This window comes from Streptomyces sp. NPDC102490, assembly GCF_044765285.1.
Classification (GTDB): domain Bacteria; phylum Actinomycetota; class Actinomycetes; order Streptomycetales; family Streptomycetaceae; genus Streptomyces.
On the sequence record NZ_JBIWJU010000004.1, the window covers coordinates 1 to 57,671 of the forward strand.

Consider the following 57,671-nt stretch of genomic DNA (forward strand, 5'->3'; position numbering starts at 1 on the left):
CCCGCGGAGCGGGTCCCATCGCGCTGCGCGCGATGCAAGCGAACCCCATTGCTGCGCAATGGGGTTGCGGACCCGCTCCGCGTGTCCGAACTCCAGCGCTGCGCGCTGGAGTTGAAACCTGATCAACGCTCACGCTCCGCGTGAGCGGATGCGGCTCGCTCCGCTCACCGCCAGGCGGCACGCGCTGCGCGCGCCCCGCCAAGGGAAGGGCCCCCGGCCCGCGTTGCGGGCCGGGGGCGGCCTTCGGCCGGCCCGGTGGCCTCCGCTGCGCTCCAGCCACCCACCACCCCACCGCCTGACCCCACGTCACCCGCCATACGGCAGGGCGCGCCACGCTCCGCGCGGCCCACCCACGGGCCTACGGCCCGAGCAGCAGCAAGAAGAGGGAGGGATGACGGGCCGTCGGGAGAGTGACAGGCCGAACCAGGGCGGCCATGGGCGGGGTGACCCAGCGTCAAGCCGCTTTCGGGAGTGCCCATAAGGCAACAGTGACAGAATTCGGCCACGTTCGAGGCATTTTCAGAGGTGTAGGTGCTTCAATTTGAAGTACGGGATAGACTCTGGACTCAGATAGCAGCACCTCTGAGGGAGCAGGGCCGGTTTTCGATCACGCTCCCCCACTACTGGTCTGAGGCTGTGACCGGGTTCCGGTGAGGTTCACCGTAGCCGATCGCACGCCCTCTACGCGCAGGTTTCCCGTTTCCTGCCGCGTGAAGCCACAGACGCGGCACGCAGGATAAGGCAGATCGGAATGGCAGTGAAGGAACTCCGCCCCCATCAGCGAGAAGCCGTGGACGCGGTGCTGCGTGCCCTCGAATTGCCTGCAAGATCCACTGTGCCCCCGAGGGGGCTCCGGACTCAGGTGATCATGGCGACCGGGTCGGGCAAGAGCCTCGTGGCCACCCGGAGTGCTGAGGAGCTCCGTGCGGGCCGTGTGCTGGTGCTCGTCCCCTCGTTGGACCTGCTCGCGCAGACCGAGGCCGCGTGGCGCGAGGGAGACCGTACGGGTCCGATGATCGGGGTGTCGTCCCTGCGGGGCGAGGAGGTGTCCTTCCCCAACACCACGGACGTGGAGGAGCTGGTCAACTGGGTGCGGCCCTTCGACAAGGTCACGGTGTTCGCCACGTACGCCTCACTCGGGCTGGGCACGCTGGAGCGCGCGCACACCGCCGGCCTTCCGGGCTGGGACCTGATCGTGGTCGACGAGGCGCACCGGACGTCGGGTCGGCTGGGCAAGCCGTGGGCGGTCGTTCATGACAACACCCGCATCCCCGCCCTGCGCCGCCTTTACATGACCGCGACGCCCCGCCTGTGGCAGCTGGACGAGGATGCCGAGGGTGCGCCGGGCGAGTTGGTGGCGAGCATGGAAGACGACCCGGACGGTCCCTTCGGTAGCAGGGCGTACACGCTGACGCTCTCGGAGGCGATCGACCGGGGGATCTGTGCCCCCTATCAGGTGGTGTGCGTGGACATCACCGACACGCAGCTCCAGGCCGCGCAGCTTCTGGGCGCTGAGGGCCGTTCGGACGAGGTCCGCGGGGCCCGGCTGGCCGCGCTCCAGACGGCGCTGCTCAAGGCGTCGTCGGAGGAGAACTTCCGGCGCACGCTCGTCTTCCACCACCAGGTCCGCGAGACCGAGGCGTTCGCGGCTGGCCTCCCGCACGTCGCCGCGCGGCTGCACGCATCCGGCCCCGAGCTGTATCCAATGACGATCTGGGCGGACTGGCTGTGCGGCGACCACAAGCCGGGCCACCGGCGGCGGGTCCTCGGGGAGTTCGCGGCCGGGATCGCCACGGACGGCACGGTCGTGGCGAAGGGCTTCCTGGGCTCGGTGAAGGTCCTCGGGGAGGGCGTCGACACCAAGAACTGCGACTCCGTCTACTGGGCCGACGTGCGCGGCTCCATGCCCGACCTCGTCCAGGCCGTCGGCCGCGCGCTGCGGATGCAGCCCGGCGAGGGAAAAATGGCCTCCCTCGTGGTCCCGGTCCTGCTCGGGCCCGGTGAGACGGCGGACAACATGCTCACGAGCCGGGCGTTCGGCGGGCTGGCCAAGCTCCTGGAGGCGCTCAGGGCGCACGACGCGCGGGTGGTGGAGCAGCTCGCCGAGCAGCAGGCGCAGAGCCGTGTCAGGGGCGTTCAGAGCCGCAGTGGGGGCCAGGAGAGCCGGGGCGAGGGGAACGGGTCCGGCGGCCCGTCGGCGCCCGCCCGGCAGCTGCTGAAGTTCTCCACGCCGCGCGATCCGGCGCAGCTGGCGGCGTTCATCAACCTGAGGGTCATCAACCCGGAGCACGAACACTGGCGGCGCGGCATCGAGGCGGCCGTCATCTACACCCGCGAGCACGGCGACCTGAAGGTGCCGTTCACGTTCCGGGTGCCCGGCCGCGACAACCAGGAGGCCGAAGCCGAGAGATGGCCGGCCGCGCTCGCCGATTTCCCGCTGGGGCAGTGGATTGCCGACGCCAGGCGCTTCTACGCCCGCGGCGACATGGACGGGGACCGCGTCGAGCAACTGGAGAAGCTCGGCATGATCTGGAGCCACTTCGACGTCGCCTGGGAGGAAGGTCTCGCAGCGGCGCGCGGGTGGGCGGCCGAGGCGGGCCACCTCCTGGCCCCGCTGGACGCCACCTACCAGGGCTACCGGGTGGGCATCTGGCTGAAGAACGCGCGGGCCGCCGCCCGCAAGGCGCAGGAGATCGAGCAGCGGCGTGCCGAGGGCCTGCCGGTCGAGTCGGCGGCCGGAGCGCTGTCGGACGAGCGGCGCGAACACCTGGAGGACATCGACCCGTCGTGGTGCCCGAGCTGGCCGGTGGAGTGGCAGCGGGCATTCCACCTCACCCGCATGCACCTGGAGGCCGGCGGCGAACTGCCGACCGAGCCCGGCACCGTCGTGCACCAGGGCGAAGACCTTGCACGGTGGGTGCGCTCGGTCCGGCTGGGCTGGGACAACCTCACAGGCGTGCAGCAGTGGATGTGTGAGCAGGTCCTTGGGATCGAGCCCGCGGGCGAGGACGAGAAACCCAAACCCCGCACCAGCCAGGCACAGAAATGGGCGATACACCTCGCCGCCGCCCGACAATTCTACGAACGCGAAGGACACCTCCGCGTGCCGCGCAAACACATCGAACGGATCGTCGTCGGCGAGGACCAGGAAGAGCGGGAGCTCCGACTCGGGGCGTGGGTCGGGAACCAGCGCAGCCGAGCCGCGACGCTGACACCGGAGCGGGTGGAACAGCTGTCCAAGATCGGCATGCGATGGGCGTAGCCGCAGCGGTCCTGGTCATATGGGTGTCGGGCAGACCGGGGCGTCCGTGCTCAGAAGGGAGGTTCGTCGCTGTACGCCTGCTGACTGCTGATCTTCTTCTGTGGCGCTCCGGTGGCCCAAGGATCATCCTGCGGCGGTTGCTGCTGGGATGCGCCCCACCCCCCTGAGGGCGCGTTGCTTCCCCAGCCACCCGCCGGGGTGCGCGGCGGTGAGGCCTCCGGAACCGGCGCTAGCTGAGGGGGACCGTCATCCGCCTCAATGCCGTCAACAGCGTCGTTCCACAGATCGCGGATGTACTCGCGAAGGGTGCGGGTGTCGTTCTCCTCGTCGTAGTCAGAGGAGTCAGGGAATCTCCTCCACGTCGGGTCGTGGTCTGCCATCTGGCAGAGAACCTCATGCACCACTTTCACCTTGGGCCATGTGCTGGTGGTCTCGCCTTTGAGGAGCCTGCGGACCGTTTCACGGCTCACAGTTACGCGGGCGGGTTGAGGCACACGAGAGGCGGCTGCCGCGATGCTGGCCGGTGAGGGGCGCCCTGCTGCGCGGAAGTAGGTGAACAGCTCGCTCACAAAGATCCTCTTAGGCCCGCGCGGGAGCTCGTCCTCGCTCGGCATTCGCAGAATCTGAGGCATGCCTAACTCCCGCTCGCTACAGCCCACTTGGACCTACACAGCCTAGCTTGGACCAGGCATGACGCCCATCAAAAGCAAGAACGGACCACCATCGACCAGTAGGACCCCGTCAAAGCCTCAGGAAGACACACTTCTGCGTGGTTTGCCTTGTGAAAGCACAAAGGAACTTCTTTGAGCAAAGCACTGTTTTCGCTGGTCAGAGCGCTATTCGGGGTGCTTTCGTTGGTGTCATCCGCCCCACGGGACGCAGTGATGTCTCAACAGGCGGACAACGGCAGTGCCGTCACCGGAAACGGCGACGGCCCCCTGGTGGGCAGGGAGCCGTCTGCAGAAGACCGAGCATCCCCGATGAAGGAGAAGCACAAGTCCATGACCGAGACTACGGGTCCGACCTCAGCACCGAAACCCCCCAGTACGTCCCGATGGGTGGCACGCGCACGAAGGATTCGCGACGAGGCCGGCCTCTATCTGCTCCGCGGCGCAGCGACTGCCGCCGGAGGCGCCCTCGTGGCGTACGGAGGCGTCTGGCTCCACTCACGCTGACGCCAATCCAGACCAACACCGGTCTGGGAATGATTGCGACCTCGTTCGGCGGGCCTTGCATCCGCTCCATCTGGAGCAGCAGGGCCGGACAGGACGATCTCGCTCGCCCTGGGGCTCGGTACCAGAAGGACAGCGAAGGACAGCGCTGGGATGCCGGTGGCGTCTGTCGTGACCCGCTCCTTCGGCTTATCGCTGATGCTCACCCGGGGGCTCGTAGCCTGCGTCAGCCAGCGCTGTCTGGAGTTTGCAGAAACTGGCCGGCAGGGGCAGACGACGTGGGAGAACTGACGCGAGGGACTGCAGGTGTCGGCCCTGCCGGCTGGCCGCTTCGAGAGGCGGGCATGGGACAGATAGAGCAGGGTTTGGAGCGCGCGTTGCGCACCCGGCCCGTTCCATCAAGCACCGGGGCCCGCCTGCGTTTTCTGCTGGCAGCGCATCGGGGTTCCACCCGGCAGGTGGCCGCCGTGCTGGGGGTCTCGCAGCGCACCGTGCAGCGGTGGGTGACGGAGAAGCCAGGAGCTCGTCGTCCTCCGGGGCCGACGCAGGTTCGGGCGATCGAGGAAGCGGTCCTGGCTCGGTGGCAGCCCCGGGTACGGGCCCGTCGGCGTGCGCGGGCTGAGACGGAGGGGTTCGTCTTCCATACCAGGGCGCGGTTCGGGTTTGCTGCTGCGGCAGGTTCCTCGGACGATCCGCGGGTGTGGTGGATCACCCAGGATCTGCCGGGAGAGGTGGCTCGGGAGTTGTTCGCCGCTCGGGATGCCGGCGCGGGCGAGCAGCAGCAGACGGTGATCCTCGCCCGCGCGCTCGGGCACGCCTACTTCCGTGACGGGGGCCGCCGGGCCCACGGTCTGCACATCGCTTTCAGCGACGTCGAGTTCGCCGACTTCTCGATCGGCTGAGCCTGGCCCGTCGCGTCACCAGGTCAGGGTGTTCAGCGTCGTGAGGGCCTGACGCGACTGGTCGGCACCGCTTCGTACTGCTCGGCTTCCTGCCGCTCGCGCCAGTCCCACTCCACACGGCCAACCGGGCCTTTGCGGCGGGCCGCGGGCGGCTGGGGCGGGCGCAGCTTGGCCGTCTCCGCCGCGCGCAGCAGGGGCGTACGGTCGCCTGGTGCTGCGAGCAGTTCCTGGTCCTCGCCGGAGACGAGCCGGGTGAAGCAGACGGCGGCCCGCAGGAAGACGCTGGCCCAGGGTGGTACGGGGTGGGTGGCGCAGCCGTCGGTGTAGCGGGCGCGGTCGTGGAGGGCGAGCGTGGCCGCGGCGGTGTCGTAGTCGCGGGGGCGTGCGGTGGCGAGTTGCTGGAGGGAGGCGCCGGTGAAGAGCGCGGCGGCGATGGCCGCGGCCAGGCGCGGATGTGCGGTCGCCGCGTGGAGGCGGTGGGCGATTCGCTGGGCGGTGGGCGCGGTGAGAGGTACGGGCGGTGGGCGGTGCCGCCAGGCGATCGGCGGTGGCGTGCATGGGTCGGTGCAGGGGCGGGGGCTGTCGTAGGAGATGAGGCGTTCCAGTGCGGGCAGGGTGAGCCACGAACCGGTCGGCCTGGCGGGCTCGTCTGCGAGTGGGTGTTCGGTGACTGGTGTGCCGTAGTAGTGGCGGCGGGCTGCGTCGAGGTCGGTGGTGAGGGAGTAGTCGGCCGTCTGCAGGGCCTGGTGCAGGGCGGCGGGAAGGTGGGGGCGGTGGCAGACCAGGGTCAGGTGGATCCCGGTGAGGGCACGCAGCTCCAGGAGGCGCATTGTGCGGCGGGTGGTGAGGCGGTGGGCGCGCAGGACGGTCAGCCGGGTGATGGGCAGGGCGGTCATCCAGGCTGTGGCGGCTTCCCAGGCGGGCTGACGCCCGGCGGGGAAGCGCCCGGTGAGCAGGGGCGGTTTGCCCAGGGCGGCGAGAAGGTCGTGGGCGAGGCCGGTCTCGCTGGTGGTGCCCGGGCCGGGGTGCAGAGTGATCCGGCCGGACGGCAGGTGGTGGGCGGCCAGGGCGGTGTGGGTGTGGATGACGTCGTCATGGCGGTCGATGACCACGGCGACGGACGGCGGCCGCGCGGCGGGAGGCGTGGCGGTGTGGTGGTCAGCCAAGGCGGCTGAAGGCCCAGCGCAGCAGTTCCTGGTCCACGCGGGGACGGCCGGTGCGTGCCAGGGCGGTGCGGGTGTGCGCGGTCAGCTGGGCCCAGGCGCGGAAGTTGCCGTGTGCGGCGTGGCTGTCGGCGAAAGTGATGTCCTCGGGGTCGGCGTCGGCCCAGAGCGGGTGGAACAGCGGGATGACGTCGAGGACCTCGCTGGGGGTGAGGCGGGTGAAGTGCTGCCAGATGAAGATCCGGGAGGACAGCATCGGTTCGCGGCGCAGCACGGTGTGACAGCCCTCACCGCCGACGAAGATGACCGCGAGCTGGGTGGAAGGCTCGTCCCACAGGTAGCGGAAGTACTCGAACGCTTCCCCGTTGAGCCACTGGGCCTCGTCCACCAGGAAGGTGCGAGGGCGTTCAGCCAGAGCGGTCTTCAGCAGACGGTCGAACTCGCTGGGGTGGCGCGGCGGCTCGCCGGCCAGGTCGAGCGCGGTGAACAGCTCGTAGCGCACCGCTCGGGCGGTGGGCCGGGCCCGGAAGGTGACCTTGCGGACGTCCTCGCCGGGTTCGAGTTCACGCAAGCAGGTGTTGACGGCCAGCGTCTTGCCGAAGCCGGCGCCGCCGTGGATACACATCATCGCGCGGGCAGCGACCGTATCGCCGATGTTCTCCCGCGCGGTGAGCAGGGCGCGGGTGGTGACCACGGAGGCGTCGGGCAGGTCGACGTACTGGTAGGTGGCCGCGGTCACGAGGCGTCTCCGTCTTCAGTGGTCTGAGCGGTCGATCCGGGTACAGGCCCGGGGGCAGGTTCGGATGGGACGGGAGCAGGCCGGCCGGGCGCGGTCCGGGTGACGAGGGATGGCGGGGTGCGCCAGTCGGCTGGGGGCGCGGCGGGTGGGATGAGGTCCGGCATCGCCAGATCGGACAGGTCGGTGCCAGCGGCCTGGGCGAGCTCGGTCTCGGCCTGCGCGGTGGTCAGGGTGCCGAGCCGCTGGGGGGCCTCGGGCTGGTTCACGGCTGCGTAGCGCTCGCGCTGTGAACCCTCCAGGTCCTTCTTCAGGCGGCGGGCGCGGGCGGCCCGTGCCCGCCGCACGGCGCTGACCTGTTCCTCGGTGGCCTGGTCGGCCAAGTCCGCGGGACCGAGGTAGCGGCCGGTGGCCGCGTGGTAGACCTCGACGCGGTGGTCGTGGTGGGGCATGAAGCGGACCCGGACCTGGATTCCGGCCTGCCCGGTCATCCACGGCCCCACATAGTCACGTTTCCTGAAACGGATACCGCGAGTCGTCAGCGTGCGGGTGCCTGCATCCTCCAGGGTGAACGTCCACAGATCCGCCGCGGCCACGTCCCGTAGCGGGGTGGGATCGCCCTGCCACGCCTCAAGCGGGGTCCTGCCTCGCAACGGCGCGGGCTGGTGTTCGGTGTTCCACCACAGCGTCCAGGCCAATAGCCGGGCGGTGAAGTCCTCGAAACTGAGCAGTACCTCGTCCTTCGGGCGGGAAGGGCGTTTGCCGGGGTGCGGCTGACGGGCATAGCCGGGCAGCGCGGCCAGGAACATGCCCTCCACCGCCCGATTCAGGCCCTCCACAGTGCCCTTGAGGTGAGGGGTGTAGGCGGGCAGATCCTCCACCGTCACGTCCAGGAGATCGAACGCGGCAGTCACCGTCCTCGACAGGAAATCCCTACCGCGATCCACCCGCACCTTCTCGGGCACGCCGCCGAACGGGCCGTAGGGATCCTCGCGCAGGACAGCGGAGCGCAGCGCGGCCAGCACCGACTCCCGCGACGGATGCACCGGCGTGACCGCGACGCCGGTGATCGCGTTGGTCGCGCAGTCGGTGAACCAGGTGATCCACGGCCTGCGGGCCCTGCCCTCGACATCGACCAGCACCGGAACCTGCACGTGGTCGGTCTCCCACACCTGGTTCCGCCAGCCGCGTGGCCGGGCCAGAAACACATCGTGTTTCCGTGCGGCCCGCTCACCACCCGCGAGCCCGGCCCGCTCCCCCGGCAACAGATCACGACGGATCGCCCGGTGAAGCGTTGTCAGCGAGGGTGGGTCTGCAGGCGGGGACTGCCGAGCGGCACGCAGGACCAGCTCGCGATGAACTGCCCGCACGTTCCCTTTCCACAGTGCGAGCAGGCCGCGGACTTCGGGCGTGATCGTGAACCTGGCGTCGGCTCGGGATCGGGCACCGGGGTAGGCGGCCGCGGTCTGATCGCTCTGAGCGGCAGCCAGCCAGCGCCACACCGTGCGCTCCGACACCCCCAGCGCATCCGCGGCCACCCGCACGTGCCCTGCTGTCAGCTTCTTCCCTGCCCGCAGTATGAGCAGCCGCCGCACGGCCGGACCGCGCAGCGCCGTCCTCGACGCAGCAGGCAGTCCGCCGCCTGCGCGGACCGCGTCACCGTCCTCCATGCCAGCTCCCCTCACCCAGGCGGGACATTGTGTGCTTGCCGGTGGCCGGGAGCAGGCAATCGCCCTCCCCCCTGCATGAGCGCTCCCGTCACAGCGGCGGCGCGACCCTCTGGACCAGCCGCCTCAGCAAGGCCCGGTCGATGGCTGCGTCAGCGGTGGTGAGCAGCGCGTTCTGCAGGTGCGCGGTCAAAGCGGCCCACGTGCGGAATGTGCCGTGGGCGCACGACTGGTCGATCCACCTCAGGTCCGGGGCCGGTACGGTGCGCCACAGTGGATGGAAGCCGGTCATCACGGCCTCTGCTTCCGCTCCGGCCAGGCGTGGAACCTCCTGCCACGCACCGATGCGCGAAGCCAGCTGCGGCAGCCTGGCCAACGACCGCTCGCTGCCCGCTCCGCACAGCACCAGCGTGATCCGCGTATCGGGGTGGTCCCACAGGCTCTGCAGGTACTCCAGGCACGGCACGGGCAGGCGCTGCGCCTCATCGACCACCAGCACCCGCGCCTCGCCCAGAGCCCCCGCCACCGCGGCATCGGCGAGCGCAGAGGTGTGCGGGAAGCGGCCGGGCAGCGCCAGAGCGTCGAACACTGCCCGCCTCATGCCGACCACCGACGGGCGCACCGGCACCGGCACCCACGTCGCCTTCCAGCCCGGAGGCACTTCGTGGAGCGCCATCCGCACGGCGACGGTCTTGCCCCGGCCCGGGTCACCGAACACACACACCGCACCCTGAACCGCCATCGCCTGCCCGACCGCCTCGGCCACCGCCCGCACCGACGACGTCCGCACCAGCCGCGCTCCCGCCGGCAACGCCACACCCACCAGCACGCCGCTCTCCCCCACCGGCAAGCCGCTGGTCGCCTCTGGCCCGAGACGCGGTGGCGCAGACGTCTTCACCGCGCCGCCCCCCTGCGGCCCGGCCAGGGCGAGGTCAGCCAGAGCCTGCCGCGTTTGCTGCTCATCCCGCTCCCGCCGCACCACCGCGCGGTCCGGCAGGACCCTGCCGGCCTGAAGGTCCCGGCGCACCACCCGGTGCAACGACGCCAGCGAGGGCACCTCGCCCCCGGCCTCCTTCATATGCCGGTACAGCGCCGCCACATTCCCGCCCGCCTGCGCCAGCACCTCCCACGCCTGGTCAGACAACTCCAGCCGGGCCCGCGGCCTGCGCTCCATGCGGCCCTCCGCCCGCGCAGCCTCCAACCAGCGCCACACCGTGCGCGCATTCACCCCGCTGACCTGGGCGCCCGCACGCACATGCGCCGTCGTCAACGCCCCGGCCGCATCGAGCTCCAGCAGCCGCGCAACCAGCACCGGCCTGGACACCCTCAGCCCCGCCGTGACCTCACCCCACACGCCCGGTTCCCCCACCGAAGACCCTCCGCCGCGGACACCAACGCCCACCACGGTGCAGCGGCGCAGCCCTCGGAGAGATCAGAAGTACCGTTCTCGAGACAGCAACACGGAGCGGGGTGTACCGCCCCATGACAGCCATGCCCGCCGCAGATACCGCCCCACGACAGTGACCCCACCCGTCCTCAACACCCCACCAGCGAAAACACCCAGCCCTGACGTGCCGTCACTGACATCACCCCACTGACACCACCCCGGCACATCGCAGCATGATGAACGACTCGTGGAACAGCTCGCCTCTCGCGCGCTCACCAGCGGCAAGCGCAAGACACACGTCCAACGCGACACCGAGGGCCGGATCGTCACGGCCGACGGCGAGGGGGCCGAGGAGCAGGACGGCGGCGACGGTGCGGTCGAGTCGTCTCTGCTGCACTTCTCCAGCCCCAGGGACGCGGCCACCATCGCCGCGTTCCTACGCACCCGCGTCTACCGGCCGGAGTCGTTGGTCTGGCTGGAGGGCTACCAAGCCCTGCTGCGGTGGCGTGTCGAGAACGAGATCACCGGTCTCTACGCCATCCCTTACGACGTAGAGACCGAGGTGGGGACGACGAAGTCGTTTCCGCTGGGGCGGTGGGTCCATCAACAGCGGAAGGCGCTGCGGGCCGGGGAGCTGGAGGAGCGGCGCAAGCAGCTCCTCGACGCCCCGGAAGCCGGCATGGTCTGGGAGCCCGGCCAAGAAGCCTGGGAGACGAAGCTGGCGGCGCTGCGCTCCTACCGGCGCGCCACGGGGCACCTGGCCCCGAGGCAGGACGCAGTGTGGGACGACCCCGCCGACGGCGGGCCTGTCCCCATCGGTCAGCTACTGGCGAATCTCAGGCGCAAGGGCGGCCTCGGCAAGAACCCCGAACGAGCCGCCCTTCGGGCGCAGCAACTTGCCGCGATCGACCCCGACTGGAACTGCCCCTGGCCCCTGCACTGGCAACGCCACTACCGCCACCTCACCCACCTCGCCGAGGACGAACCAGGCGGAGTCCTGCCCGACATCGCACCCGGCGTCCTCATGGACGGCGACGACATCGGACGATGGCTCCAACGACAACGCCGCGACTGGAGACTGCTGACCACCGAACAGCAAGACCGGCTGTCGAAGCTGGGCGTACAGCCCGCCCAGACGCCACCTCCCGCCCCGACGACCAAGGGCGCGGAGAAGAGGCCGAGCAAGGCGTCGCAGGCCTTCCAGCGCGGGCTGGCAGCCCTGACGCAGTGGGTCGAACGAGAAGGCCAGCGGCCAGTCCCGCGCGGCGCGATCGTGGAGCTCGTGATCGACAGCGAAGCCGAGCCGGTACCGGTACGCCTTGGCGTATGGGTCTCCAACACCCGCGCCAGACGCGACAAGCTTACCGGCGAGCAACTCGACGCCCTCGCCGAACTCGGCGTCGACTGGGCACGATGATCAACGAGGAAGCGTGTCGGTCCCGTGTCTGGCGATGCACCGAGGCGGAATCACGGTGGCGGAGGTGGGGTGGTGAGATACCGCGCCGGGAGCGCGTTCGAGGGCGGGCGTTTTCTGCCAACTCCGCTCGGGCGGCGCTATTATCGGTCGATCACGCAACATCTGGCACGTTGGCCCTAGGAGGCGTCTTGTTGCACGAGCAGGTTCGCTCCTCGAATGTCCGGTCGGTGGGCTACAGCCAGCAGGATCGTGTGCTTGAGGTCGCCTTTCATAGCGGAGGCGTGTACCGCTACGACGGCGTGCCTGCGGACGTGCACACGGCCTTGATGGCGGCTCCTAGCAAGGGCGGCTTTCTGGCCCGCTTCATCAAGGGCCGCTACGTGCACCGCCGCGTCTTGGGCTGACGCACCCGTCGTTCCGTCTAGGTTCCTTCCAACGCTGTCGAGTTGAGGCAAGCGGGTAGGCGGGGTTGGGTGAGACTGAGGGTGAGGCTGTGCCGGACGCTCTAGGATGGGCCAACTGGGGTTGGGATAGAAGCGCCAGGCCTCTTCGGAGCAGGTGGTCTCGCAAAGGGGCATTGGCGCGGAAGGTTGGAGCGGTCGCGCAGTGCACCTGAACAGCTTTAGCGTGAATGGTTTCCGCTCGTTGACCGAGGTCGCAGACATCCCCGTCAGGAAGCCAACAATCCTCGCCGGGCACAACGATGGAGGCAAAAGCGCCCTGCTGGACGCACTTGCGTTCCTGCTCGGCAAGCACGCGCTGGCGGAGGACGACCGCACCTACCTGATCACCGACGGAGACGACGAGTCGGCCCCGCTGCGATGTGAGGAGAGCAGCGTCGAGGGGGCGTTCACTCTGGACGCCTGGGAGCAGGAGCAGTTCGCTCTCCCTGAACAGGTTCGGCTACGTCGCTGTTCTGGGGAGGACCTGGTTTCTCGTCTAGACGTCTGGCAGCCCATTCCGGCCGATGAGCGGCTGCGTGACCTGTCTCAGCACCTCGTACCGGCCTTGAAGGACCTGGTGAAGGAGTTCGAACTCTCGCCCAGTTCCATGCGCAGGTCGGATCTGGAACAGGCGCTGTGTGTCTACGGGCGGGAACACGCCGACTCAGAGGGCTGGGTGTCTGCGCCGTCTGGTCTCGACAAACGCATGCCGCGGTACCTTCCGTTCGACGGCAAGGTGGCCAAGCCAGACGATGCCGTCAAGATCACACTGGTCGATCGCTTCCAGAGCCACATGGCCGACCCGGTGCTCAAGGGCCGGCTCAGCGCAATCGAGGATGAGGTCCAGGATCGGTTGCGCATCGACGCAAAGTCCCTGTGTGACCACATCCAGACACGTTGTCCCGATTTGAAGACAGTCTCCGTCGAGCCGGACGTCTCCTTCCAGCAAGGGTTCAAGGCTGCGCCACTTCGTATTGCCCGCCGTGCTGGTGAAGCGGTAGGGCTGGGCCGTACTGGCCTGGGCAGCAACCGCCGTATCTCGCTAGCCGTCTGGGAATGGAACAGCGAGCTGCTGGCCGAGGAAGAAGACACTGCTCCCGCCGTCGGCGCGACCGAGGATGAGGCGCCCGAGCCGCCACCGGTGCAGACGATCGTGGTGTACGACGAGCCGGACACTCACCTCGACTACACCCACCAGCGCAAGATCATGCAGCTGATCCGGACGCAGAGCGCAATCCGCAACGTCAGCGTGCTGGTGGCGACCCACTCGATGAACCTCATCGACGGCGTCGACATCTCCGACGTGGTGCATCTGAAGCTGGAGAACCACCGCACCGTGGTAGAGCGGCTCGGTGCAGGGCTTCTCGGCGATGCGATCGATGAGCACCTGGGGAAGATCGCGGCTGCGGTCGGGCTGCGGAACTCGGTGCTGCTGCACGAGCGCTGTTTCCTGGCGGTGGAAGGCGAAACTGAGCAGCGCGCCTTCCCGCTGCTGTTCCGGCTGTGCGAGGGGCTGTCACTGCAGGCGGCCGGCATTGCTCTGTGGGCGTGCTTCAACAACGAAGGTGCCCTGCACCTGGCCCGGTACCTCGCCAAGCAGGGACGCACGATCATGCTGGTGGTCGACGCCGACAGCCGCAACGTGCGCAAGGGGATCTTCAAGGCCCCCAAGCTCACCGAGTTCTTCGGCCCCGATGCCAGCCGCTACGTGAAGTTCCTCGGTGAACCGGGGGATGGCGCCGTGCAGCAGGAGAGGTACAACGAGCTCGAAGAGCTCTTCCGTGACGACGTATGGGCTCGTGTCGCCAATAAGGTCTGGGCCAAGACTGACAGGGCCTGGCAACCTGCCGACTTCGCTGCGCTGCGAGGTCAGGGGAAGTTCAGCGGAGCAGTCCAGGAAATGCTCCAAGCGGACAGCGAGAGCGGTCCCGGCGGCAAGCCCGAGATGATGTATGAGTTGGCCATGGCGTTGGACAACCCAGACGATGTGCCGGAGCAGCTGCGAGACGTCTTCGAACAGCTCAGAAAGCTAGCGTCCTAAGGTATCCCCGCACGGGCTGGCCGCCGCCGGATCCGGAAGGGCGTTGGCGGCGACGCGCCCGCATGCGCTCCTTGCGTTGCTCGAGTGTCGGTGCAACCCACTCATGCCACCCCACTGGCGGCTTCCATCGCTGCATGTGCTCACGTTCATCGATCCCACACCAACGGCAACCGCTGGGCGCAGGTATCCGCAGGTCAGACCCCTCAGTGGACATTGCCACTCCTTCCCCTGACCACATTCTGCCCGCCACCACTGACATCACCCCGCGGTCTACCGTGCTGCTGAAGCGAGCGTCCACGACGGACGCGCAGACGCCACTGGCCCAACAGCCGCTCCTCAGGAACCGTCTCACTGGGCTTCTGCCTGTGCATCCCCAGCAGCAACTCCTCACCACTGTCGGCATCTACCCCGATGGAACCGATAACATCGCCACCGTCATACTTATATTCGATTACTGTGATGTTCTGGACGGGCAACATCAGAATCGGGAGACTGTGGGCATGGCGTCCTCCACGCATGGGGCATCTGCTTCAGCCCTGGGCTATACCTTCCAGGCGCAGCTCGCCCTCCTGGAGCTGCTGCGGGGACAAGAGGATCGCCCGGACGGGGGCGATCAGCCTGGAGCTCCACGACGACGTTGCGTGGGAAGAAGACGGTCGGCCCGTTGAGCTCCTGCAGGTCAAGCACCACCTCCGCAGCGTGCGCTCGCTCGGCGACAAGGACGACGACGTGTGGCGAACTATCCAGTCCTGGATGGATACCCACGCCCCTGGCGACGAGTACGGCCCCATGCTGACCCTGATCACGACACAGGAAACCCGGCCCGGTACGGCTATGGCCGCGCTCAAGGCGCCCAATCCAGCACCCGCACAAGCCCTCGACCTCCTCATCGCCGCCGCGCAGGAGTCGGAAGCCAGGGCAACGAAGGACGCACGGGCAGCTTTCCTGGCACTTCAGCCGGCGCAGCGTGCCGTCTTCGTACAGAGGATGAGGGTCATCGACGGTTCGCCGTCCATTGACGACCTCGACACTCAGGTACGGGTGAAGCTCAGGGCCGCGCGCCCCGACGGGCACGCCGACTCCTTCATGCGGCAGCTGTGGGCGTGGTGGTATGAGCAGACGGTGGACATGCTGCAGAAGCGGCACACCAGCGTCTCCGTGACCCGGCTGATGCAGCGCATCAGCCGCATCCGCGACGACTACACCTCCGACAGACTGCCCACACTGGTGGACCGTGAGGACTTCCCGCAGGAGGCCGAGACCGAGCTGGCCGATGCCTGCTTCGTCCGTCGCGCAGCGGGGCGGTGTCGGCGGGCACGGGGACGTCGCGGTTGAACCGTCCGACGCGCAGGCGAACGGCCGGGTTGCGGGGAGCGAGCCGGTGGGCGTGGAGGAACCCGAAGACGGCGCGCAGCGCGGAGGCGGTGTTGGCGAGGGCGTTGCCCTTCAGGCGGCAGGCGTCGAGGTGCTCGCGGTCGAAAACCGCCGCGCCCGGCCTTTCGTTCCGAGCCGGCGTGACCGTTGCCTGCCTGTTCCCGCCCGGCAGGCTGCCCCGTCCCTCCCTCGTTCCGCCCGGGTGGCTGCGTTCGCGCTTGCGTGAGGCGGGGGCGACAGCGCGGGGCGGAGGGTGCACTGCTGGGTCGACCGTGCAGAATCAGCCGTGCTCAGCTGTTCGGAGACCGGTGCGGTCCCATCGCTGGGAGACTTCGCCCGGCAGGCAGTCGCACGGAGCCGGAGGGGCGGGTAGCTGTGGCGCAGAACCGTAAGGGGTACTACCGGGCGGGGCACTATGTGAAACCGTCGTCGGCTTCCGGCAAGTGGAAGAAGCCGTCCACGGGGGTGATCGTGGTGGCGGTGCTGGTGGCCGTTGCTGGATGGAACACGCTGTTCGCCGACGAGTCCGACGACTCGGGGAAGACGCCCGCGCCCCAGCCGTCGAGCTCCTCGGCCTCTGCCGTATCGGGTCGTTAGCCCCGCTTTCGGCGGAAGACCGGCAGGGACCGCGGCCACACCCGTGCCCTGCCGCTTCCCGCCTGCGCTGGGGGTGTGGGGCGTGCCTCGTCCGCTTCCGCCGTCGCGGGCTGCGCGCGCAGGTGCTCCCAGAGGGCTTGCCACTGGGTGATCTGGGCGTCGGGGACACCGCAGGCAGCGAGGTAGGCGGCGGTGGTGCCCCAGGTCGTCGGGAGCGTGGTGCGGTTGAGCAGGCGGCTGACGGTGCCGGCCGAGATGCGTCCGGCGGAACGCTCGCCGACCGCCTGGTGGGTCAGGCCGCTGATCACCCGGACGTCTGCGAGAGCCGTGAAGAAGCCCGTGACGGTGCGGACGGACCGCGGATCCGGCCAGGGCCGCTCACCGCTCACGGTGCCGGGCGAAAGGATGGCCGGCGGGGTGGGGAGGGATGCGTGGTTGCGTCCAAGTGCCACCTTGGAGCCGCTGTTGCGGTCCCTGGCCTGCGGGACGGGATGTCCCCTCGCTTCCAGAGTGCGGCGCAGGTGCTGGTAGAGGGCCGCGAGATCGAGCAGGGCCGGACCGCCCGGGATGCCGTGGTGCAGGGTGTCGAGCAGTGCGCCGGTGAAGGCGGTGTAGGTGTCCCCGACCGGCGCCAGGGCGGTCCGGGTCTCTGCGGCGGCCGCCAGGAGGAAGCTGCCCTCCACCGCGGCCTGGTCGGCAAGCCCGGGTGAGGCGCTCATCCTCCCGAGAGCCAGGCCGCTGTAGCAGCAGTCCAGAATCACGACGTGCCGCTCGGCACGGGAGTCAAGAAGGAGAACCTGGCGCAGCCAGTCGTAGGGCAGGCTGGTCTCGATCCGCCCATACTCGGTGTCCGGCAAGGCCAGGCTGAGCGCGTCCGCGTCGACCGAGCCGTGCCCGGCAAAGTAGACGATCAGCGTGTCGGTGGCTTCGGCAGCCGCCTGCCTCACTGCCCCCACCACGCTCTGTCCGGCGGCCGGGTTCTCGACGACGCTCACATGCTGGGCGGGCAGTTGCAGGGACACCGGGCCGGTCAGGAGGCCGGCGAGGGCCCGCAGATTGTTCGAGACGGCCGGCAGCTGCTCGAGGTGCCGGTAGCGGCTCGTGCCGATCAGCACCGCGCGCGACGCCCCCGGGTCGGGCAGCACGCTCACCGGCCTGCCTCCCCCTCGCCGTCGAGGCGGTCAAGCGCCCGTGTCGCCTGCTGGATCTCCTGATCGGAGCAGTCAGTGAGGACAATGACCGTGTCCCCGCGGCGGATCTCCACCCGCGGCCGCTGCGGACGTGTCTGCCGCCACGCCGCCACCGCCAGCACGAACGACGCCGCACTCCACCCGTTGCCCGTCACCAGCTGCAGGACATCGAGCGCCGTGCCCATCTCCCCCGGCCCGGGCACACCGCCCCGCACCTGTGCCGTCACCGACCGGCGCGTCTCAGGATCCGCACGCAACCAGCCCTGCAGCGAACGCAGCTCCCCCGCAGACGAATCGACCCGCACCTCGAACAGCATTGCGCCCACCCCGGCTCCCGCACCGATTCCAACGACGATGCAGACCTATCCCCTGCGAGGGCCGGAGAATCTAGGACGCTTGCGTGGGTTGTATCCGTTCCGGCCACGCGGCCCTGGCCTCGTGCACGGCGTGGCCAGGAAGACCGCGCTCCGGCCAGAGATGCCTTCCACCCGGCGGGCTGTCCGAAGGCCAGGGGATGACGGCCGTGTTGCGGCGGGGCGCGGTGCGGCCGCGGACCCGGGCTCCCGGGCGGGCGCTGTTGCGGATTCACCACGCGGCCCGGGCAGACCCCGGCGGGCTGCGCGTACGGGTGGGGCGAGGGGCGCCTGTGTCCCGCGCCGCGGGGCACAGGCGGCCGGCCGAGAGTCCTGCCCGCCGTATAGGCCCGGCCGCAGGGGCGTGCGGCGGCCACACGCAAAAGCCGGCGCCCGTGCAACGGGTGCCGGCTCGGTGCGGGCAGGCCACGCGCCAACGTGGCTTGTGCCGGGAGTCCCTGTCAGCATCGGTTGCAGCCAGTAGCAGTTGAGGGACGTTCGCGGGCCGGCAGGACCGGCCTCGTGGTGTTGTGCGGCCCACCATCACTCATAGACAGGGACTGCGGCAAGCCGAGCGTGGACGCTGATGAACCATCCCGGCGGCCGGGCCCGTCCTGCGGCGCCGTCGTACGACACCGGTGCTGGTCAGAGCCGGACGCAGGGGCAAGGGGTGAGAACCGCTCTCTTGGACACCAGCGAACCAAAAAATTCTCATACCCTACATATAGGTCTTTACGGTCGGCGATCGGTCTGCGGGAAGCGGCCCCGTCCTGGAATGATGAAGATCTCCCCCGGCACAGCAGGCGACGCCAATCGCCGCTGTGCACACGGGGTTTGCAGCCAGTAGCAGTTTCGCGCCCGGCCCGCCGTCTTCTGGCGGCCGGCATGCCGAGAGGACGTCGTATGCCCACCGAGACCACCCTCGCAGTGCCCGTCCCCGCCGAGCCCGTGCGGGCGGAGCCTGCGTCCCGGTTCGGCGCGCCGCAGGCCTTCACCGCCGTCTCCTTCCCCGTCCTGGGCGGTGCCCTGCACGTGGCCGGGGTGCCGCTGCAGGACATCTTCGTCCTGCTGGGCGGCTGCGGCGCCCTGGGCGCGGCGGCGGTCGTGATCGTGAGCGGGGGACGCCGCCGTGCGGCGTCGCTGGCCGGTGCGGTGCTGCGCGCCGCCGCCGGAAAGTAGGAGGCCGCGATGGGACGCCGGGAGAATCCCGTCGACCACAGCCGGCCCGCCCGGGGCCGGCTGGCCGAATATCTGCGTCTGCGGCGGCAGTCGGCCGCCATGACCTACCGGGAACTGGCCCGTGCGACGGGACTGTCGCCGGCCACGCTCAAGCGGGCGGCCTCGGGCACCGTGGTGCCCCGGCACACGACGGTCGAGGCCTACGTGGAGGGCTGCGGCGGCGGGCCGGCACAGGCGCAGTACGCCGGTGAGCTGTGGCGGCACGCGCGCATCGAGGAACGCGGCCGGCTGTCCGGGCTGCACGCCCCGCGGCCCGAACTCATCAGCGACGCCGCTGACCTGAGCCGGGCTCTGGAAGTGGTGTGGGAGCAGGCAGGGGCGCCGAGTCTGCGGGACATCCGGGACTGTTCGGGCAACCCGCTCGCCCTGCCCGTCAGCAGCGCCGCCCGCATCGTCAACCGTGACGCCGTCCCCGCGGACGAGCAACAGCTGCGGGCGTTCCTTGCCGGCTGCGGCGTCCCGCCCGACCAGCACGCCGCCTGGACAGCCGCCTTCGCCAAGGCCATGGCCGGGCCCGGGCACGCGCAGGAATGGACGGTGCCTTACCTCGACAGCGAGCGGCGCGTGCTGGGGACGGCATCCCTCCGTACCCGCAGCCAGTGGAGGCGCTTCACCGAACTGCTCTCGCCCGACGCGTCCGAGGGGGCCGTCGCGAGCCGCCTGCATAGCTACCTGGTGTCGGAAGCAGCCCTCAACGGCAAGAGCCTGCGCGGCCCGGCGTCCTGGCAACCGGACCTGTTCACGGCGCACGACGGCAGGCACGTGGTGGTCGAGGTGAAGACCCTCTCCAGCCGGGGCCGCGGCGGCCCTGCGGCCGGCGGGAGCGTGGGAAGGCCCCAGAATCCGGCCGGAGGGGGCTCCCCTCCCGCCGCCCAGGTGCGGGCGGAGGAATCCCCGCCACGCGTGCCCGCGTAGACGGCCGCGCACTGACAGCCCCTGCGTTCCCGCGAGCGCACGGCCCCCGCGACGGAACCGCATGGACAGCAGCAAGGCGCACCGGTCCGGGGACGTCCCGGATCCGGAAAACTGTGACTGAGCACTTCAGACGGCGAGTTGTGCATCTCGGCCCGTGGCGCGCGTGCGAGGGATCCGGCCTGCATGGACTCCGCTGCGCAGTCGTGGCGAAAGCGCCCGCCGGGACGACGGACACGAGACCGTGGTGGAGTGACCCACCACCCCGGCCTGTTGCGGACCGCTCCCCTGCAGGGGGAGACCACCTCGTCGCTGATCTGCCGCATCGCAGGCCGCTACGGGGTGGAAGCGAAGGTGCTTCGGGCCTGCTGGAAGTGGCGCAACTACCCGCCTGGGTACGAGGGCGGGGGGATGCGGGCCGACGCCGAGGTGCTGCTGAACATGGCCGGGCGCCGGCTCCTGGCAGAGATGTGCGGTGTCGAGGAAGACGTGTTGGCACGGGCGTTGCCGTCCTGGGGAGAAGAAGACGCCAAGCTGCGTGCTGAGGCTGGTGATCCGGTGGGGCTGTGGCGTACCGGTGGCGCGGTGGCCGGTCCCGTGGCGTTCGGCTGCCGGCTGTGCACGGCCCGGCGCGCAGGGGCGGCCGTGCGGGCGGTGCGGTACGCGCCGCGGTGGGAGCGGGTGTGCGCGCGGCATGGGCGTGGCTGCTGGACGCGGACGCGAACCAGCAGCTGGAGCACCTCGATCTGCGGGGCCTGCCGGAGGTGGTTGCGGCGCAGCGGCAGTGGGTCTGGGTGGTGCGGCGGGCGGTGCGGGCCGGTGCGGAGCCGGAGCGGGTGTTCGCGCTGGCGCGGGCGGTGGTGGCCCGGTGGTGGGAGCAGGCTTACGGCTGGGAGCGGGAGAGGATCTGGCCGCGTCGCCTGCATCAGGTCGCGGGCGGGGATGCGGGTAGTGATCTGGAGCGGTGGCGGATCGTGGGGCGGGACGCGGTCGTCTTCCCCGAGGTGGTGGCGGTGGCCGACGCGCTGCTGGATCCGGCCATGGCCGAGCTGGTGTGGGCCGACAGCGGTGCCGGGCGGCCGCGGGCGCTTCCCGCCGACGGGGCGTTCTGCCGCAGGCTCGGTGAGCGGCTGGGGCGGGGATGGCTGGGGCCGCTGGCCGCGACGGACCACGGCGGGCCGCTCATCGCGTGGATGGGCAGCGTCATCCGTCTTCGCCGCGGTGCCAGCGGGCCGCCCGGGTACGACAACGATCCGTGGTGGCTGCGGCAGGAGCACCAGGCCGCGACCATGGCCGGGCAGCTGCGGGTGCTGGGCAAGGAGAAGAAGGCGCCCGGTTCGGGAACGATGTGGCGGGCTGCGGTACCCGCAGAGCAGCGCAGGCTGATCACCAGCACGATCGACAGCGCCGAGGAGCAACTGCTGCAGCTGCGCGGGGTGCAGACCGGCCCGACCGCCGACGTCGCCCAGCGGCTACTGCGCGGGCTCGGGCACAGTGCCGGCCTGATCGAGAACGCCTGGAAACGGACCGCGGTGGCGGCGGTGAACGGCGGTGTGCCGCTTGAGGAGGTGGCCCGGTGGGTCGACCTGCCCGTCGAAGTGCTCCGAAGAATGCTGACCGCGGACAGGCAGGAAGACGACCCCTGAGAGCGATGCGCCAGAAAGAAGTCGGCTGTTAGCTGATACGGCACTCGTTCGTGGCAGAAACACTGAAAACAGCAGTCCGGGCGCGCGGGAGCGGCTTGGCTGACGCGGGTGACCAGCACAGGAGCGTCCCGGCCCAAGAGCCGGGCAGGGCGGGCCGGCGTGGCCCAGCGTGGCGGGTTCGAGGCGGTGTTCCTCGACCCGGTGGGGCAGGCGGTGCAGCAGCGGTGGGCGGATGCCGCCATGACCGTGGCGTTCGAGGACTTGGCGCCGGTGTCGGCGTTCCCGGTGGTGCCGGGGCGGCGCTGGGGGCCGGGACTGTGGTGGTCGGCGACTACTGGGCGGCACGTGGCTGCGGGGTCGAACGCGATGCGTGTCCAGCTGATGGTCCTGGACCGCGACCCGGACGTGACGGGGCTAGCGGGGCGGCCGGTGCGGCTGCTGTGGCGTGATGCCCGCGGCCAGGTGCGTTCCTGGGTGCCGCAGCTCTTCGCCCGCCGGGCCGACGGCACCGCCCTGCTCGCCGACTGCCCCGGCCACGCGGGCGCCGGCGGCGAACGCGCCATGAAGGCCGCCGAGGCAGTGGCGCAGGCATGCGCGGACATCGGCTGGACCTACCAGCGCATCCCACCGCTCGACGACATCCTGGCCGCCAACCTCAAATGGCTGGCCGGATACCGCCACCCCCGCAACGCCGGCCGCCCGGGGCTGATGGCGGCGGTCGTCGAGGCGTTCACACGGCCGCGGCCGCTGATCGAGGGCACCGAAGCGGCCGGCGACCCGATCGAAGTCCTTCCCTGCGTCTTCCACGCCCTGTGGCACGGCCGGTTGACCGCCGGTCTGAACACGCCGCTGCACGAACGCATCCTCGTCGGCCCGCATGGCTGGAACGCCCCGGGCAAGAAGGGAGGTGCCGGGTGAGCGCGCGGCGCAATGCCCGGCCGGCCGTGAAGGTCGGGGCTCACGTCCGCTTCCGTGACGTGAAGTGGCAGGTGGTCGCTCTTTCGGGACAGGACATCCACCTCCTCGGCCCGGACGGCGGTGGTGAGGTCGTGCTCGCCGGGCACCTGTTCGCCGACCCCGGATTCGCCATCGTCGGGGCCGATGCGCCTCAGGCGGCACCGCAGTGGGGCCTGTTCGAGACCGCCCCCGCCGCGGCGCGTGAAAAGGCGCTGGCCTGGCAGCGGCACGTGCGGGAAGTCGAATGCGGCCTGTCTGGCGGGCCTGGCAGCGAAGGAGTGGTCCGGGAGCAGTACGATCCCCAGCGGCACACGCTGGCCGAGCGGGAGCAGGCCAAGGCGAAGGAGCTGACCGCGCTGGGCTTTGGCCGGGTCTCGCGCACCACGGTGCAGCGCATGCGCCTGGCCTACCGCAAACAAGGCCTGTGGGGGCTGCTCGACCACCGCACCACCCGCGCGTCCAGCCCCACCGGCCGTTCCGACGAGCGGGTCGTCGCCGCCGTCCGCGAAGCGCTGCGCCGCCGCCGCGGCCGCTCCAAGGGCACCATCAACGGCCTGTTCCCGCTCATCAACCAGATCCTTGCCGACCAGCACGGCCCCGGCACGGTGCCCGCGCCGTCCCAGGCCACGCTGTACCGGCTCGTCACCAATCTCGCCCGGCCCGGCGAACTGCCCTCGGGGCCGGTGAGGCAGGTGCCCGCGAGCGTCGACGGGCGGGCCTTCACCCCCGCCACGGCGCTGCGGCCCGGCGAGCAGGTCCAGGTCGACACCACCCGCTTGGACGTCCTCGCCCTCTTCGACGACGGGCGCCTCGCCCGCCCGGAGCTCACCATCGCTGTCGATGTCGCCACCCGTGCCATCCTCGCCGCCGTGCTGTGCCCGAGCGCGACCAAAGCCGTCGACGCCGCCCTGCTGCTCGCGGAAATGGCCGTCCCCCACCCCGCCCGGCCCACCTGGCCGGACATCCTGCGCATGGACCACGCCCCCGCACTCCCCCGCCAGCGGCTGGCCGCACTCGACGGGCGGCTGGCCGGCGCGGCGGCCCGGCCCGTCGCCCTGCCCGAGACGATCGTCGTCGACCGCGGCAAAGTCTTCGTCTCCACCGCGTTCACCGCCGCCTGCGAACACCTCGGCATCAGCGTCCAGCCCGCCCCGCCCCACGCCCCCACCGCCAAAGGCATCGTCGAGCGGACCTTCGGCACCATCAACGCACTGTTCTGCCAGCACCTGCCCGGCTACACCGGCTCCGACGTCACCCGCCGCGGCCCCGACACCGAGAAAGACGCCTGCTACAGCGTCCCCCAACTACAGGACCTGCTCGATGAGTGGCTCGTGCACTACCACCACCGCCCCCACGAAGGCCTGCGCCACCCGATGATGCCGAAGAAGGCCCTCACGCCGAACCAGATGTGGGCCGCGCTCGTCGCTGTCGCCGGACACGTCCCGCTGACCGGCAGCGACTACCTCGAACTGCTGCCCGTGCGCTGGCAGGCCATCACCCCCGCCGGCATCACCATCCACCACCGCACCTACGACCACGATCTCCTCGCCCCCTACCGCGGCCAGGCCTCCCCCGTCGCCGGCCGGGGCGGAAAGTGGGAAATCCACTACAACCCCCACGACGTCCGCCAAATCTGTATTCGCCTCCCCGACGGCGAGTTCACCGAAATCCCGTGGATCCACCGCGATCACGTCCACCAGCCGTTCAACGACCACACCTGGCAGCACATCCGCACCCACGCCCACCACAACAACCACGACGACACCCAGCAACACGAAGCCGACCTGGCCGACGCCCTCGACCAGCTCATGCGCCGCGTCCACAGCGGCCACGCCACCACCACCGAACAAGCCCTCCTCGCCCGCACCACCACGCTGCCGGTTCCCGCCGCACGGCAACCCCGATACGGCACCGGCCCCACCACCGGCGAGCCGGCGCAGCACGGCGAGGATGACAGCATCGACGAGCTCGACGACCTCCCCGAGGACGACACCCGCCCCGCCGCGGCCGCCGGATTCGGGCTCTACGACGCATACGAGGAAGCCGACAAGTGGTGAACAGCCGCCCCCACCCCGCAGCGCACCAACCGTCCAGCGCACCCGCCGACGCAGGCGGAGGCAACACGGCCGAGCCGTCCTGGCCACTGACCACCTGGCAGGGCTGGCACCGCTTCGCCACCACCGACCCGCCCACCCCACCCCACCCCGCAGACCCGCCCCGCAGCACCGACGAACGCCTCGCCTACCACTCCGCGTTCGTCACCATCCGCACCCCCACCATCAGCCAGCTCGCCACCCAGGTCCGCACCCTGATGATCCTCGGCCGCCACCAGCAGACCACCGCACGGCCCTCCCTCATCGTCACCGGCCCCGCCGCAGCCGGGAAAACCACCGCCATGCTCAACGTCGGCCGCGCCTGCCACCTCGCCCACATCCGCAAGAGCCCGCCCCCGCCCGGGTCAGCCCACGGCGCGGCACCCGTGGCGTACGTCCTGGTCCCGCCCGGCGCCACCGCGAAAACCCTCATCACCGAATTCGCCCGCTACCTCGGCATCCCTGTGGCCGCCCGCATGACCCAGACCCAGATCACCGACGCCGTCTGCCACACCTACACCCAAGCCGGCGTCCAACTCGTCCTCATCGACGAAATCCACCGCCTCAACCCCCGCACCACCACCGGCGCCCAAACCGCCGACCTGATCAAAGACCTCACCGAACGCCTCCCCACCACGTTCGTCTACGCCGGCATCAACGTCACCGACACACCCCTGTTCAGCGGGACACGAGGCGCCCAGCTCGCCGGACGGGCCACCCTCGTCGACTGCGGCCCCCTCCCCGCCCGCCACGGCACCCGCCACCCCTTCCGCGACATCACGGACATCGAGAACGCCCTCGACCTCCACCACCACAAACCCGGCACCCTCCCCCGGCACGCCCCCTACCTCCACCAGCGCACCGCAGGCCGCATCGGATCCCTCACCCGACTCATCCGCCAAGCCGCCATCACCGCCATCCACGACGGCACCGAACACATCACCAAAACAACCCTCGACGCGGTACAACTCGACCACCTCGCCGAACAACACAGACGCCCCACCCGCAACCGCTAGCCTCGCCCACCCCGCCCCCACCGACCAGGCAAAACAGCTCTGACCAGCACAAACACCAACCGAGCCATTACACGCTAGAACCACCTACAACCCACCCCACCACGCTCCACACAGAACGCATAACCCCAGCTCAAACACCCGCCAACCCCCACCCAACCGCCCACCCAGCCTCTCAGTTGAACCACAACACCCCAGGCCAGCAGACAGTCCGTACACCAACAAACCCCCCTCCGAGCGTTACCGGTCCGCGAGGGCACCCGGGCGGGTGAGGTCCACTCAGGGCTCGAGGTGTGGTGGCGCGGGTCCTGTCCCGGCCTCAGGGGATCATCACGCAGTGGTTCTCGATGGTCCGGCCACCGCGCGGTACGGTTCAGTGTCGGGCACGGGCTCACCGTCACCGAAACCGCGTTGGAGTTCCTGCAGGACGCCCGATGCCGCGGCGACCTGTGCCGGCCCCTCGACTGGGCCCCGAAGTCCACCACCCCCTCGGCGGCAGCGAAACCGTCATCCCCGACGCCCTCCTCTATGCGCGGGCTCGGCCACAACTGCGAACTGCGCTACGGTCGCTCCTGCCTTGCAGGATCTGGGGAGCTTCAACTCGTGGTTCTTCCACGACGCTGAGGGACGACCTCGGCCACTGGGCCCAGGCGCTGAGGAACCAGCCGGTGTGGACTGCGATCAGTGCACTCAAGCCCGTCGAGATCACGGTCTGCCAGGAGCGGGTATAGCCTCTGAGAAGACCTCAGTGACTACGCTGAAGCCTCGGTGTAGCGGCCGCTCTCGAGATACCAGGCGGCGTGGCGGGTGCAGGTGAGTAGAGCCTGGTACCAGGCGGTGATGGCATCGCGTTCACCATTGGTGAAAAGGCCATCGGCGTGCATGGCGTGAACTTTTTCAACTGCAGTGTGCATCTCCGCCAGCCTTCTGCGCATATGGTCGGTGCTCTTGGCTACGGCTTCCTCGAAGGTGCACCTCTCTACGTGACGGATAATGAGGACAAGGTTGTGGACGTCGCCGCGAGCATGCTCCTTCGGGGCGGAGAAGACGTCGTTGAGCCAGTGGGATACGTCAGAGGAGCCGACCAGGATGGTCCGGTATTCTTCGGTGTCGTAGAAGGACACCGGCAGCCTGATGCATTCGCACTCCTCGACGAAGTCGAAGAGTGGGAGGATTGGCCCGGTGTTCTGTCGTAGTCGCAGGTATTCTTCCACGGTGGGAGTGGTGGAGGTCCTGCGGTTCCTTGCTTCCTGCACAAGCGCGTCGAAATAGTCCCGCAGGTGTCGGGTGAATTGCCGCCACTGCGGGTCGGTGAAGCGCGGCCGGGTGCTGGTCAGTAGGTCGGACAGCGCGTTGACCCTTGGCGCACGCGCGGTGCATGTTTTCGGGTGGTCGAGGCAGGCACGCAGCGGTGAAAGCAGCTTTTCGGCATGGCCGGGGTCGGTGCCTGCATCGCCGTCGTCGAACTGGTCGTCGGTGAGGAAGAAGTAGATGAGCCACTTGGTGAGCAGGATTAGCGTGCCCTCGCCAGCATTCGGGAAGCCGTAGCCGTTGAGACGCCCGGGGCGCAGCGCGATCAGCTGTCGCATCACGCCTTCGTCCTTGATCAGCCCGCGTTGTGAGGCCCATTGGACGGCCTGGCGTTCGGCTGTGTCCTGGTGGGGATTCCCTGCGGTCCTGGAGGTCATGGGCAGTAGGCGAACGATGTGCTCGCCCCATGTGGCTGATGATGGCTCGAGCAAGTCCATTTGTCCTCCTGCTGGACCTAGCGTTGAGAGTGGGGGTGTGACGAACTGCCTGTTCGGGCATGTGCATGAACTGCGCAGATCCAAGGACCCAGGACGGTGGTCGGTGGCTCAGCGGATCGGGCTGCCCAATTCGGGGCGGCACGTGGTGATTCTGCTTAGGAAGCGGTTAAGCATCGATCGCGTGTGAATATTTGCCCTGGCGCCGCTCCGTTTCGGTGTGCGTCGGAAAGTATTCTGTTCTCTGCGACTTCATGGGCCACCAGAGGTTAGCGCCGTTTGCGACGGAGTTCGCGCGGGAGGGCGAAGGTGATGGATTCGTCGGCGGTCGTTACGGTCTCGACGTCGTTGTAGCCGCGTTCGGCGAGCCATTGCAGGACATCGTCGACCAGGACATCGGGAGCGGAGGCGCCGGAGGTCAGGCCGACGGTGGTGACGCCTTCCAGCCAGGATTCGTCGATTTCATGGGCGAAGTCAACTAGATGGGCAGCAGGTGTGCCGGCGGTGCGGGCAACTTCGACCATGCGGACGGAGTTGGAGGAGTTCTTGGAGCCAACGACGATGACGAGTTCGGCGTCCTCGGCGAGTTTTTTCACGGCGGTTTGGCGGTTCTGGGTGGCGTAGCAGATGTCGTCGCTGGGTGGGGAGGTCAGGTTCGGAAATCGGGTTTTGAGGGCGTCGACGGTTTCCATGGTTTCGTCGACGGAGAGGGTGGTCTGGGAGAGCCAGACGACTTTGGATTCGTCGCGTACGCGGAGGTGGGCGACGTCGCCGGGGCCGTCGACGAGGATGATGTGGTCGGGAGCTTCGCCGGTGGTGCCGATGACTTCTTCGTGGCCTTCGTGGCCGATCAGGAGGATGTCGTAGTCCTGTTCTGCGTAGCGGACGGCTTCGCGGTGGACTTTGGTGACCAGTGGGCAGGTTGCGTCGATCGTCGTGAGGCGGCGTTCGGCGGCTTCGGTGTGGACGGTGGGGGCGACGCCGTGTGCGGAGAACAGGACGATGGCGCCTTCGGGCACTTCGTCGGTCTGTTTGACGAAGACGGCGCCCTTCTTCTGCAGGCTCTGTACGACGTACTTGTTGTGGACGATCTCGTGGCGGACGTAGATGGGCGGCCCGTACTGTTCCAGGGCCTTTTCGACGGCGAGGACGGCGCGGTCCACCCCCGCGCACCAGCCGCGGGGTGAAGCGAGCAGGACGCGGCCGGGGCGTGGGTGTGAGCCGGAGGGGAGTGTATTGGTCATGTGGTCCTCGCTGTTGCGGTGAAGGCCATGGAACGCAGTGCGTGTGCGATGTGGGCGGGGAGGGCGCCGGTGTCCAGCGCGCTCAGCGCCTTCTGGCGGCGCCGGATGATCATTTCCTCTACGGTCGCCCGAGCGCCGGTGTCGTCCAGGACGCTGCGGACCTGGCGGGCGCCGTCGTCGGTGAGGTGCGGGTCGCCGACGTGGTCGCGCAGGACGCGGCGCTGGGCTCGGTCGGCGCTGCGCAGGGCGAGAGCCATCAGGACGGTGGCTTTCCCTTCCCTGAGGTCGTCCAGGGCTGGCTTTCCCGTGTCGTCGGGGTTGCCGAAGACGCCCAGGAGATCGTCGCGCAACTGGAAGGCTTCACCCATGGGCAGGCCGTATGCGCTGAGCGTGCCGCGCAGGGCGTCATCGGCGCCGGCGAGTGCCGCTCCGAGTAGTAGGGGTCCTTCGATGGTGTACTTCGCGGTTTTGTAGCGCGTGATCGTCAGGGCCGGGCCGGGGTCGGCGGTGGGTTGTCGGGCGTGGGACATGTCGAGGTACTGCCCGTAGATGGTGTCGGCGCGCAGGTGGTCGGCGACGGGCAGGACCGCGGTGAGCTGGGTGGGGCTGAGACGTGCGCTGTGCAGGAGCTGGTCGGCGAAGACGAGGGCGAGGTCGCCGATGAGGATGGCGGCCTCGGTGCCGGCCTGGCGGTGGACGGTGGGGCGGCCGCGGCGGGTGTCGGAGGCGTCGATGATGTCGTCGTGGATGAGGGCGAAGGCGTGGAACATTTCCAGGGACGCCGCGGCTTTGAGGACCGGGTCGGGAGTTCCGGTGCCGCCGGCGGCCTGCCAGCCGGCCACGCACAGTGTGGGGCGCACGCGTTTGCCGCCGGAGCCGAGGAAGTCGCTCAGTGCTTGCGCTGCCTGCCGCGGCAGGCCCCGGCGGTGGGCGCTGCGGCACTGGGTGGCCAGGAAGTCGTCGAGAGTGGCGTCCACCGCGCGGCGCACCGCGTCCTGGTCGAAGGATGCGGCTGCGGCCGGAGCGTTCATGTCTGCGCCTCCCTGTCTGCGTCGGTGGGGGTGAGTTGTTCGCCCAGGCGTACGGCTTCCTCGACGAGAGCCTCGACGATCTTCGATTCGGGGACTGTCCTGACGACCTCGCCCTTGACGAAGATCTGACCCTTGCCGTTGCCGGAGGCGACGCCGAGGTCGGCTTCGCGGGATTCGCCGGGGCCGTTGACGACGCAGCCCATGACCGCGACACGCAGCGGGTAGGGGAAGCCGTCCAAGGCGGCGGTGACGCGTTCGGTCAGGGCGTAGACATCGACCTGGGCACGGCCGCAGGAGGGACAGGAGACGATTTCCAGCTGGCGGGCGCGCAATCCGAGGGACTGCAGAATCTGCAGGCCGGCTTTGACCTCTTCGATGGGGGGTGCGGTGAGAGAGACGCGGATCGTGTCGCCGATGCCTTCAGCCAGCAGGATGGCGAAAGCGGTCGCCGATTTGATGGTGCCCTGGGGTGGCGGGCCGGCTTCGGTGACACCCAGGTGCAGGGGGTAGTCGCAGGCGGCGGCAAGGTGCCGGTAGGCGGCGACCATCGTCATCGGGTCATGGTGTTTGACGGAGATCTTCAGGTCGGTGAAGCCGTGCTCCTCGAACAGGGAGCACTCCCACAGTGCGGACTCCGCCAGCGCCTCGGGGGTGGCTTTCCCGTACTTGGCCAGCAGCCGCCGGTCCAGGCTGCCGGCGTTGACGCCGATGCGGATCGGCGCCCCGGCCGCGGTGGCGGCCTTCGCAATCTCCTTGACCTTGTCGTCGAACGCCTTGATGTTGCCCGGGTTGACGCGCACCGCGGCGCAGCCGGCGTCCAGGGCGGCGAAGACGTAACGGGGCTGGAAGTGGATGTCGGCGATGACGGGGATCTTCGATTTCGCGGCGATCGCGGGCAGGGCGTCGGCGTCGTCCTGGGAGGGCACCGCGACGCGTACGATCTCGCAGCCCGCGGCGGTCAGTTCGGCGATCTGCTGCAAGGTCGCGTCCACGTTCGCGGTGGGGGTGGTGGTCATGGACTGCACGGAGACCGGTGCGCCGCCGCCTACTGGGACATCGGCGACGTGGATTTGCCGACAGGGGCGGCGCACCGGCGTTGCGGGGGTGGTGGGCACAGGAAGGTCGACGGCGGTCATCGCGGGCTCCCGTCGGTGGGGGTGATGTGGACGTGAGTTTTTCCGGCGCGGGCGCGCAGCACCGTGTAGACGATCTGCCCGGCCGATAGGCCCGCATCGGCCAGCAGTTGTTCGCGGGGACCGTGAGGGAGGAAGGCGCGCGGCAGTCCCAGCGTGCGAATGGGGGTGGCGATGGCGTTGTCAGACAGGTGCTGTGCGAGGGTGCTGCCGAGTCCGCCGGTGCGGGAGTTGTCCTCCACCGTGACCACCAGCCGGTGCCGGTCGGCCAGTTCGAGCAGTTCCGGTGCGGCGGGGGTGGCCCAACGCGGGTCAGCGACGCTGACTCCGATGCCTTGCTCGGTCAGCTGGGCGGCCGCCTGCAGGCACATGGACGCGAGGGGCCCGTAGGAGACAAGGAGCACGTCGCGGATCCCGGATTCCGACAGGATGTCCACGCTCCCTGCGCGGCGTACGGCATGCAGGCCGGGGCCGGCTGTCCCTTTGGGAAAGCGGACGGCGGTGGGACCCGCCTCGTGGTCTGTGGCTTCGCGCAGCAGCGACCGTAGTTGACCGCCGTCACGGGGGACGGCGATGCGCAGTCCCGGCACCATGCCGAGCAGGGAGGTGTCCCACATGCCGTGGTGCGAGGGGCCATCAGGGCCGGTGATACCGGCCCGGTCCAGAACGAACGTAACGGGCAGCCGGTGCAGAGCCACGTCCATGAGGACCTGGTCCGCAGCCCGAGTGAGGAAGGTGGAGTAAAGGGCGACGATGGGATGGAAGCCGCCCATGGCCAGGCCGGCCGCGGAGGTGACGGCATGCTGCTCGGCGATCCCGACGTCGAAGACCCGCCCGGGATACTTGACCGCCATCGGATACAAGCCGGTGGGGCGCAGCATCGAGGCCGTCACCGCCACGAGATCCTCGCGTTCATCAGCCAACTCCAGCAGCGCCTGGCCGAAGACACTGGTCCACGATGCGGCGGGCGGGCCCGCGGTGGGGGCGGGTTTTCCGGTAACGGCGTCGACAGTGCCGACTGCGTGCAGGCAGTCCGCCTCATCGCCCTCGGCCGGTCCGAACCCCCAGCCCTTGACGGTCACCGCGTGGACGAGCACCGGACGACGCAGGGCACGCGCCTGTTCCAGCACGTTTTGCAGGGCGCCAGTCTCGTGGCCGTCCACGGGGCCCAGGTAGGTGAAGCCGAGCCGGGTGAACAGATCCGAGGCTGTCCGACCGTCCGCAATGTGTGTGTGGTCGCCGGGATGCTTGAGGGTATGCAGGTGGTGGGCGAGGGCTCCGGTGGTGGGCGCGTAGGAGCGGCCGTTGTCGTTGAGGACGATGACCACCGGGCGCCGACCGGCGCCGATGTTGTTCAGTGCTTCCCAGGCCATGCCGCCCGTCATGGCTCCGTCACCGATGACGGCGACCACCGACCGGCCCTGGCGGCCGCGCAGCTCGTTGGCCTTGGCCAGGCCATCGGCGTAGGAGAGTGACGTGGACGCGTGCGAGTTCTCGCACCAGTCGTGCATCGACTCGGCGCGCGAGGGATAGCCAGACAGGCCTCCAGCCTGTCGCAGCCGGTCGAAGTCTGCTGCGCGGCCGGTCAGGATCTTGTGGACGTAGGCCTGATGGCCGGTGTCGAAGAGGATGGCGTCGCCCGGTGAGTCGAAGACACGGTGCAGGGCGATGGTCAGTTCCACCACACCCAGGTTGGGTCCCAGGTGTCCGCCCGAGGCACAGACCTTTTCGATCAAAAACGTGCGGATGTCCTGGGCCAGGGCGGCGAGTCGTCCGGTCGGCACGGCACGTACATCGTGCGGACCGCCGATCGTGGTCAGATGGGTGCCCTGAAGTCCGGTGGGCTGCTCGTCGGCGGACGCCTCGGAGAGCTCGGTCATGATGCCTCCAGTGTCCCGTTCGCAACGGTGCCGGTTGCGATATGCGTGTGTATTCGGTCCGGGCCTCAAGGCAGGCCACTGCACGTACAGGGCACGGACCGTCCCGGGTGAATGTCGTGGGAGGGCAGTGCGATGCGGGACATCAGCGTCCTTCCGCTGCAGACAGGGACATCAGAAGCCACAAGGGCTGCTGTGGCTGCAGGCCCGTTTTAGGGGGTGAGGCTTTTTCAGGTGCCCGCATTCGGAGCGTCTTAGCATCCCGAATGCGGGCGCACGGGATCGCTGGGCGCTGCCGGCCATGGTCCGTGCGCCCTGTGCTGACGCTATTCCACGCTGGCGGGCGGCCCAGTAGAGAAATCGCGCATCAGTAGCCTCACCTGAAGCGGATCAGCTGCGACAGCACACGTTTCGTACAACTGGTGAAGCAGCACTCGCAGAGCATGCCGACCCTGCCCGTTCATTTACCATAACCGCAGCTAGAATCGTTTCTTCTTTCTGGCGCCCCTGTTTCTCGGGATGGATTCTCCCGGACAGTACTGTGGGAGCCCAACTTCAGCATCCCGCATCATCGGCGGCCTCCGCTCCGGTGGTACTGCAGGTCCCGCGCGCTCCCCCCTGCATGCTGCGCACTCTCCTGCCGCTGGGGTTGATTTCACGACCAGGCGTGCCGAATGGTTGAAAACGAACGATCTGGCGACCAAACAGCGGACCCTCGGGGACCAGGGACGGCCGCAGGTTGCCTTTATCACCGTCCGCCGCAGACTCCCGAGGGTTGCCTCCATTGCGTACTGGCGCGGAGCCGGCGATTGCACTCGTCCACCGGTCTGTACCGGAGATCGCACCGCCCATAGATGGGAACCCCTGCATGTCCAAACGACGGAAAAGCCTTATCGACGACGTCCTGGATCGGGCCAGCGACGTGGGCCGGGACTCGCGTGACATGACACGCCGCGCGCTCACCGGCAAGAAGAGGAAGAAGGGGAAGAAGAGCACCCGCAAGCTGGTCAAGCGCCAAAACCGCGCGATCGAAGCGCTCGTGATGCAGCTCGACCAGTACCTCAAGCACGACCGTGCCAAGGAGAGGAGCCACAGCGCCGACTGAGACCGCGCATCAGGACTGTTCCACCTCTCGGTAGGCCGGCTTCGGGCGGCGAGGAAGGCGGGCCCAGGTGGTTGAACGCCGCGGGCGGCACACGGCTCTTGTACTGGCCCGGCTCGGAATGAAGGAAGCGTACCGGGCCACCGGCCACCGCGGTTCTCGGGAAGGTGGCACGGCACAGGCAACCTCGGAACAGCAGCGGGCCCGGGCGATCCGGGAAGCCCTGGAGCAACTGGGCCCTCTGTACGTGAAGATCGGCCAGATCCTCTCGACCAGGCCGGACCTCGTACCGGACTACGTGCGTGAGGAACTAGCCCTGCTGACCGATCAGGCTACCGTGCGGCCGTTCGCCACGTTCGTGCCGGCACTGGAAAGCGAACTTGGAGCCGACTGGCGCACGTCGTTCAGTTCGTTCGAGATCGATCGGCCGCTGGGAGCCGCATCCCTCGCGCAGGTCTACCGTGCCACCCGGCGGGACGGCACCCCTTGCGTGGTGAAGATCCAGCGACCGGGCTCCCACGGGACCGTGCTGGGCGACATGACGGTCTTGCAACGCGCCAGCCGCGTGATCGCCAAGGTGGCTCCGCATTTCAACGAGGTCATCGACACCGGAGCGATGCTCGACGTCATCTTCCGCGCCATGGGAGATGAACTGGACTTCACCCGGGAGGCCGCCAACATGAAGGACGCCCGGAAGGCCGCGAAAGAGTTCAAAACGATCAAGGTGCCGAAAGCCCTCATCGCCACGCCTCAAGTCCTCGTCCAGACCCTTGCCGACGGACAGGCCGCACACCGGCTCAAAGAAGACGAACTGAGCCGCAAACGGCGCAAGAAGATAGCCAAAGAATTCGTCGCCTACATGTTCAAAGGCTTCTTCACCGAGCGCACCTTCCACGCCGACCCCCACCCGGGCAACGTGCTGGTCAGCTCAGACGGCAAAGCCCACGTCATCGACTGGGGCATGGTCGGCCGCATCGACCGCAGCATGAGCGCCGGAATGCTCGGCACGATGATCGGCATGGCCTACAACGACGGGCCTGCGCTCGCCCAGTCCTGGATCCAGATGGGCTCGACCACCCCCTGGAGCGACATCGGCGGCTTCACCGCCGACATTGCCCGCTTCGTACCCCACGTCACCAACGCTTCCCTGGCCGAACTGAACTTCGGCGTCGCCCTCACCACTGTTCTTGCCTTTTCCGCCCACCGAGGCATCCAGACCACCCCCAACGTCTCCATCGTGGGCAAAGCCGTCGCCAACATGGAAGGCACCGTCCGCCACATCCACCCCGGCCTCAAACTCTCCGACAGCATCCGCGACGCCCTGCAGAACATCCTCCTCGACATGGCCCGCGACCTTGCCTCCCCCGAGCAACTGGCGCAGCACGGCCTCCACGCCTTGCGCGCCCTCACCGAGGGGCCCGGCCAGACCACACGCCTGCTCGACGACCTCGCCGGCCGCCAGCTCACCCTGCACAACCACACCCGCTTCCACGACACCCGCTTCAGCAAGACAGCCTTCGGACTCGCGCTGCTGGCCCTCCACCACCGTCGCCGGCTCGGCTGACCCGCACCGCCACCCCACTGCGACCACCTTGCCCTGGGAAGCCATCAGCACCACCACCTGCGCTGTCGCTGAAACTGCCCTACCGGTCACCTTCCCAGCACAGAACCCGGTGACCCCACGCCTACTGGCATCCAACTCATCGCCAGCAGAAGGGAGAAAGGTTCATGCTGAGCCGCCCCCGCAGCCTTCTGTTCTGGCTCGTACTGATCATCCTGCTGTACATCATCACCACCGCCCCGACCGAACTCGCCGACGCCATCGTGAGCATCTGGCGCGCCACCAAGCACTTCTTCGACTCCCTGGACATCCTCATCGACTCCCTCGAATCGTCCTGACCAGCCCCGTACCCACAACTCCAATAACAGGGGCCTGCCATGCACACCCTCGTCAGGCTGCCGCGACTTCTGCTGGTCGCCGCCCTCGCCGCCGCCGGATGCGGGCTGACCCCCTCAGCCCCCCAACCTCCGCTCGCCCCGCAGCCCCAGCCGCCCGTGCACATCGACATCCACCCGCCCCCCTCGGCCGCGCCGACCTCACACGCAACACGCAGTACCGCTCACAAGCCCGCAGTCCAACACACCACTGGGACACACCCGGCTCTCCCCAACAGCACACCGCCGACGCCCAGCCCGTCCCCCAGCGCCTCCACCCAGGCACCCTGCCCGCCGGCGACAGCCCCAGGGTCCATGCCCTCGACGCCATCGCCCTCAACCTCGCCGAGCAACAGCGCAAACAGTCTTCCGCTACCCGCCCCATCCCAGCGGACCTGACTACTGCGGACGACCTAGTGCGCCGATGTGGCAGGTCACTGTGGTGCTGTGCTGCGCTGCCGATGGGGCTCTGCTCGGCACTACCGAACTGGAAACCGTTCCTCACCATGTCGGACGCCTCCGCCCACTCGCCACTGGGTAGCAGGTCACCGTCTCGTTCGACGCCACTGTGTGGGCCTGACTCGCGCCTCCCTGCCGCAGACCAACCACAAGGTCGACAGCGGTGCCGCACCCTGCTCGGCTAGCGCCTCTTCTGCTGCTCCAGCCGCCTCAATACTTCCGCTCTCTTGCAGGGCACCTTGGCATTCCTGAGTGTTTCCCGGCCGAACCGAATCCGGCACGGTCGGTCCCGCATCGGCCAGCCATGACTCCCCACGAGCAGGAACGCACGGCGCGAGGCTCAATGGCCCGGGCGATGACCCGGTACGCGCCGCCGTTCCGCGGCAACCGGCGCTGAACCGCAGCAAAGACTGCTCCTACCACGACGGCACGGACGGTGTAATGACGGCTCACCACCCTCCCGGCTGCTCCGACTGGATCTACCGGCTCGCTCCCCGGCCCGGTACACAGGCACCACACACGCCCGCCAGCTCGGCAAGGAGCATTGCCGAGGCAGCCGGCCGACTGGACTCCGGCCCGGTGGCCTGGGCGGTCCAGGCTGGTGCCGACCTGGCCTGCCTCATCATCGGGGAGGTCCCCGAACTCGGCGGCGGCAGAAAACCCTTCGAGACCCTGCGCATAGCCACGGAAGCTGCGATTCTGCACGCGCTGCTGCTGCTCGCCGACCCCTCGGTCGACCAGCCCGTACCCGAGGACTCTCTGCTGGGCGACCGCGAGTTCGCCCGGCGCCGCATCTCCCTGGACAAGGTGCTGCGCGGCTGCCGGATCGCCCACGCGGCCTTGATACGGGCACTGATGGCCGCGTGCCAGGATCTCGTCCGGCGGGAGGAACTGGCGGGACAGTTTCTTCGCATCACCGAAACGCTCTTTGGCTACATGGACGTGTTCTCCTCTTACATGACCGCGGCGTACCTCGTCGAGCACGACAGCTGGATCGCCAGCGATGCTGCGGCCCGCGAGGAGACCGTCCGCCGCATCCTTGACGGCCAACCGGTGGAACAGGAGCGCGCCGGCCAGGTGCTGAACCACCCATTGGACGGACTACAGCTCGCAGTCATCGTCTGGTGCGACACTGCCCGGGCCGAGGCCATGGAGGCGGCCGCCTCCGAGCTGATCCGCCGCCACGACTGCTCCTCCACTCTGGTGGTGCCCATCGGAGAAACCAGCGTGTGGGCATGGGGCAGGCTTCGCGGTGCACCACCAGCTTCCCGGGTACCAGAGCCAACCTTCCCCGCTGATGTGCGCTTTGCCTGCGGCTCCGTACGCGAGGGTCTGTCCGGCTTCCGCCAGTCGCACGAGGACGCTCAGCACGCCGCGCGTGTCGGGCAGCTCAACCCACACGGCACCGGCCGGCTTGTCGACCACCGGGACGTCGCGCTGACGGCCCTGCTCTCCACCGACCTGCCCGCGCTGCGCCGCTTCGTGAGCGACGAACTCGGCGCACTGGCGACGGACAGCCCGTGGACGGAACAGCTGCGGGAAACCGTGCGCCTGTACCTGCGCAGCGAGCGCAGTCTGATGACTGTCGCGGCACAACTGCACATAGCACGCAACACCGTCACCTATCGCGTCAAGCGGGCGAGAGAATTGCTCGGCCACGATCTGGCTGCTCGGCTGCCAGAGACGATGACAGCGCTGGAGGCGGCGCGGGTTCTGGGTTCCGCCGTGCTCCGGCGGGGGGAGCGGGTAACTGCATGACCATGACGGTGGGTCCCGCCGTGTCATGAGGAGTCGGATCATGTGGTTGAGCGAGTCAGATGAAAGGGGTGACCTGCTCCTCGATGCCGAGCAGGGCCCGCCCGTACAGTTCGCCAGCGATGGCCTGATTGACGATAGCGTGCCGACTGGCCGTCTCCTGGTCCCGCCAGATCCGCTGCAAGGGATTGGCTTCGGCGAAGCTGCCCGCGCCTTGGATGCTCAGGAGCAGGTCGAGTGCTTCCCGGGAGCGCCGGGCGACGTAACCGGTGTCCATCCGCACCCGCGCCCGCGTCTCGAACGGCATGTTCTCTCCGGCCGCGGCCCAGGTGTCGATGTCGTCGGCGGCCCGCAGCAGATGCAACTTGGCGGTGTCGATCAGCTGAGCCGCCTCCGCGAGCTGGATATGCGTGGAAGGCGCCTCACTCGCCCGCTCGTAGAACGTGTACGAGATGCCTTTGTCCTTGGCGAGTGAGTCGGTGACGGCGTCCATCCCGGCCTGCGCCAGACCCACCTGCGGGCCGGCCAGCGCCAGCGAGCTCACTGGAACCAGGGCGGACCGGTACAGTGCCTCACCTTTGCGCTCGGTGGGGTAGACGCCCTGCAAACCCTGGGTTATCGAGAGGATGCGGTGCGCGGGCACGAAGACCTTGTCGGCGACCAGGGTGTTGCTGCCCGTGCCCCGCATGCCGACCACGTACCAGGTGTCCTCGATCCTCAGCTTTTTCATCGGGACGAGAGCGACTCCCTGGTCGGTCTGCTGCCCCGAGGCGTCCACGACGGGAATGGCGAGCGCCGCCCACTGGGAATGCAGGCTGCCGGAGGCGAAGCCCCAGCGTCCGCTGACGACCAGCCCGCCGTCGACCGCCCGGCTGGTGGCGCTGGGTGCCAGCACCGAGCACACACGCGCGCGTCGGGATCCTCGCCCCACACCTCCTGCTGGGCCTGCTCAGGGTATAGGGCGGCCATCCAGTTGGCGCCGTTGATGAGCATCGCCACCCAGGCGGTGGAACCGCAGCCGCGCGCCAATTCGCAGGTGACCTCCATGAAGGTACGGAAATCCGTCTCATGACCGCCGAAGCGCCGCGGCACGGTCAGCCGGAACAGCCCGGCCCCGGACAGAGCCGCGATGTTCTCCTCGGCCACCCTGCGGTCGGCCTCCGTGCGGCCGGCGTTCTCTTTCAGCAGGGGGACCAATGCCCTCGCGCTCTCCTTCAAAGCCGTGGCCGGGGCAGCGGTCGTCTGGGGGGCGGTTGCGGTCGTGGTCATGGGATTTTCCCGGGCTTCGCGGCTCACGTGAGGCACCTCCGTGGCAGGGTGACGCTTCCGTGATTCCACGTCATCTTCGCGTCGCTGTCCTGTGTCCGGAGCCGCAAGGTTCCGTCCCGTCGCTTGGGCTGGCGGACCAGTTCAGGTGCTGGTTGGGCTGGGCGCTCAACACCGCCCGGCCCGACATGTCCGTCGGGCCCAATGCCAGGCCGAGACAATCGCGGATTCACTGGAATGGCACCCGCGTCGACGACGCACACAGTTCGGCTCCCGCCCCTTGGAGGTCGCTATGTCCGCACCCGGGCCCGCCCCCATGGACCAGCCCGTAACGGCGGCCGACCCGGAGGCGTTCACGCGCGTACTCGGCCGTGTGCCGACCTCGGTGTGCGTGGTGACTGCCACGACACCGCAGGGCCCGGTAGGCGTCACCGTGGGCAGCTTCACCTCCGTCTCTCTCGAGCCGCCCCTCGTGGTCTTCTACGGCGGCCGGGACTCGGCCAGTTCCCAGGCGATCATCGAGTCGGGGCACTTCTGTGTGAATGTGCTGGCCGAGGACCAGCAGCAGGTCTGCGAGGCCTTCGCCAGCCGTACGGCGGACCGGTTCGCCACCGGCGAATGGGAACTGGCGGCCGCCACCGCGCCGCGTCTCGCAGGCGCGACGGCTTGGATCGAGTGTGACGTCGAGAGCAGCTTTCCCACAGGTGATCACGTAGCCGTCATGGGGCGGGTCCAGCGCCTAGCCGCAGCCGGCGAACGCCTCAAGCCTCTGCTCTTCCACCGGGGCCGTACGGTTCGCTTGGACCGCGCCTGCGGCGTGCACGTGCCCACCCACCCCTTCGACTGGTGGGGCATCTGAGAGGTGTAGCGGAGCGTGCCCGCGCTGTCGTAGCGGCCGAGCAGCAGGGTGCGGGGCGCGGCGGGCGGGCCGGTGACCCCACCGACGACGGCCTCGGTGGTGGTGCGGACCTTGTACTTGCCCCATGCTCTGGTCCCGGGGCGGTACGGCTCCGCCAGCCTCTTGAAGCACAGGCCCTCCAGGCCGGCGGATGTCCAGGTGAGCCAGACCCACGCAGCAGTCGGGTCGGTGATCGACGGACAGAGCGTGAACGGCGCGGTCAACGGCGTGTCCGCCAACAGCGTCTCCAGGGCGGTCCGACGGTGAGCGTAGGGCCAGGTGGTGAGCTCGGGGCCGCCCAGATGCACGACGTAGGGGCAGCCCGTTCCATCAGGGCCCAGGACAAGTTCCTCACCAACCCGCCCGACTGGCTCAGAACCCTGTGGCATGCGCTACCGAAGCCCTGGGAGTAGCCGCCCCGGCCGGGCAGGACGGACCTGACCGGCCGTGTCGCCGCTCGCGCGTCAGCTGCGGAAGCGGGAGAGCCAGGTGCCGCCGGCCTTCTGCTCGGGCACGGCCTGGTCGTGCTCCTGGTGCTCAGACCCAGCCTGCTCGGCTTGACGCTCGGCGGTGATGGCGCGCTGCTTGCAGTCGTCGCACAGGTGCGGGTGGGTATCGCGTGGGGCGTCCCACCCGGTGGGCTCGATGGCCTTCCACCGTTCGTCGGTGAACCGGGTGCCGCAGCCGGCGCACACGGGACGGCTGGCCTCCCGCTCGGCCCGGTGCTGTGCGGCGATGCGACGCAGCTCCTCCTGGTGCTCCCATTGGCGGGCGGCGTACTCGGCTCGCTGGCGGGCGTCGGCCGCTTCGCGGCGTGGGTTGCCGATCGCCTCGAGGAGCGTCTGCTTGTGCGGTCGGCCGAAGCGCCGGAAGACCGCTCCGGCCGGGCCGTGCTCCTTCAGCAGCTTCATGCCGGTGGCCACGATGGGCAGCTTGCCGTCGTACATGTGGAAGCCACCGTCGTACGCGGTGCCCTTCCAGTGCCGCTCGGTCAGCTCAGCCAGCTGCGCGATGACGGTGTCGGGGTTGCGCGGGCCGACGCGGTTGAAGACGAGCAGCAGCGGCGGGTGGGGCCGGTCGCCGTGGCGGCCGTCGGGCACCCACCAGCGGGTGCGGCACATCGGCCGCTCCTTGCCGTCGACGTCCTTCACCTTCCGCTGGCCAAACCGCATGTACTTGTCGGTCTTCCCGGCGAGGACCTGAGCGGACTCGAAGCAGTTGTCGATCTCCACGAACAGCAGCAGCACCCCGTCCTCGGGCGCGGTGATGACGATGTCCGTCTGGGCGCCGCCCTTGCCCGGATTGGCCCAGGTGCCCGTCGCGGGCAGCGCCACCTCGGTCGCGTAGGAGGCGATGGTGCCCAGTCCGGCGGGCGCGTCGAAGGCGGCCTGGGCGGCGGCGCGGATGTCGGCCGGCTCGTTGGCGAGCTGGGTGAGGGTCGGCTTCGGGCGCAGCAGGGCGAGCACGGCTTCGTTGACGGTCATGGGGTGGGAGGCCCCGGTGCGGCCCGCGCCGCGGGCCGGGTTGCCCATCTCCCCCACCGGCCGCCCCAGCTCGCGAGCGGCGGCCGTCGGGCCCATCGGGGTGAGGTTGCGCAGCGTGTCCCCGCCTGGGAGCTGCCCGCCGTTCTCCGCCAGGTCGTGCTTGCGCAGATCGGACAGCGCCCCGGTGTGGGAGGCGGTGCGAGCCTGCTTCCGCTTCGAGGGGGTCGGCTTGTCGGTGTGGCGGTAGCTCAGGTGCGGGGGCTGAGATCTGCTGAATCTGTTCGACCGTGGCGACCTTCAGCACTCCGAGCACGCGCAGCACGTCACCGCGCAGGTTGTTCGACGCCCGCCGGGTTCTCCTCACGCTTGACCGCCATCAGCTGCGCTCCTTCCCCGTCGTCTGGCACGCGCGGCCACCTGCCGAGCGCCGGCCGCGCCCGGCCGCCAAGGGCACCCGGCCCCCGAACCCGATGATCTCCTCCTCTACTGACATCACTTCAAAGTTCAGGAGTAGATATGAGGGTTGTGACAACGCGGCGCGCGCCCATATCTGCGTGCTGACCTGGGCTTTCTCCGTCCGGCTCGGTGCCGGGCACCAAAGTGGGTTCCACAGTGGCCTCCCAAGTGCGCGCCGCAGGAGGCCGGGACGGCTTGCCCGCTGCTGGTCGGGCCCGTGGTCGGGACGGGCGCGCCGGGCGCCTGCCGGGGGTCGGTGCGTGGTCATCGCAGTGACTCCTTCGCTTCGGGCCGCCCTGGTGGGCGGGAACTCGAGGGAGCAGCGTGCAGGGGACCCCCCTTGTCCGCGGTCTAACCATGGCCGGTAGCGGACGCGTTCAAGGGAAAACACGGCCGTGGTCGGGGTGGTAGCAGAGGTGGACAAGGGGTCAAGGTCGGGCTCGTGGTCGGCCCGACCACCATGGACAAGGGGGACAGGTTTGACCCTTGCAGACCCAATTCGCCGGTTTCGGCTCGGGGGGGGAGAGTTCTCTGGCCTCTGTCCACGGGCTGGCGGGCCGAACCTGCTGGGACGTCGCCGCGATCGGCACGGCGCCCGTACGTCAGGAATTGTCCATGTCCCCGTTCGTTCCCTTACCGCCCCCGCATCTGGTCCAGCTCGGCTTCGACTACGTCCTAACCACGGAGACAGGCAACGACGCCACGCGGCGCGGCTCGCGCCCGAGTCCGTCACGGCTACGTGGTTCACCGGCTCCCATCCCACCGCACCCCCATTCCGCCAGCATGGTGTTGACCTGGTTGTCCCTCACAGCGGGGTCGGGGTGGGACTAGGTTCTGTCGTCAAATGTCACGCCCACATCAGGAGTGACGCGAGGGTGACTGCTGCTTCGTATGACTGGGCGGTCTTGTCGTAGCGGGTGGCGATGCCGCGCCACTGCTTCAGGCGGTTGAAGCAGCGTTCCACAACGTTGCGGTGCTTGTAGACCTCGCGGTCGAAGGCCGGCGGTCGGCCGCCGCGGCTGCCTCGCCGGGCCCGGTTGCGGACCTGGTCGGCCCGCTCGGGAATCGTGTGGGCGATGCCCTTGCGGCGGAGCCAGGCGCGGATCGCCTTCGAAAGGAGCAACGGCTGCGAAAGCGGTCGGCGGCCGTCCAGGGTGGAGCAGCCGCCGTCCGGCGCGGGGCTCACAGCTCCAGCACCCCCTTGAGCAGCGTCGTCACCCCGCCCCCCAGCGCCAGGGTCAGCACCAGCGCCCGGGCCCGGCGCTCGGGGGTGCGCTCCGCGAGGGCCCGGCCGATCAGCACCCCGACCGCCATCGCGACGGCGACACACGCCCACTGGACGCCACCCAGGCGCGGCACGCCGTTCGCCGCGACCGAGAAGGTGTTGACGAACAGCCCGTAGAACTGCGCGTTGGGCACGAACTCCCGGACGCTCCATCCGGCGTTGAGCGCGTACAAGGAGATCGGCGGGCCGCCCACACCCGCCGCGGCGTTCATGAACCCGCCCACCGCGCCCGTGCCGACGGCTCCCGCGCGGCCCCGCAGCGCTGGGGCGCGCAGCCCGCGCACGATCAACAGCACGGCCACCGTCACCAGGGCTCCCATGACGATCAGCAGCGCCGGTTCCGGGAGATGGCGCGTCGTCCACGCGCCCAGCGGGACGGTGCACGCGGAGGCCGCGCAGAGCGGCACCATCGCGGACCACCGGACCTCCCGCCAGCCGCTCACCAGACCGACCGCGCAGATCACACCGGAGGCGCAGTTCGCGAGGATCACCCCCTGGGTCGGGCCCAGGAGAAGGATCAGGGCCGGGACCGCCACCAGAGCAAAGCCCATGCCGGTCAGCCACTGCACACAGGAGCCGAGCAACACGATCGCCGTCAGCCAGAGCGCGCCGGTCGCCACAGTTCTCCACCTCTCGTCGTCCTCAAAGACGATCTTTCCCCGAGTTGGAGAAGGCAGTGCCCGACAGGCGCGCTACGAGGTCAGTCCCGCGTACGACGTGATGACCGTGGCGTTGCCGCCGCAGACCGCCAGGCCGAGGCGGTCCATATGCCGTTCTTGGCGACGACGCGGCGGGCAGGCAGGAGGCGGCGGGCTCCGTCCACACCTTGGCGTGTTCCGCCATCTCCCGCACGGCGGCGAACGCCTCCGCCTCCGGCACCACGAGGACCTCGTCGAAGAGGTCGTGGACCATGGTGTACGTCAGCGGGGACACGGTGGGCGCGCCGAGCGTGGTGATGCGGGAGCCCACGTCCACCTGCACCGTGCCGCCGTGGGCCAGCGCCTGCGTCATCGCGTCGGCGCCGGTCGTCTCCACACCCCACACGCGCACGCCCGGCCGCAACGCCCGCAGCGCCGCCGCCACACCGGCGATCAGACCGCCCCCGCCGATGGACACGAGAATGTCCGTCAACGGGCCCGCGTCCGCGGCGAGTTCGAGGCCCACGGTGCCCTGCCCGGCGATCACCACTGGTTTGACCGAGTGATCGACTACGCCGAGATCAAGTACGGCGTCCTGGCGGCGCTTGAGCCGGCGGCGTGGCAAGACCTTGTCGCCCACAGCCAGAACCCCATCGAAGGCGCCCTCGGCCACCTGCTGGACGCCGGGCAAGCAACCGGTTCCCTCCGCACGGACGTGGACGCCCGCGGAGTCCTCCTGCTCATCGCCTCCCTCGGCCGGCTGGACCGGGACGAATGGGGGTCAACAGCACGGCCTCTGATGAACGTCATCCTCGAGGGCCTTCGCCGGCAGGACGCGGACCGCCGGGGGCAGCAGACTCCGAAGACATCCTGAGCAGCAACCGCAGCATCACCGAATAGCAAAGTGGCTGTGTCACTTCATTGGGGCTCTGGACCAATTTTCTGTGGTGCGGGGCAAAAGCGTTCCCGTGCGGTTCTGGCAGAGGCACCTGACCTGCACCGCATCCGGACGGCCGCTGTCGGGCAGCCACGATGTCGACCGGTTCCACAACGAGTGGGCCGGAGCCGCCACTCGGCGACACAGCCAGGCAGGCGCCGCCCAAGGTGGAGTCACTTCTCACCTACCAAACGAGACTCTCCGGCCGCCAAGTGGAGCCAGAACTCACCTATAAACGGAGTCAACGAACACCTTCGAAGCCAACCGCACGAACCTCACCATGCGACAGCTCGCGATGGACCGACTGTGAGGAGGCTGCGGCGGTCATACGGCGGCGCCATGGCGCAGGCGCTCCGCCCTGGGCAGGGCGAGGGTGGCCCGCCGACGCAGACGGCCTTCCTGACGGTGCGGGCGGGGTCCGTCAAGGCGATGGTCCCCCGCCCGCACCCCGACTCCTCAGCCGGTCCGGGCGAGCACGGCGCATACGCGTTCGTGATCGGAGATGGGTGCCAGATGGGCGGCGCCTTCGACTGTCAGGAGCCGGGCTCCGCGCCGCAGTGCCGTATTCGCCGTGTCGGCGAAGAAGGGAGAACCGCCGAACCGTATGTAGGTCGCCGGTGGGTGAGGGTGGCCGGACGCGGGTTCCGGCAGGGGTTCTTCATGGGTGGCCCGGCTTATCGGCCGGGCCCGCGCGGTCACCCACTCCAGGTCGGTCGCCGCGAGACCCATGGTCTCGAAGCCGAAGGGAGGGATCAGCCATGCTTCCTGTTCCGGCCGCAGAGCGGCAGCGGCGTCGCACGCGTCGCGCAGGACGGGCTGGAGGTCGAAGGCCGACTGGCCCGGCGAGGGGAAGAACGCGTCCAGGTATACGAGTTGCCGGATGTGCTGCGGTCGTTCGTATCCGGCTCCGGTGATGACCATGCCCCCGTAGCTGTGTCCCACGAGGATCACGTCGGTGAGAGCGTGCCTGTCGATCAGGGCGACGATCTCGGCGATGTGGGTGCGCAGTCCGACGCCGGGTCCGGCCGGGGCGAGTGAAGGGCACAGGACGGTGTGGCCGCACGTCCGTAGCCGGGGGGCGACCCGCCCCCAGGCCCAGCCGCCGAGCCAGGAGCCGTGCACGAGAACGAAGGTGGCCGTCATCCCTCCTGCCCGGCTTTGGCCGTCCAGGAGGAGCGGATGTCCCGCAGAATCCACTTCAGGCGGTCGTCGGGAATCAGGAACCCGCCGACTCCGGACGAGAACAGCACGTCGTACACGCGCTGGGACACCTCGGCGAGCCGCTCCTGGAAATCCTCGTCGTTCTGCGGTTCCGCGGGGAGCAGGATGACGATGGTGTCGTCTCGCTGTTCCACCGCCTCGACGGTGAAGTCCTCGCGCGGATGGTGGCCCGACTCCTCGCACAGCACCGCTTTCGGGTCGGCGACGATCCTCTCCCGGTAGGCGCTGTCGTTGACGAGCCGCAGTGTGTGGAGGGTACCGGCGTCATGTTTCATGGTTGCTCCGCGTCGTATGTCGTATCGGTGCCGGTCCGGGCCTCGATGAAGCCTCGTCGCATGGCCAGCAGTTCGGTCTTGAGCCGTTCGGGCAGCATCCAGACGAAGTTGTCCCCGCTGCGCCACAGGTCCATGAGGTTCACGGGCTCACCGCGGTCCGGCTCCTCCGGCCGTTTCGCGGGTGGGAGGACGTAGTACAGCGTGTCGCGTCTCTGCAGCCTGACCTGCACCCTGACTCCCGGGGGCACGTGCACGCCCACCGACGCCAGGGCCTCCAAGGGCTCGCGTTCCAGTCGCGCGGCGAAGGACGGGTCCTCCCAGGCCCGGCGGGTGAGTGCCGTTTCGAGATCCTGGCCCCCCTCCGTCGCGTGCGCCCCGACGGGCTCGCCCGCCTCGGTGCCGGCGTCGGCCGGTACGGCCCGGTCCCGGCTCCCCTGACCGGGGAGCGCGGCGATCACCTTGACCTCCAGGAGGAACCCCGGTGCGAAGAGCGCGGACACGCCCACCAGCGTGCTCGCGGGTGCTTTCGCGACACCGGCCCGCAGCGGCCCGAAGATCGCGGGCAGCAGCTTCGGGGTGTAGTCGACGACGTAGAGGGTCTCTTCGATGATGTCGTTGCGGGTGGCGCCGACCGCGGCGAGCGCGGCGTCGAGGTTACGGGCGATCTGTGCCGCCTGGGCCCCGTGGTCGCCGAGTCCCACGGGCCGCCCTCGCTCATCCCAGGCGACCTGGCCGGAGAGATGCACGAGCCGCATACCGTCGACGGTGACGACCTGGCTGATCTGGTCGGACGGGTTGTGCACGGACGGTGGACTGACGCGGTTCACAGACATGATCAGCTCCTCCAGGAGGGCGTACCCACCCAGGCGGACAGCGCCTGGACCCGCTCGTCGCGGCGCGCGGCGTGGTCGGCGGTCCGGGTGGCCCACGCGACGTGCCCGTCGGGGCGTACGAGCACCTCGGTGACCCCATCGAGGTCGGCGTGCTCGTCGTACTTGTCGACGGATACAGCCGTGACCCGGGAGGCCCGATCCGTGCCGACGGCCTCCCGCAGGGAGGGGTCCTTCGCCAGAGCGAGCAGCACGAAGCGGCCCTGGGTGAGGAGTTCGTACACCCGTGTCGCCTCAGAACCGGCGGCGGCCAGTCCCACATCGGGCATGCGCCGCCCCACCAGCGGGTCGGCGCCCGGGTCCGCCGGCGGGTAGTGGGTGCCGAGCGCGGAGACCTGGTCGGCGAGCCGGCGGTTGACCTCCGGCATGCCCAGCAGCTGGTCGAGGAGTTTGCGCAGGGCCGCGGCCGGGCGCTCGTACTGCGCTACCAGCGTCAGCTCTGCCAGCAGAGTCTGGACCTCGGTGTTCTCGGTCACCGACTCGCCAGCCGGTCGGCGCTCCGCGTCGTAACTGTCCAGCAGCCCGGGCGGGGCCCAGCCGTGCACCGAGGCGGCCAGCTTCCACCCCAGGTTCATGGCGTCCTGAAGCCCGGTGTTGAGCCCCTGGCCCGCCGCGGGGAAGTGGATGTGGGCGGCGTCGCCCGCCAGCAGGATCCGTCCCGAGCGGTAGCTCTCCGCGAGGCGCGTGGCATTGCCGAACCGCGACAGCCAGTGGGGTTCGGCGATTCCGCAGTCGGAGCCGGTGATCCGGGTGAGCGACGTACGGAACTCCTCCAGGGTCACCGGCTCCCGGGACGGGACCCGCATTCGCCCCGGATCCAGGCAGACGAACCGGGTGAGCCCTTCCTCCAGCGGCGCGACGATCACGCCGCGGGCCCGCGCCGCATCCAGGGCGCCGGGCTGCGGGTCGACGACCGCGAAGTCCCCGAGCATCCCGGTCAGGGTCTCGTCGGTGCCGGGGAAGCCGATCCCCGCGGTCCGCCGCACGAGGCTGCGCCCGCCGTCGCATCCGACCGCGTACAGGGCACGTACGGTCTCGGTGCCGCCGCCGGGAACGCGCGTCTCCACCTCGGCCCCGTCGCCGTCCTGGCGCACGCCGAGGATCTCGTGTCCCCGGCTGATCTCCACCCCCAGCTCGTGCGCCCGCTCCTCGAGGACCGCCTCGGTGCGCGCCTGGGCCAGGAAGAGGGTGTAGCCGTGCCGGGAGTCGAGGGCACCGAAGTCCAGCTGTGTGGGCAATCCCGCGAAGTGCCAGCCCGGCACGGTCCGGCCGAGCGGGAGGAACCGGTCGAGCAGTCCCCGCTGGTCCATCAGTTCCACGCTGCGCGGGTGCAGGCTCAGCGCCCGCGAATGGCGCTGCGGTTCGGTGCGGCGCTCCAGGACCCGGGTCCGTGCGCCCGCCAGTGCCAGCTCGCAGGCAAGCAGCAGCCCGGTCGGGCCCGCGCCTGCGACGACTACGTCGGTGTCCATCAGAGATGACCTCCTCTATTTAGTGAACGACGTTCACATGAACGCTGTTCACTATAGTGGGGTCCATGAGCACACCGTCAAGCCCGGCCAGGGGCCGGCCCGCCCGGCTCAACCGGGCCCGCACCGTCCGGACCGCCCTCGACCTGCTGGACGAGTCCGGGCTCGACGCGCTGACCATGCGCAGGCTCGCCGACGCGATGGATGTCCAGGCCGGCGCGCTGTACCGCTACTTCGCGACCAAACAGGACCTGCTCACCGCCATGGCCGAGTACATGGTCGGCGGCGTCGCCGGCGCCACCGGCCCGGCCGGGGACGATGACTGGAGCGAGGGAGTGGCGCGTCTGGCCCGCGCCCTGCGTGCGGCCCTGCTCGCCCATCGCGACGGCGCCCGCGTCTATGCCGGTACACACTCGACCGGCCCGAACACCCTGGGCTTCGCCGACGGCCTCATCGGGGTGCTGCGCGCGGCGGGCTTCAGCGACGGTGAGGCGGCGCGGACTCTCTACGCGGTGACCAACTTCACCGTCGGCCACACCCTGGAGGAACAGGCCGCGCTCCGGCCGGAGGGCGGGGGGCCCGCCAACGCGGGGGCTCTGCAGGACGCGGTGGCGGAGGCAGGGACGTATCCGCACCTCGTCGCCACCCTGCCGGTGCTCACCAGTACGGACTTCACGGCACACTTCGAGTTCGGGCTGCGGCTGCTCCTGGACGGACTGCGCGCCGTCCGGCAGTGAGCCCGGTGGCGGTTCTCCCCGCCGCGGTCTCCCTGCGGGGCGTGAGCGTCGGGGCCGGCAGATGCTCGTCCAGGAGCAGATGCGGGTCGTACGCGAACGCTGACCGGTATGCGCATGCTGCGTCCAGTGCGGTGTGGGCCGTGACTGGCACCGAGGTGGAGCACACCATCGGGGAACGGTCTGACGAGACGTCGTTGCCGTGCGCCTGGGCGAGTGGTCAGCAACGCCTGGAGGCAACGATGTCCGCGACTCAGACGGCCCAGCTCATGAACGGCGCCAGCCCCGCCAATCGCCTTGTCGAAGAGGCTGCTGCCAAGGCGGCAGAGATTTCACGGCGTGGGGGGACCAGTCCCTGACTGGCGACGGTGCTGGTGGGAGAGGACCCGGCGTCGGTCACCTATGGCCGCATGCAGCGGGCGCGGTGTGCGAAGGAGGCGAGCCCCGGTCCCGGCACATCGCTTTGCCCGCCACCACCACGACCGCCGAACTGATCGACACCCTCGCTGCTCTGTCCGGCGATCCGGACGTGCACGGCATATGCATTCGTTCGCCGCGATGACCTTCGCGCGGCCGGGCTTTGTGTCCCGCACTCCAGGCGGAATCATGCGGTTGCTGGAGGCGTACGAGGTCGACCTCGCCGGCAAGCACACCGTCGTGGTGGGTCGCAGCGCGATTCTCGGCAAGCCGGCCGGGAACTCCTGCCCGCCAAGAATACAACGATGACGTACTGCCACTCGCGCACGGCGGACTTGTCGGCGGTCGTCCGGGAAGCAGACGTCGTGGTAGCGGCCGTGGGACGGCCTCGGCTGATCCGAGGTGAGGACATCAAGCCCGGCACGGTGGTGATCGACGCCGGATACACCCCGGGCAACGTCGGGGACGAGGACTTCGACACCGCCCGGGTCGTCCTGACCCTTTCCAGCGTCGATTCCGTACGCACGCTCATCGCGACGATGCTGCAGCCCTGGAGCACCGCCCGCACCACCGCCAGCACCTCAACGATGTACTCGCGGACCACGGACTCGACTGCACGGTCGACGCGGGGACAACGTCCCTCACACTCCTCCTGTCCGACGATGAGCTGGACTCGGCCGTCCTGCTCGCGCGCCTCCTCGGTGCCCCGGACATCGGAACAGATCCTCCACGTCAGCGTCGGGGCGGGCATCCGTCGCCTTGAAGTCATCTCATTTGGCGAATCGACGGGAGCAGATGAGGGTGCAGGCGAGACTGGTAAAGGCGAGGAAGTGGTCGGCTCTGCGTTCGTAGCGGCGGTGGAGTCCGCGTCAGCCGGCGAGCCAGGCCATGGTGCGTCCGATGGTCCAGCGGTGTCGCCCGAGTCGCTGTGAGGTCTCGACGCCCTTGCGCGCGATGCGGTGCCGGATGCCTCACCGTGACAGCCTTTGCCGCAGATGGCGGTAGTCGTAGCCCTTGTCGGCGTGAAGCTTGCCGGGCCTACGCCGACGAGGGCCGCGGCGGGGCCGGATCGGGGGTATGCCCTTCACGAGCGGGCTCAGAGCCTGGCTGTCGTGGGCGTTGGCGTCAGAGATGCCGACGGACAGGGGACCGGTCCGCTCGGTGATCAGATGGATCTTCGAGCCGTACTTGCCTCGGTCGACAGGATTCGGGCCCGTCAGGCCCCCTTTCAGGGCCCGCGTGTTGACCGAGTCGATCGCGCACCGCGACCAGTCCAGTCCACCGCGGGCGCCGAGCTCGTCGAGGACCAGGCGGTGGAGCCTGGCCCGCACCCGGGCCTTGGTCCATTCGGTGAACCGGCAGTGGGCCGTCGCGCCGGACGGGCCGAACGAGCTCGCCGGCGGCTGCTGCCACGTACAGCCCGAGGTCGCGACGAACACGACCGCGGCCAGGAGCCGTCGGACTGCGCGGAGGCGGCACTGCCCGCAGCAGCTCCCACGAGGGGCGGGAGCCGGACGCCCACACGGCCAGCGTCTGGCGGTCGACGACGTGCAGCCGCTGCTGCCTGGCGAACGTGACCGCCGGGCCGGCCACCCGGCCGTTCGTGACGATCACGGCGACGTCGGCGCCGTGCACCTGGCGGGCGGTGCCGTTGAGGACCTGGAGGTCGGGTGTGCCGACCGGGAGGCCGTGGGCGCCGTTGCGGCGGTGCTTGCACTGGATGACCCATCACCGTCCGTAGGGGTCGGTGGTTCACGTCGGCGCCGAGGTCGCCGCGGCCGCCAACCCGCTGAGCATCCTGGCAGCCGTCGCGCTGCATCAGGTCCCGGACGGCATCCTCGAAGTGGGTGTAGTACAGCGCGTCGAGCTGAGGCAGTCCGTAGCGCAGGCCCTCCGCCCGCACCGCCTCCCACCGGGCGCGTTGCTGGCGGTCGTAGAGCCAGCCGGCGTCGGCGAAGACCAGGACGGCGGCGAGGATCCACCAGTGGGCCAGCAGCCAGTTGACCACCATCGCCACCAGGCCGATACCGGCCGCCGTCACCGCGGCGAAGACGAGCAGCTGCGCGTCGCGCTGCTGGTGTCGTCGGCCGGGCCGTCGGCTGCGTCACCGCACCGGCCGCCGCCGGGTCACCGCTCCCACCGGATCGGGTACGACACCGTGGGCCGGGGTTGCGGTGCCCGGGCGGCGGGGGCGTGGTCCCACCGGATCGGGTACTGGACCGTGGTCTGCGGCCGCGGTGTGCTCCCCTCCCCCGCCGAGATGTCGCTGTTGCCCGGCCCGACCACCGCCAAGGCCACTACAGCGAAGATCGTCGTTTCCCGTTTGGCATCCGGAGCCCACCGCGCATGTCCGCGAACCGGTGTCCCGTCAGAGCGTAGGTACGGCCTCACCCACGGCATACAAGCCTCCCCCTCGTCACAACTCCCCGCATACTGGCCCATATTGACAGGCAACACTGACAACATGTCAGCACACCACCACACCGAGTGATCAAGGAAGAGAAGAACAGCCCAGGTCAGACACAGCGCGTGGCCCTGCCTCATGCTTCGGCCGCCTTGACCAGGGCGAACGCGGCGGCCTCCGCTGGGGCGTACACCGAACGTCGTTCAACGGCCGGTCGCCCGTGCCAGCCGGCGGTCGAGGTCCCGCTCCTCAGCGGGCGCGGGAGCTTAGCCGTTCCACGCCTCCAGCACGGCGCCTGCCTTCTCGGCCCGCCCGGCCCGTTCGGCCGGCGTCAGCAGAGTCTGCGCGAGCCGCGCCAGGTGGGCGTGCAGCGACAACCCCTCCGCGGCAGCAACAGCGGCAAGCCGGTCCCTGGGTTCCCGGGGGATGCGGATGTTCGCGGCAACCGTCACCGTGCCCCTTCCGAGTAGCTCCCCCGGCTCACGATTGCATCCAGGTCGCGAAGGAGTCGACAAGGCCTGTGTAGAAGCGTTCTCCGGGAACTGAGCCGGGGTTCTTGCTGGCGTCGTAGAAGGCGACGTTGGTGAAGGTGGCCGAGGCGGAGGCGTTGAGGTTCTTTGGAGAAGGCGAGCTTGCCGCGGCCGAAGCCGACGAAGAGCCGGAAGATGCCGAGTGAGGCGGTGCTCTGGAGCATGGAGCGGACCTCTGCCTTGTCCCAGGGCTCGTCACCGACCTGGGTGACGACGAAGGCGGGTCTGCGGCTCCGGATTCCTGGTAGTGGCTGACGGCCCGCGCATCGCGTCGGCCACGTTGCCCCAGCCCCAGTCGACCTGGGTGTGGAGCTGTCCGAAGCGGGAGCCAGCAGTCCTGGGGCCTTCCGCTCCAGCTTGGTCAGGTCGGCCGAAGCAACCGGTGCACCTGCCGTGCGGGTCTGCGGGGGCAGCCGTGCGCCGGAAGGCTCCGGGTCGGTGTCGACATCGACACCGTAGTCGGTCGCCAGTCCCGCAAGGCCGGTGGCGTAGCCCTGTCCCACAGCGCGGAGCTTCCAGCCCTCCTGGCGCCGGTATGCCTCCGCCAGGACCACGACTGTCTCCCCTGCGGTGAAGTCCGGCGCGGTGAACGACGCGAGCGTCACCCCGCTCTGGGTGACCGACAGCTGAGGTGCCCGGGTGAAAACGGCGCCAGGCTGCAAAGGGTCGGCGCTCACCACCACAGTCACCTGTTGCACGTCAGCCGGCAGACGAGGAAGGTCCACGGTGACTGCCGCACCCGCGACGGACACTCCGGCCTGGGCGGGATGGTTGTAGGAGACCAGGTCGTGATCACCGCGGACCTTGCCGTCGGCGCCGAGGAGCAGCGCGGACACATCCGCCGACAACCCCTGGACCGACTCCGACAGCACCGTCCGAGCTGTCGACAGAACCGTGTTCTCACCCTTGCGCAGCGACGTCGTCTGCATCCCGCTCCCCTTGGACCACCAAAGATGACGCGGGAGGCGGTCCCGGCCGATCCCCCCAAGAAGAGCTGGCTGCGCAGGTGACCGGCACCGCCTGATCAAATCGGCGAAAGACTCCGCCGCGGCCTCATCGATCGGGATCAACATGGCAGCCGTGCCTTCGAGAACGTCACCGTCCGCGTTGCGCGGTGCGTGCTTGCGCCGACTGCGGCGATCCGGCACAACCACACGACCGCACAGCCGCTCATGCGGTCCCCGACCACCTACGACCACTGATCACATCGGAATGACTCGTCTAGAACGCCGAGATCAGTTCCGGCGGAGCCAGCGTGTCAGCGTGTCGAAGTACTCAGGTGCTGGCTCGGTAGCACCCGGCAGCTGCAATCGGTGATCGGCTCTTGGCAGCACTTCCACCGTCAGCGTTGCGCGACGGGGACGCGCCGGATGACAGACGGAAGCGCCGAACACGCGGAGGCTGTCAGCGACGGGAACCAGCCGGTCCTCGCTCCCGAAAAACGCCAGATGCGGGCAGCGCAGTCCGCAGAGATCACCGGTCGGATCGTGGTCCTGTTTGCGCTTGAGAAACCCCCAGAGGCGTTCGTCGATGTCTGCCCAGTAGTACGCCAGTCCCGGCGGGCTGCCAGCAGCGTCCACGAGTTGGACCGCCGTCGCGAAGTCCGCGTCGCATCGGCCTGCCTCGATGAGACGGTCGTAGAGGTCCAAAGTTCGACCGATGTCGCTCTGGCTACTCAGAGGTACCTCTCGCAGGCGATTGGCCAGGGCATAACGTTCTTGCACCGCCGGACTCACTCCCGGGCAACTGTTGGTGACAACCCAGGGCATGTCGTCCCGCGCTGTCGATGCACGAAGAACCACCCAGCCACCCTCACTGTGGCCAAAAAGCCCCACAGCTTCGGACCGCACCTCGGGCCGGGAGCGAAGGAAGTCCACCGCAGCGGTCGCGTCAGTCGCCAGGTCAGTCAGCGTTGCGGTGCGCCAGTCGCCGGACGACCCGCCGACGCCTCGCTTGTCGTAGGAAAGCACAGCAATCCCGGCATCCAGCAGGTGCCGACGCAGCGGCGGAAAGAACGTGTCGTTGTCCCGGTCGGACGGCCCCGACCCCCCTACCAACACCACACCCGCGCAGGCCACACCCCCTCGCCGTGGCACCGCTAAGACACCAGCCAGCCTCACCGATCCATTGACGAAACAGACATCTCGTACGTCCACACTTTCCATCGCACCAGTCTCCTGCCTTCGACCCGAGTCCGTATCACAGCGATCTGAAGCACACAGCCGCGGACGTGCCCCGTCGGACGGACGTACGACAGCTTGACTTCCTATCCCCCTGAGATGTCTGTACAGAGGTTCACTGGTAGGCCGGCGAGCCTGTCTCGGTCACCGTCGGCGAGTTGGTGACCGTACGGCCCTCGAAAACACCGTGGCCCACGAAGGCGACCGACTAGCCCGTGCCGCCGGTGACGCGGCCATGGCAGCAGCACACCTTATGAACGCCTACCGACTCCGCCGCGACCACGCCCCTGCCACTAGCGTCGCAACAGCCATGGAAGCTGGCCGCCAAGCGCTACACGCGATCGACTCGAACCCTCTGGACCCAAGAGACACATTGCAGCGACGCCGCAACCTCCCCGCCATCGCGCGCTCCAGGTCCTGGACGGCGCGCAGCGCGGCGTCCACACAGGCCATGACCGCGGTGTCCACCGGAGCGAGAAGCTTGGCGACGTCGAACCGGTCGACGCGCAACTGGACGATACTGACGCCTCGGTGGTGTACGGGAACGGGTCGCCGATGACGACCGCCCGGGCGTCCTTCTCCAGACTTTGACGTGTCTCATGGAACACAGGACAAGGCCCATTCGCGCGGGCCCTGTTCTGCAAAACCGGCCCCGTGACTGCGCTGTCAGTGGGGGTGCCCAGGCTTCGCCAAGATCACCGGCTGACCAGAACTACCACCCAGTACAACTGAACAACAGCAGGCCACAATCAAGATCAATAAGCACACCATCAACCACGCCACAGCGAGTGCGGTGGGCTGACCGCCGGGCACCCACACTTCGCCGGGGCACGGGCTTTCGTCCGGCCCCGGCGAAGTGTGTGATGAGCAATGCGGTACGCGGAGCCTGGGCCCTGCGATCTCCACAGCCGTCATCGCGTCGTCGCCGCCCACGCACGGCGCACTGCCTCCTCCCGGCCGACTGGCTGTGAAGCAGGACTGACGCCCGTCCGGCGGACCCACGGCGACCATCCGTCAGGTGGGCGGCGGGGTCCCCTGGGTGCGGTCCGGGTAGAGCGCCTGGCTGCTGCCCCAGAGGCTGCTGCGATTGAGGTGGTCAGGGTGCCGCCGGATCATGGCACTGTAGAAGAGTTCCGGTGTCGGCTCTGTTTCCAGCAGCTGGTCGGTGTCGGCGAGGTAGCGGCGGGTCTCGCGGATCTGCCGGTCCGCGTCGTCGTCGTACCGGTGGTTCTTGTGGCCGGCGACGATTCGGCGTGCGCCGAGTGCTTCCACAGCGGCGATGGCACGGCGCCAGGCGTCGCGTCCCCCGTCACGGGATTCGACGAGGTACTGGTGGACGCCGTTGTAGACGACGTCGCCCGCGACGACCAGGTCGAGGTCCGGGATGTGCAGCACGCTGGTGTCGTCGGTGTCGCTGTGCCCGACACCGAGGACGGACAGCACGTGTCCTTCGAGGACGAGCCGGTTTTCGAGGTCCTCGGCGGCGACGGCCGTGACGGGTGATGCCGGGATCCGTCCGGGAAGGATCTTGTCCCAGAAGCCCGCGCGCGCCTCGGCGGTGCGGTGCATCTGCGCGATGGTCGCGCCCGTGGCCACCACCTGGGCGCCGGGAAACCGGTCGGCCAGACTCGGGGCGGTGAACCAGTGGTCGCCGTGCGCGTGGGTGGCAAAGATGTGCGTGAGCCTCCGGCCGAGGGTGCGGACCCGGTCCGCGACGGCTTCCGCCTGGGCGGTGGTCAGCGGCGGGTCGACGAGTACCGCCTCGTCACGGCCGAAGACGAGCGTCGTGGACACCGGCGCCCAGGTACGCGCGCCCCCATCGGGCGTGCGTCCCGGCAGGGCGAGCGGGATCGCCTCGGACACGATGACCTCGTAGCCGAGCCGGGTGGCGCTCACCACGCCGCTCCGAGCGAGACCAGGGCTTCCTCGGCCTGGGCCCGGTTCAGCAGTTGCACCAAGCTGCCGGGCTGCGTCGAGGCGGAGGCCGCGACGGCGACCGCACCGATCTGCGCGGAAGTGACCTGGGCGGGGTCGACGGCTTCGACGAAGCGGGTCGCGACGGGGCCGAGTTCGAGGAGGAACACGCGCTTGGCGCCCTGAAGCTCGACGGCAAGCACCTGGTGCATCATCTGGAGCGCGGTCTGCTCCATGCTCACCAGGCCGCTTCCGGGGATGGGGACGTGGGCGGACTCGCCGACGACGATGGAGTACGCGCCCTGCCTCGTCATGCGCGGCAGGGCCGCGCGCACCACGGCCATGTGCGCGGTCGCCAGGCCCACGAAGGCCGCCTGCCAGTCCGCCTCGTCGATCTCCCACAACCGCCTGCCGTGCCACCAGCCGCCGATCGGGGCGACGACGTCGTCCACGCCGCCGAGCCGGTCGACCATGGTCGCGACGAGCGCCTCCGCGCCCGCGAAGTCGGTGTAGTCGTGCTCGAACAGGTGCAGGCGCGCGGTTGCGGCCTCGCCGAGTAGTAGGCGGAACTCCTCCGCCCGCTCCTTGCTGCGTGTGGGCACCACCACCTGCGCGCCCGCCGCGAGATAGGAGCGCACGGCGCCTTCCCCGACCCCTCCGGTGCCGCCGGGGATCAGGACTCGCCGACCGGAGAGGTCGGGATGAGGGATGCTGTCGGACATCAGGATGCTCCTTCGGCCAAGTCGGGGTCGACAGCAGATCCCGCCGACTCCTTGCGTTGGGCCGTCCAACGTTGGCTTGCCCAACGTAACACCGATCGGTTGGGGCGAC

41 protein-coding genes, 9 pseudogenes and 1 riboswitch are annotated in these 57,671 nt (G+C 69.3%); of the genes and pseudogenes, 21 read left to right on the top strand and 29 right to left on the bottom strand.

What is annotated here, in order from left to right; translation table 11 throughout:
• Positions 1-751: 751 nt before the first annotated feature.
• Entirely contained in the window at positions 752-3,262 is a 2,511-nt protein-coding gene (locus ACIRGB_RS09240) for a Helicase associated domain protein (RefSeq protein WP_403860663.1), read from the top strand.
• A 50-nt stretch (positions 3,263-3,312) separates the two neighbouring features.
• Here the strand turns inward: ACIRGB_RS09240 and ACIRGB_RS09245 are convergent, their stop codons facing one another.
• Positions 3,313-3,894, bottom strand: a complete 582-nt coding sequence (locus ACIRGB_RS09245; RefSeq protein ID WP_403860667.1) for a hypothetical protein — start codon at positions 3,892-3,894, stop codon at positions 3,313-3,315.
• A gap of 884 nt (positions 3,895-4,778) precedes the next feature.
• Here ACIRGB_RS09245 and tpg point away from each other — a divergent pair.
• Entirely contained in the window at positions 4,779-5,336 is a 558-nt protein-coding gene (tpg, locus tag ACIRGB_RS09250) for a telomere-protecting terminal protein Tpg (RefSeq protein ID WP_403860670.1), read from the top strand.
• A gap of 32 nt (positions 5,337-5,368) precedes the next feature.
• Here the strand turns inward: tpg and ACIRGB_RS09255 are convergent, their stop codons facing one another.
• The 4 genes and pseudogenes from ACIRGB_RS09255 to ACIRGB_RS09270 all read right to left on the bottom strand — a co-directional run bounded on the left by ACIRGB_RS09255 (position 5,369) and on the right by ACIRGB_RS09270 (position 10,214).
• A complete protein-coding gene (locus ACIRGB_RS09255) occupies positions 5,369-6,502 on the bottom strand; it encodes a hypothetical protein (RefSeq protein WP_403860673.1) in 1,134 nt (377 codons plus the stop codon).
• On the bottom strand, positions 6,495-7,238 hold the full coding sequence (locus tag ACIRGB_RS09260) for an AAA family ATPase (protein ID WP_403860676.1): 744 nt from the start codon (positions 7,236-7,238) through the stop codon (positions 6,495-6,497). Before ACIRGB_RS09260 ends, ACIRGB_RS09255 begins: the two co-directional genes overlap by 8 nt.
• Before the next feature lie 85 nt (positions 7,239-7,323).
• A pseudogene (locus ACIRGB_RS09265) lies at positions 7,324-8,830 on the bottom strand (Mu transposase C-terminal domain-containing protein); the annotation flags it as partial.
• A 163-nt stretch (positions 8,831-8,993) separates the two neighbouring features.
• The gene (locus ACIRGB_RS09270; RefSeq protein ID WP_403860679.1) at positions 8,994-10,214 is read right to left on the bottom strand and encodes an AAA family ATPase; all 1,221 of its coding nucleotides are present in this window, start codon (positions 10,212-10,214) and stop codon (positions 8,994-8,996) included.
• Positions 10,215-10,509: 295 nt separating this feature from the next.
• Here ACIRGB_RS09270 and ACIRGB_RS09275 point away from each other — a divergent pair.
• The 5 genes and pseudogenes from ACIRGB_RS09275 to ACIRGB_RS09295 all read left to right on the top strand — a co-directional run.
• Positions 10,510-11,706, top strand: a pseudogene (locus tag ACIRGB_RS09275) (helicase associated domain-containing protein); the annotation flags it as partial.
• Between the two features lie 188 nt (positions 11,707-11,894).
• Positions 11,895-12,110: a KTSC domain-containing protein gene (locus tag ACIRGB_RS09280; RefSeq protein ID WP_403860682.1), complete on the top strand. Its 216-nt coding sequence runs from the start codon at positions 11,895-11,897 to the stop codon at positions 12,108-12,110.
• Positions 12,111-12,312: 202 nt separating this feature from the next.
• Entirely contained in the window at positions 12,313-14,190 is a 1,878-nt protein-coding gene (locus ACIRGB_RS09285; RefSeq protein WP_403860685.1) for an ATP-dependent nuclease, read from the top strand.
• 699 nt (positions 14,191-14,889) lie between these two features.
• Complete coding sequence (locus tag ACIRGB_RS09290; protein WP_403860688.1) at positions 14,890-15,525, top strand: hypothetical protein; 636 nt, start codon at positions 14,890-14,892, stop codon at positions 15,523-15,525.
• A gap of 414 nt (positions 15,526-15,939) precedes the next feature.
• Complete coding sequence (locus tag ACIRGB_RS09295; RefSeq protein WP_403860691.1) at positions 15,940-16,161, top strand: hypothetical protein; 222 nt, start codon at positions 15,940-15,942, stop codon at positions 16,159-16,161.
• Here ACIRGB_RS09295 and ACIRGB_RS09300 read toward each other — a convergent pair.
• Complete coding sequence (locus ACIRGB_RS09300) at positions 16,158-17,312, bottom strand: caspase domain-containing protein (protein ID WP_403860694.1); 1,155 nt, start codon at positions 17,310-17,312, stop codon at positions 16,158-16,160. The two genes, ACIRGB_RS09295 and ACIRGB_RS09300, sit on opposite strands and share 4 nt — an antisense overlap.
• Complete coding sequence (locus ACIRGB_RS09305) at positions 17,309-17,668, bottom strand: hypothetical protein (protein WP_403860698.1); 360 nt, start codon at positions 17,666-17,668, stop codon at positions 17,309-17,311. The genes ACIRGB_RS09300 and ACIRGB_RS09305 overlap by 4 nt, the downstream gene beginning before the upstream one ends.
• 939 nt (positions 17,669-18,607) lie before the next feature.
• On the opposite strand from ACIRGB_RS09305, the gene ACIRGB_RS09310 reads away from it, so the two are divergent.
• The 6 genes from ACIRGB_RS09310 to ACIRGB_RS09335 all read left to right on the top strand — a co-directional run bounded on the left by ACIRGB_RS09310 (position 18,608) and on the right by ACIRGB_RS09335 (position 25,567).
• Positions 18,608-18,883, top strand: coding sequence for a hypothetical protein (locus ACIRGB_RS09310; RefSeq protein ID WP_403860701.1), 276 nt, complete (start codon positions 18,608-18,610; stop codon positions 18,881-18,883).
• A 9-nt stretch (positions 18,884-18,892) separates the two neighbouring features.
• Positions 18,893-19,858 carry a helix-turn-helix domain-containing protein gene (locus ACIRGB_RS09315; RefSeq protein WP_403860704.1) on the top strand — a complete coding sequence of 322 codons (966 nt, stop codon included), beginning with the start codon at positions 18,893-18,895 and terminating at the stop codon, positions 19,856-19,858.
• Between the two features lie 680 nt (positions 19,859-20,538).
• Entirely contained in the window at positions 20,539-21,501 is a 963-nt protein-coding gene (locus ACIRGB_RS09320) for a DNA-binding protein (protein WP_403860706.1), read from the top strand.
• 108 nt (positions 21,502-21,609) lie between these two features.
• The gene (locus ACIRGB_RS09325) at positions 21,610-22,419 is read left to right on the top strand and encodes a TnsA-like heteromeric transposase endonuclease subunit (RefSeq protein ID WP_403860709.1); all 810 of its coding nucleotides are present in this window, start codon (positions 21,610-21,612) and stop codon (positions 22,417-22,419) included.
• A complete protein-coding gene (locus tag ACIRGB_RS09330; protein WP_403860712.1) occupies positions 22,416-24,515 on the top strand; it encodes a Mu transposase C-terminal domain-containing protein in 2,100 nt (699 codons plus the stop codon). The genes ACIRGB_RS09325 and ACIRGB_RS09330 overlap by 4 nt, the downstream gene beginning before the upstream one ends.
• 86 nt (positions 24,516-24,601) lie before the next feature.
• Positions 24,602-25,567 (top strand): TniB family NTP-binding protein, encoded by a 966-nt coding sequence (locus tag ACIRGB_RS09335; RefSeq protein WP_403862082.1) that lies wholly within the window; start codon positions 24,602-24,604, stop codon positions 25,565-25,567.
• 749 nt (positions 25,568-26,316) lie between these two features.
• On the opposite strand, the gene ACIRGB_RS09340 is transcribed toward ACIRGB_RS09335, so the two are convergent.
• The 5 genes from ACIRGB_RS09340 to ACIRGB_RS09360 all read right to left on the bottom strand — a co-directional run bounded on the left by ACIRGB_RS09340 (position 26,317) and on the right by ACIRGB_RS09360 (position 32,597).
• Entirely contained in the window at positions 26,317-27,312 is a 996-nt protein-coding gene (locus ACIRGB_RS09340) for a terpene synthase family protein (RefSeq protein WP_403860715.1), read from the bottom strand.
• A gap of 266 nt (positions 27,313-27,578) precedes the next feature.
• Positions 27,579-28,553 (bottom strand): 4-hydroxy-3-methylbut-2-enyl diphosphate reductase, encoded by a 975-nt coding sequence (locus ACIRGB_RS09345; protein ID WP_403860718.1) that lies wholly within the window; start codon positions 28,551-28,553, stop codon positions 27,579-27,581.
• On the bottom strand, positions 28,550-29,584 hold the full coding sequence (locus ACIRGB_RS09350) for a polyprenyl synthetase family protein (protein WP_403860721.1): 1,035 nt from the start codon (positions 29,582-29,584) through the stop codon (positions 28,550-28,552). The genes ACIRGB_RS09345 and ACIRGB_RS09350 overlap by 4 nt, the downstream gene beginning before the upstream one ends.
• Positions 29,581-30,720: a flavodoxin-dependent (E)-4-hydroxy-3-methylbut-2-enyl-diphosphate synthase gene (ispG, locus tag ACIRGB_RS09355; protein ID WP_403860724.1), complete on the bottom strand. Its 1,140-nt coding sequence runs from the start codon at positions 30,718-30,720 to the stop codon at positions 29,581-29,583. The genes ACIRGB_RS09350 and ispG overlap by 4 nt, the downstream gene beginning before the upstream one ends.
• Positions 30,717-32,597 carry a 1-deoxy-D-xylulose-5-phosphate synthase gene (locus ACIRGB_RS09360; RefSeq protein WP_403860727.1) on the bottom strand — a complete coding sequence of 627 codons (1,881 nt, stop codon included), beginning with the start codon at positions 32,595-32,597 and terminating at the stop codon, positions 30,717-30,719. The genes ispG and ACIRGB_RS09360 overlap by 4 nt, the downstream gene beginning before the upstream one ends.
• Before the next feature lie 865 nt (positions 32,598-33,462).
• On the opposite strand from ACIRGB_RS09360, the gene ACIRGB_RS09365 reads away from it, so the two are divergent.
• From ACIRGB_RS09365 to ACIRGB_RS09380, 4 genes are all read left to right on the top strand, one after another.
• Positions 33,463-33,699, top strand: coding sequence for a hypothetical protein (locus tag ACIRGB_RS09365; protein WP_389782216.1), 237 nt, complete (start codon positions 33,463-33,465; stop codon positions 33,697-33,699).
• 67 nt (positions 33,700-33,766) lie between these two features.
• Positions 33,767-35,260 (top strand): ABC1 kinase family protein, encoded by a 1,494-nt coding sequence (locus ACIRGB_RS09370; protein ID WP_403860730.1) that lies wholly within the window; start codon positions 33,767-33,769, stop codon positions 35,258-35,260.
• A 164-nt stretch (positions 35,261-35,424) separates the two neighbouring features.
• A complete protein-coding gene (locus ACIRGB_RS09375) occupies positions 35,425-35,595 on the top strand; it encodes a hypothetical protein (protein WP_403860733.1) in 171 nt (56 codons plus the stop codon).
• A gap of 1,074 nt (positions 35,596-36,669) precedes the next feature.
• Complete coding sequence (locus tag ACIRGB_RS09380; protein WP_403860736.1) at positions 36,670-37,848, top strand: PucR family transcriptional regulator; 1,179 nt, start codon at positions 36,670-36,672, stop codon at positions 37,846-37,848.
• Positions 37,849-37,903: 55 nt separating this feature from the next.
• On the opposite strand, the gene ACIRGB_RS09385 is transcribed toward ACIRGB_RS09380, so the two are convergent.
• Positions 37,904-38,740 (bottom strand): acyl-CoA dehydrogenase family protein, encoded by an 837-nt coding sequence (locus tag ACIRGB_RS09385; RefSeq protein ID WP_403860739.1) that lies wholly within the window; start codon positions 38,738-38,740, stop codon positions 37,904-37,906.
• A gap of 92 nt (positions 38,741-38,832) precedes the next feature.
• Positions 38,833-39,114: pseudogene (locus tag ACIRGB_RS09390) on the bottom strand (acyl-CoA dehydrogenase family protein); the annotation flags it as partial.
• A gap of 289 nt (positions 39,115-39,403) precedes the next feature.
• Here ACIRGB_RS09390 and ACIRGB_RS09395 point away from each other — a divergent pair.
• Positions 39,404-39,970, top strand: coding sequence for a flavin reductase family protein (locus ACIRGB_RS09395; protein WP_403860744.1), 567 nt, complete (start codon positions 39,404-39,406; stop codon positions 39,968-39,970).
• A 503-nt stretch (positions 39,971-40,473) separates the two neighbouring features.
• Here the strand turns inward: ACIRGB_RS09395 and ACIRGB_RS09400 are convergent.
• The 4 genes and pseudogenes from ACIRGB_RS09400 to ACIRGB_RS09415 form a co-directional block, all read right to left on the bottom strand.
• Positions 40,474-41,745, bottom strand: a complete 1,272-nt coding sequence (locus ACIRGB_RS09400) for a replication-relaxation family protein (RefSeq protein WP_403862085.1) — start codon at positions 41,743-41,745, stop codon at positions 40,474-40,476.
• A gap of 1,051 nt (positions 41,746-42,796) precedes the next feature.
• Positions 42,797-43,051: pseudogene (locus tag ACIRGB_RS09405) on the bottom strand (transposase); the annotation flags it as partial.
• Between the two features lie 80 nt (positions 43,052-43,131).
• Positions 43,132-43,854 carry a sulfite exporter TauE/SafE family protein gene (locus ACIRGB_RS09410; protein WP_403860747.1) on the bottom strand — a complete coding sequence of 241 codons (723 nt, stop codon included), beginning with the start codon at positions 43,852-43,854 and terminating at the stop codon, positions 43,132-43,134.
• 72 nt (positions 43,855-43,926) lie between these two features.
• Positions 43,927-44,425, bottom strand: a pseudogene (locus ACIRGB_RS09415) (pyridoxal-phosphate dependent enzyme); the annotation flags it as partial.
• 9 nt (positions 44,426-44,434) lie between these two features.
• On the opposite strand from ACIRGB_RS09415, the gene ACIRGB_RS09420 reads away from it, so the two are divergent.
• Positions 44,435-44,746, top strand: a complete 312-nt coding sequence (locus ACIRGB_RS09420; RefSeq protein WP_403860749.1) for a hypothetical protein — start codon at positions 44,435-44,437, stop codon at positions 44,744-44,746.
• Between the two features lie 519 nt (positions 44,747-45,265).
• Here the strand turns inward: ACIRGB_RS09420 and ACIRGB_RS09425 are convergent.
• Genes ACIRGB_RS09425 through ACIRGB_RS09440 form a run of 4 tightly spaced genes read right to left on the bottom strand, consistent with a single transcriptional unit; the run spans position 45,266 to position 48,664 of the window.
• On the bottom strand, positions 45,266-45,952 hold the full coding sequence (locus tag ACIRGB_RS09425; protein WP_403860752.1) for an alpha/beta fold hydrolase: 687 nt from the start codon (positions 45,950-45,952) through the stop codon (positions 45,266-45,268).
• Positions 45,949-46,305, bottom strand: a complete 357-nt coding sequence (locus ACIRGB_RS09430; protein WP_403860755.1) for a hypothetical protein — start codon at positions 46,303-46,305, stop codon at positions 45,949-45,951. The genes ACIRGB_RS09425 and ACIRGB_RS09430 overlap by 4 nt, the downstream gene beginning before the upstream one ends.
• The gene (locus ACIRGB_RS09435; protein ID WP_403860758.1) at positions 46,302-47,138 is read right to left on the bottom strand and encodes a Rid family hydrolase; all 837 of its coding nucleotides are present in this window, start codon (positions 47,136-47,138) and stop codon (positions 46,302-46,304) included. Before ACIRGB_RS09435 ends, ACIRGB_RS09430 begins: the two co-directional genes overlap by 4 nt.
• Positions 47,139-47,140: 2 nt before the next feature.
• A complete protein-coding gene (locus tag ACIRGB_RS09440; protein WP_403860761.1) occupies positions 47,141-48,664 on the bottom strand; it encodes a monooxygenase in 1,524 nt (507 codons plus the stop codon).
• 65 nt (positions 48,665-48,729) lie between these two features.
• Between ACIRGB_RS09440 and ACIRGB_RS09445 the strand changes: the two genes are divergently transcribed.
• Both ACIRGB_RS09445 and ACIRGB_RS09450 read left to right on the top strand, forming a co-directional pair.
• Entirely contained in the window at positions 48,730-49,398 is a 669-nt protein-coding gene (locus ACIRGB_RS09445; protein ID WP_403860764.1) for a TetR/AcrR family transcriptional regulator, read from the top strand.
• A 130-nt stretch (positions 49,399-49,528) separates the two neighbouring features.
• A riboswitch (ZMP/ZTP riboswitch) is annotated at positions 49,529-49,616 on the top strand.
• A gap of 21 nt (positions 49,617-49,637) precedes the next feature.
• A pseudogene (locus tag ACIRGB_RS09450) lies at positions 49,638-50,297 on the top strand (tetrahydrofolate dehydrogenase/cyclohydrolase catalytic domain-containing protein); the annotation flags it as partial.
• A gap of 285 nt (positions 50,298-50,582) precedes the next feature.
• Here ACIRGB_RS09450 and ACIRGB_RS09455 read toward each other — a convergent pair.
• The 7 genes and pseudogenes from ACIRGB_RS09455 to ACIRGB_RS09485 all read right to left on the bottom strand — a co-directional run.
• A pseudogene (locus ACIRGB_RS09455) lies at positions 50,583-51,320 on the bottom strand (IS5 family transposase); the annotation flags it as partial.
• Positions 51,265-51,823: pseudogene (locus tag ACIRGB_RS09460) on the bottom strand (restriction endonuclease); the annotation flags it as partial. The pseudogenes ACIRGB_RS09455 and ACIRGB_RS09460, both read right to left, overlap by 56 nt.
• A gap of 596 nt (positions 51,824-52,419) precedes the next feature.
• Positions 52,420-52,668 (bottom strand): annotated as a pseudogene (locus tag ACIRGB_RS09465) (hypothetical protein).
• The gene (locus ACIRGB_RS09470) at positions 52,665-53,675 is read right to left on the bottom strand and encodes a TerD family protein (protein ID WP_403860767.1); all 1,011 of its coding nucleotides are present in this window, start codon (positions 53,673-53,675) and stop codon (positions 52,665-52,667) included. Before ACIRGB_RS09470 ends, ACIRGB_RS09465 begins: the two are co-directional and overlap by 4 nt.
• A 306-nt stretch (positions 53,676-53,981) precedes the next feature.
• Positions 53,982-54,911 (bottom strand): alpha/beta hydrolase family protein, encoded by a 930-nt coding sequence (locus ACIRGB_RS09475; RefSeq protein WP_403860770.1) that lies wholly within the window; start codon positions 54,909-54,911, stop codon positions 53,982-53,984.
• 1,029 nt (positions 54,912-55,940) lie between these two features.
• Positions 55,941-56,822 (bottom strand): MBL fold metallo-hydrolase, encoded by an 882-nt coding sequence (locus ACIRGB_RS09480; RefSeq protein WP_403860773.1) that lies wholly within the window; start codon positions 56,820-56,822, stop codon positions 55,941-55,943.
• The gene (locus ACIRGB_RS09485) at positions 56,819-57,562 is read right to left on the bottom strand and encodes an SDR family oxidoreductase (RefSeq protein ID WP_403860776.1); all 744 of its coding nucleotides are present in this window, start codon (positions 57,560-57,562) and stop codon (positions 56,819-56,821) included. Before ACIRGB_RS09485 ends, ACIRGB_RS09480 begins: the two co-directional genes overlap by 4 nt.
• Between the last annotated feature and the right edge of the window lie 109 nt (positions 57,563-57,671).

Coding starts and splice junctions, on each gene's coding strand:
- ACIRGB_RS09240 (WP_403860663.1), top strand. CDS start 752: ATGGCAGTGAAGGAACTCCGCCCCCATCAGCGAGAAGCCGTGGACGCG.
- ACIRGB_RS09245 (WP_403860667.1), bottom strand. CDS start 3,894: ATGCCTCAGATTCTGCGAATGCCGAGCGAGGACGAGCTCCCGCGCGGG.
- tpg (WP_403860670.1), top strand. CDS start 4,779: ATGGGACAGATAGAGCAGGGTTTGGAGCGCGCGTTGCGCACCCGGCCC.
- ACIRGB_RS09305 (WP_403860698.1), bottom strand. CDS start 17,668: ATGCTGTTCGAGGTGCGGGTCGATTCGTCTGCGGGGGAGCTGCGTTCG.
- ACIRGB_RS09310 (WP_403860701.1), top strand. CDS start 18,608: ATGCCCACCGAGACCACCCTCGCAGTGCCCGTCCCCGCCGAGCCCGTG.
- ACIRGB_RS09315 (WP_403860704.1), top strand. CDS start 18,893: ATGGGACGCCGGGAGAATCCCGTCGACCACAGCCGGCCCGCCCGGGGC.
- ACIRGB_RS09340 (WP_403860715.1), bottom strand. CDS start 27,312: ATGGACTTGCTCGAGCCATCATCAGCCACATGGGGCGAGCACATCGTT.
- ACIRGB_RS09345 (WP_403860718.1), bottom strand. CDS start 28,553: ATGACCAATACACTCCCCTCCGGCTCACACCCACGCCCCGGCCGCGTC.
- ACIRGB_RS09350 (WP_403860721.1), bottom strand. CDS start 29,584: ATGAACGCTCCGGCCGCAGCCGCATCCTTCGACCAGGACGCGGTGCGC.
- ispG (WP_403860724.1), bottom strand. CDS start 30,720: ATGACCGCCGTCGACCTTCCTGTGCCCACCACCCCCGCAACGCCGGTG.
- ACIRGB_RS09360 (WP_403860727.1), bottom strand. CDS start 32,597: ATGACCGAGCTCTCCGAGGCGTCCGCCGACGAGCAGCCCACCGGACTT.
- ACIRGB_RS09365 (WP_389782216.1), top strand. CDS start 33,463: ATGTCCAAACGACGGAAAAGCCTTATCGACGACGTCCTGGATCGGGCC.
- ACIRGB_RS09375 (WP_403860733.1), top strand. CDS start 35,425: ATGCTGAGCCGCCCCCGCAGCCTTCTGTTCTGGCTCGTACTGATCATC.
- ACIRGB_RS09395 (WP_403860744.1), top strand. CDS start 39,404: ATGTCCGCACCCGGGCCCGCCCCCATGGACCAGCCCGTAACGGCGGCC.
- ACIRGB_RS09425 (WP_403860752.1), bottom strand. CDS start 45,952: ATGACGGCCACCTTCGTTCTCGTGCACGGCTCCTGGCTCGGCGGCTGG.
- ACIRGB_RS09430 (WP_403860755.1), bottom strand. CDS start 46,305: ATGAAACATGACGCCGGTACCCTCCACACACTGCGGCTCGTCAACGAC.
- ACIRGB_RS09435 (WP_403860758.1), bottom strand. CDS start 47,138: ATGTCTGTGAACCGCGTCAGTCCACCGTCCGTGCACAACCCGTCCGAC.
- ACIRGB_RS09440 (WP_403860761.1), bottom strand. CDS start 48,664: ATGGACACCGACGTAGTCGTCGCAGGCGCGGGCCCGACCGGGCTGCTG.
- ACIRGB_RS09445 (WP_403860764.1), top strand. CDS start 48,730: ATGAGCACACCGTCAAGCCCGGCCAGGGGCCGGCCCGCCCGGCTCAAC.
- ACIRGB_RS09470 (WP_403860767.1), bottom strand. CDS start 53,675: ATGCAGACGACGTCGCTGCGCAAGGGTGAGAACACGGTTCTGTCGACA.
- ACIRGB_RS09475 (WP_403860770.1), bottom strand. CDS start 54,911: ATGGAAAGTGTGGACGTACGAGATGTCTGTTTCGTCAATGGATCGGTG.
- ACIRGB_RS09485 (WP_403860776.1), bottom strand. CDS start 57,562: ATGTCCGACAGCATCCCTCATCCCGACCTCTCCGGTCGGCGAGTCCTG.